This is a genomic window from Loktanella sp. DSM 29012 (assembly GCF_900110705.1).
GTDB lineage: Bacteria > Pseudomonadota > Alphaproteobacteria > Rhodobacterales > Rhodobacteraceae > Loktanella > Loktanella gaetbuli.
Map to the genome: position 1 here is coordinate 57672 of NZ_FOEJ01000007.1, position 57671 is coordinate 115342.

Sequence of the window (57671 nt, forward strand, 5' to 3'; positions counted from 1 at the left end):
TCCAGATCGACCGGCGTGATGACGCACAGGCGCGGTGTCATCACGTTGGTTGCGTCCAGCCGCCCGCCCAATCCGACCTCCAGCAGGGTCCAGTCGGCAGGCGTTTCGGCAAAGGCCAGCAGTGCTGCAACGGTCGTGATCTCGAAATACGTGATCGGTGCGGGGCCGTTGGCCGTATAGGCGCGGTCCAGCACAAGGGTCAGCGCGTCTTCGGAAATCAGATCGCCCGCCAGTCGGATGCGTTCGTGAAACCGCGCCAGATGCGGCGACGTATAGGCATGGACCGCAGCACCATCGCATTCCAGACCGGCCCGCATCATGGCCTGCGTGCTGCCCTTGCCATTGGTGCCCGCGATGTGGATCACAGGGGGCAACCTGTCCTGCGGATTGTCCAGCGCCGCCAGCAGCCGCCAGACGCGATCCAGCGTCAGGTCGATCACCTTGGGGTGCAGCGTCATCATCCGTTGGAGGATCAGGTCAGATGTCATGGCCGCATCCTAAGGGGGATTGTTGCCGCGGGGCCGGCTGGCGACCGGCCGTCCGCGCTATTTGGACTGTTCGGTTTCGGCCAGATCTGTGGGTGTGGCCGGCGGTTCGACCTCGGCTTCGCTTGTGATCTGTGGCGCTGGCAGGTCACCTGCAACGGGTGGTTCCATTTTCATCAGCATCCGCAGGATCGTGACCAGTTCTTCCTTCAGCTCGGTGCGGGGCGTCACACGGTCCAGCATGCCGTGGTCCAGCAGGTATTCGGCGCGCTGGAATCCCTCTGGCAACTGTTCACCGATCGTCTGTTCGATGACCCGGGCCCCGGCAAAGCCGATCAGCGCGTTGGGTTCAGCGATCTGGACGTCACCCAGCATGGCGTAGGACGCCGTGACGCCGCCGGTCGTCGGGTGCGTCAGGACGACGATATAGGGCAGGCCTGCCTCCTTGAGCATCTGCACCGCGATTGTCGTGCGCGGCATCTGCATCAGGCCCAGGATGCCCTCTTGCATCCGGGCACCGCCAGCAGCGGAGAACAGGATGAACGGGCGACCCAGTTCGATGGCGCGTTCGGCACCCGCGATGATGGCGTTGCCGACGTACATCGACATGGACCCACCCATGAAACTGAAGTCCTGCACAGCCACGACCACAGGCGTGCGGCCCATGTCGCCTTCGGCCACCAGCATGGCGTCCTTTTCACCGGTCTTGCGGCGGGCGTCGCGCAGACGGTCGGTATATTTCTTTTGATCGCGGAAATTCAGCGGGTCGGTGACGGGTTCCGGCACCGCAACCTCGGTGTAGATGCCACCGTCGAACAGGGACAGCAGGCGGTCGCGCGCACCGATCGGCATGTGATTGCCGCAGTTTCCGCAGACATTCAGGTTGTCGGCCAGTTCGCGGTGAAACAGCATCGTGCCGCAGTCATCACATTTCGTCCACAGATTGTCCGGGGTTTCGCGCCGTGAAAACAGGGCGTTGACCTTGGGGCGGACGTAATTGGTGATCCAGTTCATGGGATGCGGCCTCTCTTGATTGCCTTGGAAATAGCGACCGTGCGTCATGAATGCAATCTACACCCTCAGCGCGACCCGCGCGGCCAGCCACATGACCAGTACGCCCATGATCGACACCACGATGTCGAACAAAGTGAACGGCGTCAGCAGTGCGATCAGCCCAAAGTCATCGGGAGGCAAATCACCCGCATAAGGGTAAAGCAACAGCGCAAGCCCGCTGGACGGCGTCTGTGCCTCGGCGATGATGACGGTGGCAAAGATATTGTTGGCCACATGCAGTCCCACGGCTGCGCCCAAGGTGCCGGTGCGCGCAGTCAGATCGGCGCAGGCCAGTCCCAGCAATGTGGCCCAGCCGGCCCACAGCACGCCCGCGGCCACGGTGTCGCCATTATACAGATGCCCGAAACCGAAATAGACCGAAGGCAGCACCATCCAGACCCAGCGGCTGGAGGACAGCGCCCCAAGTTGCTGTTGCAGATATCCGCGATACAGCAGTTCTTCGGTGGCGCACTGAAGCGTGATTGCAACGATGCCGGGCAACAACCACACCAGCCAGAGCGCGGGATTGCGCAGCCCCAGGTCCTGGGACAGGTCGAACCACAGCAACGCAGGTTCCTGCACCAGCAACACAAGCGATACCGCGAGCGTTGCCACGACGGTGTGCCGCACTGCCAGCTTGCGCGGGCCGATCATGCTGGCAAGGCCGCGTTGATGCAGCAGGCGCACGGCAAGGATCAAGGTGGCGGCGGGCAGGATGAACATTCCGAAATCCAGCACCGTCGCCGCAGGTGTCGACAGGTCGGCGTCGGGCCCCAGCAGGCTGAAATAGATGTGCGGCATGATCGCAAAGGCGATCTCGAAGATGATGAGGACGGCAATGATGCGAAGCAGGCTGCCTGCGGGACGGGCAGGGGCCGTGAATGCCGCCATCGCAAGGTAGGGTCGGTGCCAGATCATGCGCCACGTTATGCTGCGTCTGCACGGTCCTGCAACCGCAGTTGCGACTTGTCAGGAAGGGGTCCGCAAATTAGACCCGTGCCGAGCCCCTGAGGAGAATGCAATGACCGCCAATCGCCCCGACAAATCCAAGCTGCCCAGCCGTCACGTGACCGAAGGCCCCGCGCGCGCGCCGCACCGGTCCTATTACTATGCGATGGATCTGACCGAACAGGACATCGCTCAGCCCTTTGTCGGCGTTGCGACCTGCTGGAACGAGGCGGCCCCCTGCAACATCGCGTTGAACTGGCAGGCGCAGTCGGTCAAGCGCGGCGTCAAGGAAGCGGCGGGCACACCGCGCGAATTCACCACCATCACCGTCACGGACGGCATCGCGATGGGCCACGAAGGCATGCGGTCCTCGCTCGCCTCGCGCGAGGCGATTGCCGACACGGTGGAACTGACGATGCGCGGTCACGGCTATGACGCGCTGGTAGGTCTGGCGGGCTGCGACAAATCGCTGCCGGGCATGATGATGGCGATGATCCGTCTGAACGTGCCGTCTGTGTTCATGTATGGCGGGTCGATCCTGCCGGGCAAGGCACCCGCCGGTGCGGACCTGCCGGGCGATTTCGGCGAACGCGATCTGACGGTGCAGGATATGTTCGAGGCGGTGGGCCGGTACCAGTCCGGCGAAATGACCGAAGAACAGCTGGCGATCCTGGAACGCGTGGCCTGTCCGTCCGCCGGTGCCTGTGGCGGCCAGTTCACGGCCAACACGATGGCCTGCGTGTCCGAGGCGATCGGTTTGGCGCTTCTGAATTCCTCTGGCATGCCTGCCCCCTACAAGGACCGCGCGCAATACGGCGAGGCATCGGGCCGCGCTGTCATGCACCTGATCAACGAAAACATCCGTGCCCGCGATGTCGTCACCCGCAAGAGCCTGGAAAACGCGGCGCGCGTCGTCGCCTGCACCGGTGGGTCGACGAATGCCGGTCTGCACCTGCCCGCGATGGCGCATGAGGCCGGGATTGATTTCGACCTGTGGGACGTCTGCGACATCTTCAAGGACACGCCGTATTTCGTCGACATGAAACCGGGCGGTCAGGCCGTGGCCAAGGATCTGTTTGACGCAGGCGGCATTCCTGTCGTGATGAAGGAGTTGCGCAAGGCCGGCCTGATCCACGAGGATTGTATCACGTCGTCGGGCAAGACCATCGGCGAAGAGCTGGACATGATCAAAGGTGAGCCGGACGGCAAAGTGATCCACTTTATCGACAACCCGATCACCAAGACCGGCGGCGTCGTCGGCCTGCGCGGCAACGTGGCCCCCGATGGTGCCATCGTCAAGGTTGCAGGCATGTCCGATGCAGAGCAGGTCTTTAGCGGTCCCGCCCGCGTGTTCGAAAACGAAGAAGAGGCATTCGCCGCCGTCAAGGCGCGCGAATACAAGGAAGGCGAAGTCCTTGTTATCCGCAACGAAGGCCCCGCAGGCGGTCCGGGGATGCGTGAAATGCTGGCGACCACCGCCGCCCTGTCCGGTCAGGGCATGGGCAAGAAGGTGGCCCTGATCACCGATGGGCGTTTTTCGGGTGCGACACGCGGGTTCTGCGTTGGTCACGTGGGGCCAGAGGCCGCGCATGGTGGTCCGATCGCCTTGCTGCAAAACGGTGACATCATCACGATCAACGCGTTGACCGGGGAATTGTCTGTCGATGTCAGCGACGCCGACATGGATGCACGCCGCGCGGCCTGGTCTGGCCCGCGGCCCACGAACTATGCCTCTGGCGCGATCTGGAAATTCGCGCAGCTGGTGGGTGGTGCCCGCAAAGGTGCTGTGACCCATCCCGGTGCCAAGGCGGAAACGCACGTCTATATGGACCTGTAACGCGATGTTGCGCGGATCGATCCTGGCGGTGGCACTGGCCGCACTCGCGGCTTGCGCCCTGCCGGGGACAGTGACCGGGCCGGACGCGACGACCTTGCGTCTGACCGGGGGCATCGTCGTTGCGGCGCCGCAGGGCTACTGCATTGATCCGCAAGTGACGCGCCCGCAGCGCGGGTTCGCATTCCTCGCGGCCTGTGCCGCGATCAATGCGGCATCGGACAGGCCCCTGCCGGACCGGATGGCGCTGATCACCGTTCAGGTCGGCGATGCGAACAGCGCGCTTGTCGCGGGGTCCGAACCCGCCTTTCGCGCCTTTCTGGAAACACAGCAGGGGGCAACCTTGCTGGGGGTGTCCGACATCGGCGGGCCAGTCGACGTGCTGAGCACGGGTGCCGCGACCAATGCCGTGACTGTCTACACGCGCGACACGGCCCCCCCCGATATCGTCGGTAGCCAACCCGAAAGCTGGCGATTGTTCACCGACCTGAGCGGGCGTGTCGTGACCATCACGGTGCGCGGCCTGACCCAGGCTCCGTTGACGCAAGTTCAGTCGCGCGAAGTGCTGGACCAGATCTTACAGCAGTTGCGGGCGGCCAATAGCGTGCAACAATCGACGACGTGATGACTTGGCATTGTTTCCATTTTGGAAATAGTCGTGCAGATCGTCCCATGGCCGGACATGCGCAGTTCGGCCCAGCAGACTAAAGGAGCGTTGGGTGGGATTCGGCAAACAGGCAATCGGACGGCTCTTGCATCGGTGGAGCCTGCGACGCTGGACCCGGCTGGCCCGCGCGGCTGAAACGGCCGACCTGGACAAGCTGCATCAGCAGCGCCTGATGGCGAGCCAGTTGATGACGCGCCTGTCTGAACTGAATTTCGTTGCCAACAGTCGACTGGCCTTGCCGCGTGTCGGCACAAACGCGTTTGTCAGACCCGGTGGCACCCTTTGGTCCTGGCGACCGCGCGCCTGGCGCGGTCCGTTGCCGGAAATGGGAATTGCCGCGGTGGGCAACCGTGCGAGCCTGGGTGATCATCTGACGGTGTTTCATGACTGCGACATCAGTGAACTGACGCTTCGCCAGATCCGCAATACGCGCACCAGTGACATGGCGCCCTATGGCCTGCGACTGGATGTTTTCAGGTTTGACGGCAGTTTCCTCAGTCTCGTGCTGGACCTGCCCGCAGAGGCGATCGACGGGCTATTGAAACGGCACATCATCCGGTTGACCCTGAATGTGGAATTGGAACAGCCGCTGGAAATCTTTGCGCGGTTGAATGTCCGCCACGGTCCGAACACCGAACAGATGGTGCAAGAGATCAGGAATGCGGATGGCGAAATGGTCGTCGAATTCGATCTGGCCTATAGCGACATCAATGAACGGCGGATCGAGGCAGCCTGGCTGGACTTGATTTTCGAAGGGGCCGAGATGAACCAGATCACCCTGCGCGATGTCACCTTGTGTCGTTATCCGCGCGCCGAACTGTAAGGAGCGACCGTCATGTCGGAACTGAAACTGATCAAGCTGCGGATGATCGCCGGTCTGTGGCAGGGCGAATTGACGGGGGTCACGGGTGACGCGCCACCCGCCCTGATCGTGTCGCAGGGGGCAGAGGCGTTGCCCGCACCGACGCTGAACCGGCTGGAGGACGGCAAATGGCTGGTCGAGGTTCCGGTGCCGGCCGATCGGTTGGGCGATGGCGTGCAGACCTTTGTGATCAGCACGCGCGATACCGGTGACACACTGGCGAGTTTCGCATTCATGGGGGGCGAGGCGCTCTCGAACGACATTCGCGCGGAACTCGACCTGTTGCGCGATGAATTGGACATGCTCAAACGCGCGTTTCGGCGGCACTGCGTGGAAACCGCAGGGAACTGATGTACTGACGCGGCGTTGGGGGTGACGCAGAACATCGGGCAGGTAATGTAGCTCCAAACCGGAGGAACCCGCCAATGACGACTTATCCCAACCTTTTGTCGCCTCTCGACCTGGGCCATACGACGCTGAAAAATCGCGTGTTGATGGGGTCCATGCACACCGGGCTGGAAGAAACCCGTGACTGGAACCGAGTCGCCGAATTTTACGCGGCGCGTGCGCGTGGCGGCGTCGGCCTGATGGTGACCGGCGGCATGGCCCCGAACAAGGAAGGCGGCGTGTTTCCGGGAGCGGCTGGCCTGTTCAGTGATGCTGACATCGCCAATCACCGCATCGTCACCGACCGCGTGCACGATGCAGGCGGCAAGATCGCGATGCAGATCCTGCACGCGGGTCGCTATGCCTATTCCAAGGATTGCGTCGCCCCTTCGGCCATCAAATCACCGATTTCACCCTTTGTGCCCACAGCGTTGGACGAGGCCGGCATCGAAAAGCAGATCAGCGACATGGTGACGGCCGCCAGCCGCGCCAGACAGGCAGGTTATGACGGCGTCGAGGTGATGGGATCAGAGGGTTATTTCCTCAACCAGTTCCTGGTGAAACACACCAACCACCGCACCGACCGCTGGGGCGGGTCGTATGAGAACCGGATGCGCCTGCCGGTCGAGGTCGTGCGCCGCGTACGCAAGGCAGTGGGCCCCGATTTCATCGTGATCTACCGGTTGTCGATGATTGATCTGGTCCCCGAAGGGTCCACCTACGCCGAGGTCGTGCAACTGGCGCAGGCCATCGAGGCAGCGGGGGCGTCGATCATCAACACCGGTATCGGCTGGCACGAAGCGCGGATTCCCACGATTGCGACGTCGGTCCCACGCCGGGCCTTTGCCTGGGTGACAAAGAAACTGATGGGGCAGGTGGGTATCCCGCTGATCACCTCGAACCGGATCAACACGCCACAGGTCGCCGAAGACGTGTTGGCCGAAGGCTGCGCCGACATGGTCAGCATGGCGCGCCCGTTTCTGGCCGATCCCGATTTCGTGGCCAAGGCACAGGCAGGGCAGGCCGATCTGATCGCACCCTGCATTGCCTGCAATCAGGCTTGCCTGGATCACACCTTTGGCGGGAAACTTTCGTCCTGTCTGGTGAACCCGCGGGCCTGCCATGAAACCGAACTGCTGGTCACTCCGGCGGCGCAGTCGAAATCCATCGCCGTGGTCGGCGCTGGTCCTGCGGGCCTGTCGGCGGCGTTGACAGCGGCGGAACGCGGCCACGCTGTCACGATCTTTGATGATGCGCATGAAATCGGTGGCCAGCTCAACATGGCCAAACAGGTGCCGGGCAAAGAGGAATTCTGGGGCCTCGTCGATTGGTATCGCGCCGCGGTCGCTGCTGCGGGCATCACCCTGAAACTGGGTGCGCGGGTCGGTGCCGACGATCTGACCGGCTATGACGCGGTGATCGTTGCGACGGGTGTGGCCCCCCGCGATCCGCAGATTCCCGGTCAGGACGGCCCGAACGTGCTGTCCTATATCGACGTGCTGCGCGGCAAGGCAGAGGTCGGCCAGCGCGTCGCCATCATCGGTGCGGGCGGGATCGGGTTCGACTTGGCCGAAACGCTGGTCACGGATCAGAGCCCGACAACCGATCTGCCCGACTGGATGAAGGAATGGGGCGTCACCGATCCCGGCGATCATCGCGGTGGTCTGGCACCTGCCGGACCGCAGCCCCATGCGCCCGCGCGGCAGGTCACATTGTTGCAGCGCAAGGCGCAAAAGCTGGGCAAGGGGCTGGGCAAGACGACAGGCTGGATTCACCGGGCCGGGCTTCAGATGAAACAGGTGCAGATGGTCGGTGGCGTGAATTACGAACGCATCGACGCCGAAGGATTGCACGTCAGCGAAGGTGCTGCCCGCGAAAACCCGCGCGTGATACCCGCCGATACCATCGTGCTTTGTGCCGGTCAGGTGCCGGAGAACGCGCTGGCCGCTGATCTGGCCGCGCGCGGCCTGACACATCACGTGATCGGCGGGGCGGATGTCGCGGCCGAACTGGATGCCAAGCGGGCCATCGATCAGGGCACCCGGCTGGCTGCAACGCTGTGATGCGGGCAGTCGCCAGCGTCGTATGCGCGCTGTTGGCTGGCTGTGCGCCGCCGCAGACGGGGCCTGTCACGATCACGGCGGTGGGCGATTCAGTGCTGTCGTGGAACCGGCTGTCGGGGCAGGACATTCCGCGTGTTGCGGCTGCCGCGCTGGACCGTGGGGTCGCGAACCGGTCGGTTCCGGGGGCGCGTTTTCTGACCGCGATCCCCGCTCAGTACCGCGCAGGCGATTGGGATTGGGTCATCGTGAACGGTGGTGCCAACGACCTGTCGCGCGACTGCGGCTGTGATGGCTGCGATTTCACGCTGGACTCGTTGATTTCCGCAGACGGGCAGACCGGGGCCATGCCACGCTTTGTGCGGGATATCGCAGATCAGGGGCCGCGCGTCGTGGTGCTGGGATATTACGGCACATCCGTTGCCGGTGGTCCGCTGGCGGATTGCGCGGACGAATTGGCCGCACTGTCGACCCGATTGGCCGCCCTGGCCCAGGGCGACCCGCGCATTGTTTTCGTTGATGCCAAGGATGCGATCGACCCGGCAAATCTGGATCTGTATGCGCGTGATCTGGTGCATCCCTCCGCGCTGGGCAGTGCGCGGATAGGTAGGGAAATTGCCCGCGCCATTGCCATGGCGTACCCGGTCGCGGGGCGTTTCCAAACAGAGGCCAGTCGCTGATAAATCGCGGTATTGTCAGGCGCGTGACCCAATCCCGCCCGATTTGACAGGCAAGAACGGTCCAACAGTAAACAGTGTTAGGACCGGACATGGATCGCCTTACAGAGATGGAAGCCTTTGCCACGGTCGTGGATCAGGGTGGCTTTACCGACGCCGCCAAGAAGATGGGAATCTCTAAATCCGCCGTGTCAAAGCACGTCTCGTCACTCGAGGCGCGTTTGGGGGCCCGGCTCTTGAATCGCACGACCCGCAGGGTCAGTCCGACAGAAATCGGCCTGGCCTATTATGACCGCGCCCGTCGGGTGCTGAATGACGCAGGCGAGGCGGACGCGTTGGTCACATCCATGCAATCCGCCCCGTCGGGCCTACTGCGGATTTCGGTCGCCACTGATTTCGGGGTGAACCACCTGTCACCGGTCCTGGGTGAATTCCTGTCCGAATTCAGCGATATCACCGTGAACATGGTGCTGAACAACCGCTACGTCGAACTGATTTCCGAAGGGTTCGACATGGCGATCCGCATCGGTGAACTGGAGGACAGCACCCTGCGCGCGCGCAAGCTGACGGAAACCAGCCGCCGGATGATCGCCTCGCCGGCCTATTTCGAACAATACGGCCGACCCGAAAAGATCGACGATTTGAACGATCATAAGTTGCTGCATTATTCCAATGCCGCCAATTCCGCAGTCTGGAAACTGACAGCGCCATCGGGTGAAAAGCGGCAGGTCCGAACGGCGGGCTGGCTGACCGTGAACGACGGGCAGTCGCTGCTGAACGCCTGCGTCGGCGGCTTGGGCATCGCCTATCTGCCCAGCTTTCTTTATGCCGATGCCATGCGCAAAGGTTTGGTCGAAGAGGCGATCCCCGATCTGCCGGTCGAAACCCAAGGCATCTATGCGGTCTATCCGCCCGGTCGTTTCACACAGCCAAAGGTGCGTGCATTCATTGATTTTCTTGTGAATGCCTTTGCGGAAAAAGGCCCTGAATCCTGGTAATCAACGGGTTCCGGTGACCACGGCCTCAACCCGGCGGTTCGCACGGCGACCGTCGTCTGTCAGGTTGCTGGCCACCGGTGACAGGTAGCCCATGCCAGCGGGTGTCAGTTGGGCGCGCGGCACGCCGTAATCGGCGACCAGCCGTTCCACGACAGCGGCGGCACGGCTGCGCGAAATCGCGATATTGCCTTCCAGCGCGCCTTCGGCGTCGGTGTGGCCGACGATGCTGATCGCCAGATCCGGGTTGTCTGCCATAAAGTCGGCCAGCGCCCTCAGTGCAGTGGCGTCACCGCCTGCAAGGGCGGTCGCCCCCGTCGCGAATGTGACGCCGTCCAGAACAGCCCGCCCCTGCACCATCAGTTTTTCACCAAGATCTCCATTCACGGCGGTGGCGCGCAGGGTCGGTGCCTCGGTCGTGATGGTCGGCAGGTCATCCGATGTAGGTGCAATCCGGGTGATCTGGACAAATCCCGCCTGCGGCGTGTGACTGACCAGCAGGCTGACGGCACTCTCGCCGTTCACGGCGGACAAGTGGCGAAAGGCTCCCAGATCGACCTGCATCTGGGGCGGCGGCGTCACGGGGATCGCAAATCGGAAATCGAAGCCCCCGCAATCCGCATCGGCGCATTCATGGATCACGTCGAAACCCGCGTTGATCAATTGATCGCGCAGGCTGCGCAAGATCGGCAAGGTATCGAGTCCCGGTGCGTCGATCCGCCAGACCTCGATCTGCTGTGCCCCCTCGAAGGGGCGGCTGGGCAGGACACCATCCACCCAAGGCCCCGTCGGCAGCAGATAGCGTACGTCGGTATCTTGTGCATCGTATGTCAGAGAGGCGTTGCCGGGAAGCGCCAGATCCTGCGCGGCCAGCGGGCCTGCGATCAGCCCAAGACAGAGCGTGAGCGTCTTCATCTGGCCTGCGCGTGATATTCGGCGTTGGGCACCATTTCGGTGGCCGACGCGACGCGGTTGGACATGTTGAAAAACGCGGCCACGCTGGCGATGTCCCAGATGGCACGGTCGCTGAACCCTGCGTCGCGCAAGGCCTGCCGGTCGGTTTCCTCGATCCGGGACGGCGTTTCGGTCAGCTTTTCGGCGAACCGCAGCATGGCTGTCTGGCGGGTGTCCAGATCAGCGGCACGCCAGTTCATGACCATCATTTCGCCCAAGGCCGGGTTGCCGGACAATTGCCGCACGGCGGCACCATGGGCCGTCAGACAATAGTAGCACTTGTTCACGGAACTGACGACGACCGCGATCATTTCGCGTTCCAGCTTCGTCAGGTCGGACTGTGCCAGCATCAGATCGTTGTACAGGGCGGTAAAGGCGTTCAGTTTTTCGATGTCAAAGGCATAGGCACGCAGGACATTGGGCACCATTCCCAGTTTGTCCTGGCAGATGTCGAAATAGGCCTGCGTGGCATCGGGCAGCGGGTCGACCATCGGCAGGTCTAGGGCGGTCGGCGGGTTGGTCATGATCTGTCCTTTGGCTGTGCCCGATAATGATAGCGCCCGACCTCTGTCATCCCCAACCCCTGATACAGCGCATTCGCGCCTGCGTTCGCAACCGTGGTGAGCAGCGCAAAGGTTGATGCGCCATGGGCCTGCCCCCAGATTGCGGCGGCACGGGTCAGGGTCGCGGCCAACCCTTTGCGCCGGTGGGACTTGCTGACCTCCAGCGCGTGCAACATGGCCACACCGTCATGGATCGCCACGAACAAGGTGGCAGCCGGGCGGTCGTCGATGCGGCCAAGAATCGTCGTTTTCGGCCCCATCACCCGGTCCATCACCGCAAGGCGGGCAGGGCCGACACCACCCTGGGCCCAGATATCGCATTGCACCGCCAGGGGTGGCCAGACGGTAAAGGCGCAGACAGGGGGCGGTTTCGGGGTCGCAAGGTCGGCGGCAGGGCAGGCGTAGATGATTGTTTCATCGCGCATGGCATAGCCAGCGTCCGCCAGCGTGGCGTCGGCGCTGTCGTCACCGGGCCGGATGCTGAAAACGACCTCCTGGCCCAGATCGCGCATCGCGGTTTCGGCCAGTGGCAGGTCCTCGCTGGTGACAGGTCGGATGGCTGTCGCAGCACTCACGCGGTTTCCGCCGCCGTTGCCCTGACGGATGATCCACGGACCAACCTGCTGCGTCCGGGCGGCGGGCCAGGTCGCATTTATCACCGCGCCCCAATTAGTCATGCGGGAAACAGCGCCTGCAATTGCGCCATGGCCGCATCGACCCGTGATGCATCGCGACCGCGTACCACCAGATTGGTGCCATAGACGCCGTCTTTTTGGAACGGATAGCTGCCCAGTGACAATTCGGGGAAATCCTGAGCGACCTGCGCCAACGGGGCCGCGACATCGCCTTCGCCGCGCATGACGCGCCAGCTTTGTGACAACAGGGGCGCACCATGGGCCAGTTTGGACACGACGCTGGCGACCATTGCCTCGAACACCGCCGGCACACCTGCCATCACGTTGACGTTGCCCAGCGTGAATCCTGGTGCCGTGCTGACGGGGTTGTCGATCAGGGTGGCACCGTCGGGAATACGGGCCATGCGCAGGCGCGCATCGTTCAGCGTGGTCCCGGCGCGGTCATAATGCGCCTGTAGCAATGCGCGGGCATCGTCGCGTACGTCGATCGGCACATCGAATGCTGCGGCCACCGCATCGGCGGTGATGTCGTCGTGGGTCGGCCCGATCCCGCCGGACGTAAAGACGTGATCGTAGGTTGCAGAGAGCGCCTGTACCGCCGCCACGATGGCGGGCTGTTCGTCACTGACGACACGGGCCTCGCACAGGTCGATCCCGGCCTCGGTCAGCACCTTGGCCAGATGGTTCATGTTGCTGTCGCGGGTGCGGCCCGACAGGATTTCATCACCGATGACAAGCATCGCCGCTGTGGGATTGGTCATTCTAAACTCCGTTTTGTCCCGGTATAACTGCCGACATGAACTTTGCCAGACCGTTGATCCCCGCCACGCTGATCCGCCGCTACAAACGTTTTCTGGCGGATGTCACGCTGGATGACGGAACCGAGGTGACGGCGCATGTCGCAAACCCCGGCAAGATGACGGGGCTGGCCGAACCGGGCATGCAGGTCTGGCTGGAAACCAATGACGACCCCAAGCGCAAGCTGAAATACGCATGGCGGCTGGTCAATGATGCTGGTGCGCTGGTCTGCGTGGATACGGCGCAGGCCAATCGCGTGGTGGGCGAAGGGTTGCGCGCGGGCCACGTGCCGGGACTGACAGGCTACACCGACATCCGGTCAGAGGTGAAATATGCGACCAATTCACGTGTTGATTTCCTGCTGACGGGGGATGGCCCGGACCTGTGGCTGGAGGTCAAGAGCGCCACGATCTGCCGGACGCCCGGCCTCGCCGAATTTCCGGACACGGCCACGGCGCGCGGTGCGCGGCACATGGCGGATCTGGCGGACCGGGTCGCGGCGGGTGACCGCGCGGCGGTGTTTTTTCTGGTCAATCGCACCGACTGCGACGCCTTTGACGTGGCCCGCGATATCGACCCGGTTTACGGCGCGGCCTTTGATGCGGCGGTTGCCGCAGGGGTCGAGGTCATTGTCATGGATGCGACAATGGACCGCGACGGGATCGCGCTGGGCCGCGTGCTGCCGCTGGGCCGGGGTGGCATGCAGGGATAAAACGTCCTATGTGGCATCGCAGGCAATGATAGGTGACGACGTGACGACCTCTTCGCAGAGTGTGACAAAGGACGGTATCCGTCTGTACGAACCATCCGATTTCGCAGGTATGGAAAAGGCCGGGCGGCTGGCTGCAACGATCCTTGACGATATCGCGGAACATGTGTTCGTCGGTCAGACAACTGGCGTGATTGACCAACTGATCACCGATTGGGTCACAGCTGCTGGTGCGACCTCTGCCACCATCGGGTATCGCGGCTATCAGCACGCCAGCTGCATCAGCGTGAACCACGTGGTCTGCCACGGTATTCCCGGTGACAAGGTGCTCAAGGACGGCGATATCCTGAACATTGATGTGACCGTGATTGTCGACGGTTGGTTCGGTGACTGTTCGCGCATGTATTGGGCCGGCAAGATGAGCCGCAAGGCCGAACGTCTGGTGCAGGTGACGCACGATTGCCTGATGCTGGGGATCGAGGCGGCCAAGCCAGGCAACACATTTGGCGATATCGGCCACGCCATCCAGACCTATGCGGAAAAGCAGCGCATGTCCGTTGTGCGCGATTTTTGCGGTCACGGGTTGGGCCGGGTATTTCATGCGCCGCCCAACGTGCTGCATTACGGTCGTCCCGGAACGGGTGCCGTGCTGGAAGAAGGCATGTTTTTCACCATCGAGCCGATGATCAACCTCGGCCGACCGGAAACCAAGATCCTCGCGGATGACTGGACGGCCGTGACGCGCGACAAGTCCCTGTCGGCGCAGTTCGAACATTCCATCGGGATCACCGCGCAGGGGTGCGAGATTTTCACGCTGTCGCCTGCAGGACGGTTCCACCCGACGATGCCAGAGTGACCGAGGCCGGCGCGGGCCGCCGTCTGATCGGTGTCCTGAGTGTTGCAAATTTCGCCATCGGCATGGGTGCTTTTGTCCTGATCGGGATGCTGGTCCCTGTGGGCGACAGCTTTGGTATTTCGCCGGGTCGCACCGGATGGTTGATGACCACCTATGCCTTGTCCTATGCCGTGCTCTCGCCCTTGCTGGTGTCGGCCACGGGGCGCATCGGGCGCAGGCGCATCCTGACGATCGCAATGGCAATCTTTGCCCTGGCGCATGTGGCATCGGCTGTCGCGCCGACCGAATTCACACTTCATCTCACGCGCATTGTTGCGGCGGCGGGCGCTGGCATGTTCACCCCCGTAAGTGCATCGGTCGCAGCCCGCCTGTCCACACCACAAACGCAGGGCAAGACCCTGGCCTGGGTGGTGTTCGGTCTGACCTTGGCGCAGGTGCTGGGCGTGCCTGCCGGCAGTTTCATCGCCTATACCTTTGGCTGGCGCGCCGCGATGCTGATCGTTGCGGTGCTGGCGCTGGCGATGCTGCCGCTGCTGTGGCGGATCGTGCCGCGCGGATTGAATTTTCAGCCGGTTTCGCTGCGCGAATTGGGTGCGATTCTGCGCAACGGACCGATGATGCTGGCGGTCACGTTTACCGCGACCTTTCTGGCGGCGGTTTATGTCGTCTATACCTATTTCGCCCCCCTGATGGAAAACGGGATGGGTTACGGGCGTGACGGGATCACGGCGCTGTTGCTGATGTTTGGTGTGGGCGCTGTGCTGGGCAACCTGATGGGCGGCTGGATGGCCGACCGCATCGGTCCGACGCGGACGCTGACGATCCTGTGCATCGCGCAGATTGCCCTGCTGCCGCTTTTCTCGCTCTTGCCTCTGCCGGGGATTGTGCTGGCGCTGCTGGTCGCTGTCTGGTCCGCAACGGGGTGGTCGTTCCTGGCGGGACAGCAGATGCGGATCATCGCTTTGCGTATCCAGGCGGCACCGGTTCTTCTCGCGCTCAATGCTGCGGCAATCTACATCGGGGCGGCATTGGGATCGGCCGTAGGGTCGGGGGCCATCGCGCTGGGTGGACTGATGGCGCTGGGGGTGACCGGCGGATTGCTGGGGCTGCTGGCGCTGGGTCATATCACCCTGTCACGGCGCATCAGTGGATAAATTTGTCCGGCGCACTTGCGAACGGATCGCATCTGACCCATATCAAATGCGTCACTAGCGGTGATATCCCCCCAAAATTGACATGAGGATGCACGCTATGCACCGTTCACTGCTTGCCGCTGTCGCGGCCTGTCTGACCTTGCCCACTGCTGCACTGACCCAAGAGGTCACGTTGCGTTTCCAGCATTTCGTCTCGCCTGCCTCGGCGAACCCGACCTATTTCATGCAGCCTTGGGCCGACGCGATCGAGGAACAATCGGGCGGCCGGATCAAGGTCGAACTTTATCCCTTCATGCAGTTGGGCGGGTCTGCCGCGTCGCAGTACGACTTGATCCGGGACGGTGCCATCGACGGTGGCTGGGTCATTCCGGGCTACGAGCCGGGTCGGTTCCCCGAGGCGGAGGCGCTGGAACTGCCGTTCATGACCAGCAAGCTGGGCGCAGAGGCGTCGCGTGCCGCATGGGATTTCACCCAAGACTATCTGATGGACGATTTTGCCGATGTGCATGTGATAACCACCCACATGCATGGCCCCGGCATCATCCACCTGAAAGGTCCAGCGCCCGAAACGGTCGATGATCTGCGCGGCAAGGTCGTGCGCGGCCCGTCGCGCCCTGCAACGCTGCTGCTGGAAAAGCTGGGGGCCACACCCGTCGGCATGCCTGTTCCCGCATTCCCAGAGGCGCTGTCGCGCGGGGTCGTGGATGGTGGTGTGATCACCTGGGAAATGTCGCCGTCGCTGAAACTGGATGAACTGACCGACAGCCACACCGATGTCGCAGGCGACCGCGCGCTGTATAACCTGTTTTTCGTCTGGGCGATGAACAAGGACGTCTATGCGGCACTACCCGATGACCTGAAGGCCGTCATCGACGCCAATTCAGGCAAGATGGCCGCCGAATGGGCGGGCGGTGCCCATGACACCGGCGATTCCGAAGGGCGTGACCTGATGGAGGACGGCGGAAACCAGATCGCTGTCTTGTCAGAGGTGGAAACCGACGCGATCAAGGCATTGGGCCAAGAAGTTCGTGCAGACTGGATCGCGGATATGGATGCACGTGGGCTGGACGGAACTTCCCTTGTTCAGGCGGCAGAGGCTGCTGTGGCCGCCAACCTGAACTGATCTGCACATCGTGATTGCGCGCGCCCCGCTGACAGTCTTGGCGGGGCGTTAGCCCGTCAGGCCCAGGTCGCGTGCGACCTGCATCATGTCCGTGATGGGCTGGGCGGCATAACCTGTGGCGCGGGCAGGGCCACCATCGGCGACATAGGCGTAACAGCAGAGATCCGCAGCCTGCGCCGCCCGCCAGCCCGCGGGCATGTCGTCGATGAATATCGTTCCGCCCTCATCTGTGCCCGCCACCTGCATCGCGTGATGCAGCATGGCCGGGTCAGGTTTGGGGCGATGGTCATGACCGGTGTAGATGCGCCCGCGGAAACGGTCCCACAGACCAGAGGGGTCAAGGCTGACCTCCATCTTGGACATCGGACCGTTCGAGGCCACGGCGGTTGCGATACCGGCGGCGTTCAGCAGGTCCAGCAGATCGACGACACCGGGAATGACGGGTGGGCCGTCCTGCAGTGCTGCCCGGATTTCGGCGTGGATCTCGTCCAGCCAGGTGTCGGGCAGTTGCGCGCCGCGCTGGATTGCCTCGCTTGCCGCACCGCGCATGGTGCCACCGGCAAACAGGGCGTGCACCTCGGCCGGTGAAATATGCAGACCATAGCGTGCGAAACTGTCGGACATGATCCGGTTGGTGGTGGGTTCGGTATCGACCAGCACCCCGTCGCAGTCGAAAATCACCAGATCGGTCATGGTGCCTCCAGCAGGGTGATCCAGGTGCTGCCGTATTGGCGTTGGTCCAGCCGTTTGTATCCCTTTGGGGCCATCTGAGCGGTTGATTCCTCCAACACGATCAGGGCACCTGCGGCGATCCAGCCGCCCTCTTGGCTGGCCAGAATGGCCTGTAGTCCAAGGCCCTGACCGTAGGGCGGGTCGACGAAAATCAGGTTACATGCCGTGTGGGCCATCGGGATCGCCGTGGCATCTGCCTTGATGATCACGGTGTCAGCGCGGCGCTTCAGCTTTGCAATGTTGGCCTGCAACAACCGCCCTGCCGCCGCACCATTATCGACAAAGGTTGCATGTTGCGCGCCGCGCGACAGCGCCTCTAGCCCCAGCGCACCGGTGCCGGCGAATAGATCCAGCACGCGCCCGCCGCGCACTGGGCTACCGAAGCGGCCACCGTCCAGCACGTTGAACAGGCTTTCGCGGACGCGGTCGGACGTGGGTCGCAGATGTGCCGCCGGATCGCCGCCACCGACGTCAGCCAGTTGGGTGCCACGGTGCAGACCAGCGACAATCCTCATGCGCGTAACAAAGCCTTAAGGTCGGTGTCCGCGTCAGTGACGACGGAAGGGGCAGGACTTTTGCCCGCCTCGATCAGGCGTTTGCCCACCATATAGGCGCGGGTGTCGGACAGGCTGTCGATCGCCAGCAGGGTTTCGCCACGGTAGTACCAATGCGACCGCGCGCCATCTACGTCGCGCACATGCAGATCGGTATAGCCAGTGTTCAGTCCCGCAATCTGGAGTTTCACATCGTATTGATCCGACCAGAACCACGGCTTGGGCGTATAGGTCACGGGACGGCCCAGCAGGTTGTGGGCCACGATTTCAGCCTGATCGATGGCGTTGCCGACGCTTTCGATCCGCACGCGTCCGTCGCCACAGGGGGCAGAGGCACAATCGCCCGCCGCCCAGATATGCGGGTCAGAGGTGCGGCCGTGGGCGTCAGTGGAAATCCCGTTGTCGATCACAAGGCCCGCGCCTTCGGCCAATGCGGTCGCAGGCGCAATGCCGACGCCGACGATCGCGAAATCAATGTCCAACGTCGTGCCGTCGGACAGGGTTGCCCCGGTGACGACATCGTCCCCGGTCAGCGCGGTCAGGCCGACGCCCTCGCGGATATCCACGCCGTGTCTGCGATGGAGGTCACGAAAGAAATCGGACGTTTCCGGCGCAGCGACCCGTTGCAGGATGCGGTCCGCCGCCTCGACCAGTGTTACGCTGACACCGCGCTTGGCCGCGACGGCTGCCGCCTCGAGCCCGATATAGCCGCCACCGACGATCAGCGCGCGCGCACCCGCGACAAAAGCGGGTTCCATCGCGTCCGCATCGTCCAGATCGCGCACGGCAAAGACATTGCCGAGCGTCCCACCGATACTGGCGGGCAGGGTGCGGGGATGGGCACCGGTGGTCAACACCAGTTCGTCGTAGGCCAGCACCTCGCCGCCATCCAGCGTGACGGTTTTTGCTGCCTTGTCGATGCTGTCGGCGCGGCTGTTCAACCGTACGTCGACACCGTGTTCATCATACCAGGCGGCAGGGCGAAAATAGAGACGGTCCTCGGCCATCTCGCCCAGCAGATAGGCCTTGGACAATGGCGGGCGCTGATAGGGCAGACGTGGTTCGGCACAGACAAGTGTGATCCGGTCATCGGATTTTTCGGCGACAAGCTTTGCAATCAACGCCGATGCAGCCTGACCGCCGCCGATGATGACAATTCTACGCATGCGTCCCGTCCTCTGGTTCTGCTGCGTCGCACCTTATATGTCTGAGGTACAGACGCAATTCGCAAGGAGCGATCATGACCATCACCACTGGCGACAGCCTGCCAAACGCAACCGTTCTGACCATGGGGCCGGACGGACCGACTGGCGTGGACATTCACGACAAGATCAAGGGCCGCAAGGTTGTCATCTTTGGTTTGCCGGGGGCCTATACGGGCACCTGCACGACGGCGCATGTGCCCAGTTTCATCCGCACCGCCCCGCAACTGCGTGACAAGGGCGTCGAGGAAATCATCTGTCTGTCGGTCAATGATCCATTCGTCATGCAGGCCTGGGGCGAAGCGACGGGTGCCATCGATGCGGGCATCACGATGCTGGGCGATGTCGAGGCGGCATTTACCAAGGCCATCGGCATGAATTTCACGGCCCCGCCTGTGGGTTTCATTGACCGGTCCAGGCGTTATGCGATGCTGGTCGATAACGGGGTCGTCACGATCCTGAACGAGGAACCCGGACCCGGTCAGTGCGATATTTCCGGCGGCGAAAACCTGCTGGACCAGATGGGCTGAATGCTACGTTTGCTGCGCCGGGGATGTCCCGGCGCAGGATCATGTCATTCCGCGTTTTGCATCACAAGCGTGCGGGTCGGGAATGGGATTTCGACGCCCGCCTTGTCCAGCGCCTCTTTGACCGCGCGGGTCATGTCGGCCTGATATTGGAAATATTCAGTGCGTTCGCACCAGACACGCACCAGGAAATCGACGGAACTGGCGTTCATGTTGGTGACCTGAATGAAGGGTTCAGGATCTGACAGGGACCTGGGGTCGGCCATGATCGTGTCGATGATCGCCCTTTCTGCGACGGCCAGATCCGCGCCATAGGCGACACCGATCGTCCATTCGGCGCGTCGCTGCGGATAGACCGAATAGTTCGTGATGATGTTGCCCCAAACCTCGGAGTTGGGGACGATGATCTGCACGTTCCCGATGCTGGCCAACTCGATGAAGTTGAGGTTGATGGATTTCACCGTGCCCATCTGCCCGCCGATATCGACGAAATCGCCCAGTTTGATCGGCCGAAAGAACACGATCATGACCCCGGCGGCAACATTCGACAGCGTGCCTTGGAGGGCCAGACCAATGGCCAGACCGGCCGCACCGATGACAGCTACGACACTGGTTGTCTGAACGCCGAACGTGTTGAGGACGAACAGCAGCGCAAATCCGATGATGACATAGCGCACGATGTTGCTGAGAAAGGTGAACAGCGTTTCGTCAAGATGCGCGTTGCGCTGCCCCATGTTGGAAATACGGCGGCTCAGCCAGCCTGCGATCACAAAGCCGATCATCAGGATCAAGATGGCCGACAATACGTTTCCAAGGATCGACACGAGGAATTCGAGCGTCAACAAATCGGCGAGCGATTTGCCGTTCAGAATGGGGGTCGTCAAGAGATCGTTCATGCAGTCCTCGCCAGATCGTCCATGATTTTCGCCAATTTTGCGTCGAGCGGCGACAAACCATCTGCATCATGCGTCGTCAACGTCACCTGGACGGTTTTATAGACATTTGACCATTCGGGGTGGTGATTGAGTTTTTCGGCGTGGATCGCCGCTTGCGTCATCCAGCCAAAGGCCTGAACGAAATTCTTGAACACGAATTCCTTGTGAATGGCGTCACGGTCGTCCTGAGCGGTCCATCCGTTCGCCAGCAGTGGCGCAAGGGCATCATCACGGTCGCTGCCTGTCAGTTTGTCGGTCATTGTTGTTCCTCTCGGTTTTCGCGGCGGAAGGGGCCGTAGCTGGTCAGCACCTCGATTTCTTCGTCGACGGCGCGTTTCTCGGCTTGGACATAGCGGGCGATGGCGTCGCGGAAACCCGGATCACCGATCCAGTGCAGCGAATGGGTGGGGACTGGCAGATATCCCCGGGCAAGCTTGTGTTCGCCCTGCGCACCGGCCTCGACCCGCTCCATGCCCTGTGCGATCGCGAAATCGATGGCCTGATAATAGCACAGCTCGAAATGCAGGGCAGGGTGGTATTCGGTGCTGCCCCAATAGCGGCCGAACAGCGTATTGCGCCCGATGAAATTCAGCGCGCCCGCAACAGGGCGGTCCCCGTCCAGCGCCAGCACCAGCAGCATGTCGTCGCGCAGGCTGTTCTGCGCGTGGTCAAAGAATGCCCGCGTCAGATAGGGCGTGCCCCATTTGCGGTTGCCGGTGTCCTGATAGAACCGCCAGAAGGCGTCCCAATGGTGCGGTTGGATCGCGTCACCGGTCAGTTGCACGATCCGTCCACCAAAACCTTGCGCGGTGGCGCGTTCCTTGCGGATGTTCTTGCGTTTGCGGCTGGACAGGTCGTTCAGAAAGGCATCGAAATCGGTATAACCATTGTTCACCCAATGAAATTGCTGGCCGATCCGGTGCAGCAGTCCCATTTCAGCCCCTGCCAGCGCCTCGGCTTCGGTGCAGAATGTGGCGTGGACCGACGACAGGTCGTTGTCGGCCGCGATCTGCACTGCCCCCTGGACAAGTGCGGCCATGCCAACGACCTCATGGCCTGGCCGGGTCAGGAAACGCCGCCCGGTGGCTGGCGTGAACGGCACGGCAATCTGCAACTTGGGGTAATAAGCACCACCTGCGTTTTCATAGGCGTGGGCCCAGTTGTGATCAAACATGTATTCGCCCTGTGAATGTCCTTTGGCGTAGAGAGGGCAGACCGCGATCACCTGACCTTCGGACTTGGCAACCAGATAACGCGGTTGCCAGCCGGATCGGCCGCCAACCGAACCTGAATCCTCCAGCGCGCGCAGGAACCGGTAGGTCGTAAACGGGTCAACGGGGCGGTCGCCACCGGGGGCGGCGCAGGCATCCCAGTCGGCGGCGTCTATGCCGTCCAGCGATGGCAGGGCGGTCAGTTCAATGGCGGGTTCTGTCATGGGGTGCAACGTGGGCGGCAGGCCCACGGCGTCAAGCCGGGTAGCCCTCGAATGTGATGTTGTCCGCGATTTTGCGGGCTTCTGCCTCTTGTTCGGGCGATTTGATCGTCCATGTCAGCACCTGCGCCCCGCGGGATTTGAGGTCTGCCACCTGTGGGTGATCCAGTTCCGTGCGGTCATGGCTGATGAAGCTGGCCCCCACATGATCGTAGTCGGGAATGCCCGACAGCCGTTCAAGAGTCGGCTGCGGGATGGTGGGCCAGCCTGCGATGTCAAAGCCACCGGTCGTCAACCCACGCGGCACATCGGGAGCGACACGGGCCATTTCCGCAACATGGTGAGGATTGAACGACATGACGGCCACGTCGCCGGCGTAATGTTCCAGCAGCGCAGCGACGGCCCGGCCGATGGGTCCGGTATTGGGGCCCAGGCCGCCGTCCTGATCCTTGATTTCCAGCAGCAGCGGCACCCGGCCAGCCACTACCTCTAGCAGCTGTTGCAGCGTCGGGATCGTGCCGCCGTCGCCCATCAGCGGAATTTGGGCCAGCTGCGCACTGCTGCGCTGTGCGATCGGCCCCATTTCGATCGTCATGCGCCGTAGGTCGTAGTCGTGAAACACGACAGGCACCCCGTCAGAGGCGTATTGCAGATCGACCTCGATTCCATAGCCTTCTTCCACGGCAGCAGCGACGGATGACAAGGCGTTTTCAGCGCGGCCTTTGCCTGCGTCATGATAGGCGCGGTGCGCGATGGGCCGCGCGAGAAAGGACGATGGCAGCATCACGCGATTTCAAAGATCGCTTCGATCTCGACCATGACTCCAAGGGGGAGTGACGCGGCAGAGACAGCCGACCGCGCGTGCCGTCCCTTGTCACCCAAGGCTGCGACCAGAAAATCAGAGGCACCGTTGATGACTTTGGGTTGGTCGGTAAATCCGCTGGTCGAATTGACGAACCCGGTCAGCTTGATCACGCGGACCAGCCGGTCGATGTCACCGCCGCATGCCGCCTTGAGCTGCGCCAAAAGGCTGATTGCACAGGCGCGCGCCGCGGCGACACCATCCTCGACGGATGCGGTTTCACCCAGTTTGCCCAGCATGTTGCCCTGCGGCCCCTGGGAGATCTGGCCAGACACATAGACCATGTTGCCGGTGACGACATAGGGCACATAATTTGCCGCCGGGGCCGGAGCGTCCGGAAGGGTGACGTCCATCTGGGCCAGTTTTTCTTCGATCTTGCTCATGTGCGCGCGCTCCTGTCGGGTTTGGGTCGACGCTACGCGGGCAGGGCGCAAAGGGCAATCACGACTCGCGGAAGGCCCGGGCGAAATAGTCCGACAGCGGCTTGATCAGATAGGACAGCGGGGATCGTCCGGCGGTCCGCACGAAAACCTCGACCGGCATGCCGGGGATCAGTATCAGGCCAGGGGGCAGGCGTTCGATTTCACCAGGATTCAATACAACCTCTGCGCGAAAGAATGGCATGCCTGATTGTGCATCCTCAAAGGCATCGGCGCTGATCTGGGTCACCTGTGCGGACAGTTCAGGCGTGCGGCGCTGGTCGAATGCGGGAAATCGCACCGTCGCCTGCTGGCCCGGAAACAGCTGTTCGACGTCCCCGACCCTTACCCGGACGGTGATGATGCGCGGTCGGTCCTGCGGCACCAGATACATCAGGGGATCTGCTGGCTGGATCACCGACCGGGGTGCATGGACACGCAGCCCATAGACCACGCCGGACACCGGCGCGCGGATTGCCAGACGGTCCACACGGGTTTGCAGCAGCCTGCGGTGTTCGGCAAGGTCCAGCATGCTGGCGCGCAGATTGCGCAGATTTGTGATCGCCTCTTCGCGGCGCGTTATGGTGAGGCCAGCAATCTGAATGTCGATTTCCGTCATCCGTTCGGCGGCCCGTGCGGTTTCGGCCATCACCTGTCCCAAGCGTCCTGCCAGTTCTGCCTGTTCGCGTTGCAGCGCCATGACCATGCTGGCCTGCGCCAATCCGCGATTCAGCAGCGATTGCTGGTCGGTCAAAGCACTGGCAATCAGGTCGAGTTGCGTGGTCAGCGCGGCCTGTTGCGCGTCCAGACCCAAAACCTGCGCTGCGAGTTGTTGGCGTTGCCGGGTGAGTTGTGCGGTCTTGCTGCGGATCGTGTCGATCCTGGCCGCAAAGAGCCTGCGTTGTCCGTCGATGATATCTTGTGCCGCGCCGCCCGATGATCGCAGGTCATGGGTAAACTGGACGGCGCTGTCGCCGTCGCGTTCCGCCACAAGCCGGGCCTGCTGCGCGCGCATGTCCAATATCTGTGCGTCGACCGCCGCCAGCGCACCGGCCAACTCGTCATGGTCCAGCGCAATCAACAGATCACCAGCCTGAACCGCCTCGCCTTCGCCCACGAGGATACGGTCAACGATGCCGCCGTCGGGGTGCTGGACGATCTGCCTGCTGCGGTCGACCTCGACCTGCCCCGGACTGATGACCGCGCCGCTGATATTTGCCAGCACGGCCCATCCCCCCAGGCCGCACAGCAGCATCAACAAAGTCAAACCACCCGTGATCACCGGACCACGCGCGGACCAGCGGTCGGTGACGTGCCTGGTCATGGTATTCCGGCGGCCTTGGCTGGCAGGGGTTGGATGTCCCTTGCGTTGTGCAGCACCTTGCGCATCACGGAATCCTTGGGGCCGAACGCCCGGCATGCCCCGCCTTCGAGCACGAGCAACAGGTCGCATTCCTGGATGGCCGCCGGCCGGTGCGCCATGATGAAGACAGCCTTGCCGGCGGTCTTGGCTGAGCGAATGGCCATGTTCAGCGCGGCAGAACCGTCATCGTCAAGGTTGCTGTTGGGTTCGTCCAGAACCAGCAGGACCGGGGCGCCATACAGCGCGCGCGCCAGACCGATACGCTGGATTTGCCCCCCCGACAGCTTGCCCCCACTGGTCGCCACGCGCGTGTCGTAGCCACCCGGCAGGCGCAGGATCATGTCGTGGGCCCCCGCCTTCCTGGCGGCTGTGACCACGGCGGCATCGTCCGGCTGCATCGACATGCGGGCAATGTTGTCCCTGATGGTGCCGTCGCATAGTTGCACCTGCTGTGGCAGATACCCGATGTGCCGACCCAATACGTCGGTATCGTATTGGTCCAATGCTGCGTCACCAAGCCGGATCGTTCCACCGGCCGGTCGCCAAACGCCCGTCAATGCGCGCGCCAGCGCCGATTTGCCTGCGCCTGAAGCGCCGATGACGCCGACGGCCTGGCCTGGTGCGACTGCGAAACTGACCATGCGCAACACCGCCTGATGCGCACCCGGCGGCACAACGGTGATCTGATCGACCAGCACATCTGCGCGGGGTGGTGGCAAGCACATGCGTCTGTGCGGCACTGGATTGACGCCCAGCAGGACCGACAGGTTTTGCCACGCCGCGCGTCCCTGTTGGAATACGGTCCACTGCGCAACGATCTGTTCGACAGGCAAGAGCGCGCGCGCCATCAGGATGGACCCCGCGATCATCCCACCAGGGGTTAGTTCACCGCGCAGCACGAGATATGCCCCCAGCCCCAGCATCGCCGATTGCAAGAACAGGCGAAGTGTCTTGATCACGCCGGTACAAGTACTGCTGGTCTGTGCGGCAATGAGGCCTGCATCCAGCGCCCGATCACGCGCGGCCTGCCACCGGGCGTGACTGTCGTCGCGCATGCCCATCGCCTGGATCACCTGGCTGGCGTTGTGGATGTATGCGCATTGGGTTTCTGCCTCGTGCCGTGCGGCCTGCGCTGTCGAAAGCGGCGCGCGCGTCACACAGCGGTTGATCACCGCCACACCGATCAGAGCGGCGCATCCCGCCAGTGCAAGGCTGCCCAGCAGCGGGTGAAAGACGAATATCCCGAGGAAAAAGAGGGGCATCCACGGTAGGTCAAACGCCGACAGCAAGGCAGGAGAGGCGATCAACCTTTGCACGGCATCCAGGTCGCGCAGTCCTGCCTGTCCTTGGAGAGATGCCGGTTGTGATGCGTTCGCCTGCAAAACGGCGTCAAAGACCCGGCGATCGAGCCGGGTCTGAAAAAGCGCGGCCAGACGCATCATGATCCGACCGCGCATCACATCAAGCAGCCCCATCATCGCATATAGGAATGCCACCAGGATCGTGAGTGCGACCAGGGTTTCCAGACTGCGCGACCCCAACACGCGGTCATAGACGTTCAGCATGTAGATCGGTCCGGCCAGCATCAGCATGTTCACGACCAAGCTGAAAAGCCCGACGACCCAGCACAGCGGCAAGGCTTCGCGGTAGACCGCGCGCAGTTCGGTGCGCCCGGCACGGCGCAATTGTTCAAAAGCCTGCATGTCAGCTTTCCTGTGGCAGATCCTGTTTCGACCTGTCTGGGTTCACGTCATTCAGGATTCACGAGGCCGCGATGTAGAGGTGACATCGGCCTCGATGGTCCGACCCAAGCTTGTGCCACGTCGGGTCAAGATGCAGTTAATGCGCAAGAGATGACAGATGGTGCCGCGGTGCGTAGTGTGGCAGCGCACGATAAGGGAGTCGCCGCAATGCGCGTCATCATTCGCACGATCAGCCTGAGCCTGATGGCCTCGCCGGTGTTCGCCGGACCCTACGACGGGACCTACAAACAAACCGCGAATTCGGAATGCGCGCTGGTCGGTGTGGATGGCGGCGCAGTGCGGATCGCAGAAGGAATCTTCTACGGTGTCGAGGCGGAATGCCGGATGTCCGACCCGGTCAATGTCCTCGATATGGATGCGCTGCTCTATACAATGCAATGCAGCGGCGAAGATCAGCAATTCACTGAACGCGCGATGGTCATGGACAAGGCCGAAGACGACGGCATCATCATGGTCTGGAACGGCTATGCCTTTGTCTATGATCGCTGCAACCCGGATCCGTTTGCCGCTGCAACGCAGGACGAATGAAGAAGCCTGTCCGGGCATTCGGTATTTGTTACCTCAACCGGTGGATTTACACCTTGTTTCCCGGTGGAGCGCCCGTTAAACGCGTCGGCGGAGACGTGGCCGAGTGGTCGAAGGCGCTCCCCTGCTAAGGGAGTAGGCCCGGAAGGGTCTCGAGGGTTCGAATCCCTTCGTCTCCGCCACCACCTCATATTCTATGTATTTCGATGATTTGAATGGGGGCTCAGCGACATACGTTCGCCACCTGTTTTTTGCTTATGAAGTCCCCTCAGCCGGCGCGCACCTTCGACCTTTCGGCCACGTGGCTAGAACAAGGTTCATGGACAGCGGCTTGTGTCCAAATTTATAGGTCGCGGCTAAATTGGGATACCCCATTGAGCCTAATCTGTTCGGCAGCTTGTGTTTAGGTCCCACACGAGAAGGTATGTCAGTTTTCGATCACAATCGCAGTGCCTGACGCTACTAGGTGTTCCGTCCCGGCATCCGTGTGTATGGGATCAGGTGGTTTGGTTTGATGCGCGAAGGCCCGAGGCACATGATTGTCGGCAACGCTACCTAGGACCCCGCGGCCCTGGCCAACCAGATGTTTCTCTCGCGCGTCGCGGGATGAAAGTCGCGGGATGAAAACTGCCGCATTTTGCCCAAGCGCGGAACTTATGAATGCGATGCCGGTTGGTTCACGAATCATGACCCATAATCGGAGCGGCGTCCCATGGAAACAAATCTGGCAATCAATGGAACGCAGCACAGGTTGGATCTCGATCCACGCACGACGCTGCTGGATGCCTTGCGCCACCACCTCGGCCTGACGGGGAGCAAGAAGGGCTGTGATCATGGGCAATGCGGTGCCTGTACGGTCATCGTCAACGGGCGGCGCATCAATTCATGCCTTACGCTGGCCTGCATGCACGACGGGGACGAGATTACCACGATCGAGGGGATCGGGCAGCCGGACAACCTGAGCGCGCTGCAAGCGGCGTTTGTTGAGGAGGACGGTTTCCAATGCGGCTACTGCACGCCAGGGCAAATCTGTTCGGCTACCGCGATGCTCGAAGAGGTCCGCAATGGTTGGCCCAGCCATGTCACGGACGATATCGCCAATGGCGGTGAACTGACCGACGCAGAAATCTCTGAGCGGATGAGCGGGAACCTGTGCAGATGCGCAGCCTATCCCAATATCGTCGAGGCTATTCGCAAAGCCGCGGAGAAAGGCGCATGAGGGCCTTTGATTATGTGCGCGCAGACAGCGCCGAAGGTGCCGTGCGTGATGCCGCGGGCGGTGCTGCATTCATCGCCGGTGGAACCAACCTGATCGACCTGATGAAGCTTGAGGTGATGTCGCCCGAAACCCTGGTGGATATCAATCGCCTTGCGATGAAGGGGATCGAGGACACTGCCGATGGTGGCCTGCGGATCGGGGCTCTTGTGACCAACAGCGATCTTGCCAACGACAGCCGCGTGCGGCGTAATTGGCCGGTGCTGAGCCGCGCCTTGCTGGCCGGTGCCAGCGGACAGTTGCGCAACAAGGCGACGACCGGGGGAAACCTGCTGCAACGGACACGCTGCCTCTACTTCTACGACCGCGCATCTGCCTGCAACAAACGCAAACCCGGAACCGGCTGTGCTGCACAAGAAGGCTTTAACCGTATCCTTGCGGTTCTGGGCACGTCGGAACACTGCATCGCCACCCACCCAAGCGACATGGCGGTCGCCATGCGCGCACTGGGAGCCGAGGTGCAGACGCTGAAGGAAGACGGAACGACCCGACGTCTGTCGTTGGATTCGCTCTATCTGCTGCCGGGTGACCGGCCTGACCGCGAAACGGTACTCGCGCCGGGTGAATTGATCATCGACGTGATATTGCCTGCGCCTGTCCAGGGGCGACAAACCTATCGCAAGGTCCGCGACCGCGCATCCTATGCCTTTGCCCTCGTGTCCGTTGCCGGAATTGTCGACGTCGAGGACGGCCGCATCACGCGAGCCGACCTTGCGTTCGGCGGACTGGCCCCGAAACCATGGCGGAATCCACAGGTCGAGGATTTGCTGATCGGGCAGGCCCCGTCCAAAGCGCTGTTCGGCAAGGCGGCCGATCTGTTGTTGGCCGAGGCCCGCGGCTTTGGCGAAAACGATTTCAAGATACCCCTCACGCGTCGCACGCTCGTGTCGGTGCTGACAGAACTGACGCAAGAGGCAGGCATATGACCGAGCATTTCAAAATGGACGCGCCGGCGACGAAACACCGGCTGGATGACATGGCGCAGGGGCTGGTCGGTGCGCCGCTGGATCGGCCGGATGGTCCATCCAAGGTGACCGGCACCGCCACCTACGCCAACGAGTGGCAGATAGAGGGCATGGTGCATGGGGTCATGGTGCGCAGCCCAGGCAACAGTGGTAAGGTCACGCTGGCCAATCGCGATGCGGTCGCCGCAATGCCGGGGGTTCTGGCTGTGATCCAGGATGACCGCCTGCTGCGCAACCCCGCGCAGGGCACAGCCGATGCCGCGCCAGTTCAGGGTGCGCGACATGCTGACTATACTGGACAGTTGATTGCCCTCGTGGTGGCCGAAAATTTCGAACAGGCCCGCCATGCCGCGCAATCACTGACCGTGGTTCTGGAAAACGGTGAAACCGTCACCGTCGATCCCGATACTGCAGCGGTCGAGCCGCAAGAAGGGCAGGCGGTCGATCAAGGCGATCTGGGTGGTGCGATGCGCGACGCGGCCCATAGCGTCGACGTGGTCTATTCCACACCCTCGCATTCCAGTTCGCCGATGGAGCCTCATGCATCGATCGCGACATGGGACGGTGACGATCTGACACTGCGCGGCAGCTATCAGATGCTGAAATACAACCGGAACGAACTGGCCGATGCGCTGGGCATCCACCCCGACCGTGTGCGGATCATATCGCCTTTTGTCGGAGGTGGTTTCGGGTCCAAGCTCGGGCTGTCGCCCGAGGCGGTTGCTGCCGCGATCGCGGCACAGGAACTGGGGCGCCCGGTATCGGTCGCGCTTACGCGGCCACAGGTCTATGAGGCGACGATGCGGCGGTCGGAAACCCGCCAGCGCGTCAGGCTTTCTGCGGATGGCGATGGGCGGCTGACGGGTCTTGGTCATGATGCACGCGTATCGAACCTGCCCGGCGAGACATTCGCCGAACCGGTGCTTCAGGCGTCGCATTTTCTGTATGCCGGATCGAACCGCCAGATGTCGTTGGATCTGGTGCGTCTGCACCGCATGTGTGCGGGGTCTGTACGCGCGCCCGGCGAGGCAGTCGGGGTCACCGTGTTGGAAAACGCGATGGACGAACTGGCACACGAGATCGGCATTGATCCGGTCGCGCTGCGGCTGCGCAACATCCCCGAAACAGATCCCGAGAGCGGCAAGGATTTTTCGTCAAGCCGCTTCCGCGAGGCACTTGAAAGTGGGGCAGAGGCATTCGGTTGGGCCGACAGGCCCGGACTAAAAGAACGGCGCGAGGGAGAGTGGCTGATCGGCTACGGCATGGCATCCGCCGCGCGCGTCAACATGTTGATGGAAAGCCAGGCGCGCGTTACGCTGTTGCCCAACGGCACGGCCCGCGTCGAGACTGACATGACCGACATCGGCACGGGTACCTATGCCATACTAGGGCAGATTGCCGGCGAGATGCTGGGCCTGCCCCGCGACGCGGTCACGGTGGTCCTGGGCGACACTGGTTTGCCACCGTCGGCCGGTTCGGGCGGATCATGGGGGGCGGCTTCCAGTGGGACGTCGGTCTATGTCGCCTGCGAGGCGATCCGCCGGCAGCTTGCGGAACGACTGGGTGTGGCGGAACCGGACCTGATGCTGAAGGATGGTCGCGCAACCTATGCCAACCAGACACAGGCGCTAAGCGATATCCTGAACGGGGACGAGATCGCAAAGCTGGGTCATGTGACCCCTGGTGACACGTCCAAGGCTGTGCGTCAGGCGACCTTTGGCGCTTACTTCGCCGAAGTCGCCGTTCATGCCGCAACCGGGGAAACCCGTGTCCGCAGAATGCACGGCAGTTTTGCCGCTGGCCGGATTTTGAATGCGAAAACCGCGCGTTCGCAATGCCTGGGCGGGATGACATTCGGTATCGGCATCGCACTGACCGAAGAAATGGCTTTCGATCCGCGTGACGGGCATGTGACGAACCACAATCTGGCCGAGTATCATATCCCGGTGAATGCGGATGTGCCGCAACTGACCGTCGAGTTGCTGGAGGAACGCGACGACTGGGCCAATCCGTTGCAGGCCAAAGGTATCGGAGAATTGGGCATCTGCGGCGCCGCGGCTGCGATCACGAATGCGATTTTCAATGCGACCGGCGTGCGCGTGCGCGACTATCCGGCGACGCTGGACAAGGTCATCGCAGGGATGTGACGATACAGGGCGTTCGGATCTGTTCGGCCGCCCGCGCCCTGATCGGTTGGACAGGGGTGGCACGCAGTCAGCTGTCATGCTGCGTGCTGCTATTAAGACGTATCGAAATGCGATAGGTCTGCGCCGCCAGTCGACTTTCTTTGCCGAGATGTCAGAGGGCAGGGCACATGTCCCAGTCAGGTATGGGCCTTTACCGTCATATTCTTGAAAGACATCTCGAGGAGGGCGCGCGCCGACCCCAGACATCATTGCGCGTCATTCGTGGCCTGCCTCGTCGAGATGCAGAACTACATCCTTTGTCACGCCGCTGATATGCGTGAATGGCGTGCCGCCAGAGACCTGCCCACCGCGAAATACTTCGCCGTCGTTTACAAACTGCGCCAACTCTAAAGGAGCAGACACATGGGAAGGAGCTTTTTTGACCGCGCGCAGATATCTGGAGTGGTCAAGGCGCAGCGTCGACGCATTGCGTCAGGGGCACGGCCATGAACAACAATTCCGAACAGCCTTTTCCTGCCTTTGCAATTTGCACAGATCTCTTACGCGTGCCGCAGATCAGCACGTTGCGCATAAAATTTAAGCAGCTCTCCGGATACCTCGCTCGGAATGCGCAAAGACTTTGACAGCCGAAGATGATTTGCGCAGGTTGAGATCAACATATTGGCAATAGCGCCTCGCAACCGGTCGGTCGTCATTTTGACCCGTCTCGGTTGCGAGGCGTTTTTCGTTTCTGGAGCATCGCGTGACGCGTCACATCGACCTCGGAGTCTTGTTTTCGACAACCGGCCCTTACAGTCTCATGGGGCAGGCAAGCCGCTTGGGTGTGACAAAGGCAATCCAGCAAATCAACGCGGATCCCTCGATCAATCTGATGTTCCATCCGATTGAACGTGACCCTGGCGGGGATATCGACGCCTACGCACCGCAGTGCGAAGACATTCTGAAATCGAGTGCCGCACGCCATGTGATCGGCTGTACGACCAGCTGGAGCCGCAAGGAAGTTATTCCCAGCCTGGAGCGCCTGGGTGGCGCGTTGTGGTATCCGACCCCCTACGAAGGGTTCGAGGCCTCGGATCGGGTTGTCTACGCACACGCCTGCCCGAACCAGCACCTTCTGCCTTTGCTCGATCACTGCTTCACGACTTACGGCAAGCGTATTTATCTGACCGGGTCGAACTATATCTGGGGCTGGGAAATGAACCGGATCGCCCGCGAAACCGGTGCCAAGATCGATGCCGACGTGCTGGGCGAAAGATATGTGCCCATCGGGTCCGTCGACATCGCCCGACTGATCGACGAAATCGCCGCCGTGAAACCCGATTTCGTTCTGAACCAGCTGATCGGGCCCTCACAATATGCGTTTCTGGACGCAATGACCGCGCTGCGGGCCAGCGATCCGACCTTTGCGCAGGGGCGCTGCCCCGTTCTGTCGTGCAATATGACCGAAGCGGAATTGGATGCGATCGGTGCGTCCGCCGAGGGCGTGATATCGGCAGGCCCGTGGTTTTGCGGGCAATCGCCCGCCTTGCCCGGCAACGAAGGACGCAATGATTTCGGATCATCATTCGAGGCGGCCGCGCATGCCTCTGTGATGATGTTGGCCCGCCTGTTGTCGACAAGTCCGGATGCAGAAGATTTGTCTTTGCGCCAGTTGCTTGCCCTGCCTGACGCCGCCCGTATCGGGATCAGCCCGCGCACGCATCATGTATCGCTGCCAGTGGCCATCGCGCAGGTGCGTGACGGCGCATTTGTTCCGATCAAGACCTACGCCCCCATCGCGGGTGACCCGTATCTGACGCAGGGCCCTGCGCTGCTGGAACCCATGCTGCGGATCGTGCCATGAAACGTCGACTGCGCATTCCCGAACTGGGCGGCGCGCGCGCGGTGATCCTTCATCGCCCCCACGCCAATGTCACGGCGCTGGTCAGACAGTTACAGGCCGTCGGATTGGAATTCGAATGCCACTGGCCGGATCTACCAGCCACCATCGGTGCCGCCGATTACCTGTTCATCGACGTGGATACGGCTCATGAGGACCAGTTTCCCTGGAACCCGGGCGAAGCGCCGTTCCCGACGATCGCCCTGATCGGATCAGAAGCGCCGGGCCGGATTGAATGGTTGATGAATTTCGGTGTCGACGCGCAGATCCTGAAACCTGTGGGTGACAATGGTGTCTTTTCGGCGCTGTTGATTGCGCGCGCCGCATTCGACGCCCGGATAAGCCAGGCTGGCGAAATCGACACCCTGCGCAGGCGTCTTGGGCAGCGACAGACGGTGGTGCAGGCCGTGGCGATCCTCGCCGCGCGCGGAAAATCCGAGGATCAGGCTTTCGAGCAGTTGCGCGGCCTCGCAATGGCGTGGCGCGTCAGTTTCGAGGAAGCCGCAGACCGGATCGTCGCCTCTGTGCGCGATACCTGCAAAGGAGAGGATCATGTCTGACGTCTCTGTGGCACCTGTCGCCCCGACGGGAACGCTTCGCCGTCTGATGCGGCGCAAGCTCGCCCTGTTCGGGCTTGCGATCATCGCAGTGGTTCTGGGCGGCGCAGTCTTTGCGCCCTGGATTGCACCCTATGCGCCCGACGACCAGTTGTTCGAAGGATTGACGCTATTCGGGGAACCGATGCCGCCCAGTGGTGATTTCCTGATGGGGACCGACCTTCTGGGGCGCGATCTGTTCAGCCGCATGCTCTATGGCGCGCAAACATCACTGATCATCGGCGTCGTCGCCAATGGCATTGCCCTGCTGATCGGAACACTAGTCGGTGTCGTCGCGGGTTTTGTAAGGGGGTGGGTCGGTGCAGTCCTGATGCGGTTTACCGACCTGATGATGGCCTTTCCCGCGTTGCTACTGGCCATCTGCCTGGCCGCGATTTTCCAGCCGTCGCTGTGGATCGTGGCCATGGTGATCGCGCTGGTCAACTGGGTCCAGACGGCACGGGTAGTCTATACCGAAACGACCTCGCTTGCCGAACGTGAATTCATTGCCGCCGAGAGGACATTGGGGGCTTCGCAGACGCGCATTCTGTTCAAACACATCCTGCCGCACCTTGTGCCGACATTGATCGTTTGGGGCACGCTCGGGATTTCGGTCACCGTCCTGCTGGAGGCGACCTTGTCATTCCTGGGTGTCGGCGTTCAGCCTCCGACACCCAGCTGGGGCAACATCATCTTTGAAAACCAGACCTATTTTCAGGCTGCGCCCTGGCTGGTCTTTATCCCGGGTGCCGCGATCCTGCTGCTGGCCCTTGCCTTCAATCTGGTCGGCGACGCGCTGCGCGATGTGCTTGACCCCACACAACGGGGGAATGACTGATGGCCGGATACCTTCTTCGCCGCCTGATCCAATCCACTTTGATCCTGCTGGGCGTCAGCTTTGTCACTTTCTTGCTGCTGTACGTGCTACCGGCCGACCCTGTGCGCCAGATCGCCGGACGGTCCGCAACCGCACAAACGGTCGAAAACATCCGCGCCCAACTTGGCCTCGATCAACCGATGCTCGTGCAATACGGCCGCTACTTGGCCGGTCTGGTTCAGGGCGATATGGGCCGTAGTTACCTGCAAAAAACCGAAGTCGCGACGTTGATTGCGGCGCGTCTGCCCGCATCACTGCTGCTGATGGCAGGTGGCATCGCCTGCGAACTGCTGATCGGCCTCACCTTGGGTATCGTGGCCGCCGTATTTCGGGGCCGGCCCTTGGATCAAGGTCTGATGGTCGTCTCTTTTGTTGCTGTGTCCGCGCCGCAATTCGTCGTGGGCCTGCTATTGCTATATGTCTTTGCCGTGCAGCTTGGCTGGTTTCCAATCGGTGGCTACGGCACGGCGGCGCATCTGGTCCTTCCGGCGCTTACGTTGGGGATCATGGGTTCTGGCTGGTATTCCCGCATGATGCGGTCCTCGATGGTCGAGGTTCTGCGCCAAGACTACATTCGCACGGCCCGTGCCAAGGGTCTTGGCCGCGCGCGCGTGCTGATCCGTCACGCGCTTCCCAATGCGATCCTGCCCATCATCGCAATGATCGGCATCGATATCGGCATCTTTATCGGCGGCATCGTCGTTGTTGAATCCGTCTTTGGCTGGCCAGGTATCGGCCAGCTGGCATGGCAGGCAATTCAGCGCGTCGACATTCCGATCATCATGGGCGTCACCATGGTGTCCGCCACAGCCATCGTGCTGGGCAACCTTCTCGCTGACCTCATTACCCCGCTCATCGATCCGCGCATCAAGCTGCGGTGAGCATCAACTGCAACCACCAACCAACAGGGACATGACAATGAAAAATCTTCTCCTCTCAACGGCGATCGTGGCAGCAACCGCGCTACCCGGCTTTGCACAGGAATACACACCCGATCCCAATGCACAGCCCGGTGGCATGATCACTGTCACCTACAAGGACGATGTGGCCACGCTAGACCCCGCCATCGGCTACGACTGGCAGAACTGGTCGATGATCAAATCACTCTTTGACGGGCTGATGGACTATGTGCCGGGCACAACCGAACTGCGTCCCGGTCTTGCGTCGAGCTACGAGATTTCGGACGACGGCACTGTCTTTACGTTCACCCTGCGTGATGGCGTTCTGTTCCACAACGGCCGCGCGATGACAGCACAGGACGTGAAATACTCTCTCGATCGCGTGACGGATCCAGAAACGCAATCACCCGGTGCCGGCTTCTTTGCATCGATTGCAGGCTATGACGCAGTGACAAACGGCGAGGCAGACAGCCTGGCCGGTGTTGAGGTCGTCGACGACATGACCGTCAGGATCACGCTGTCGCGGCCCGATGCGACGTTCCTGCATGTCATGGCTTTGAACTTTGCATCGATTGTCCCAAAGGAAGCGGTCGACGAATTCGGCACGGACTTTGGCAAGAACCCGGTTGGAACCGGCGCATTCAAGCTGGGCGAATGGACCATCGGTCAGCGGCTCGTGTTTGAAAAGAACGCGGATTACTGGCGCGACGGTGTCCCTTATCTGGACGGGGTAACGTTTGAAGTTGGTCAGGAACCGATTGTGGCCTTGCTCCGCCTGCAACAAGGCGAGGTCGACGTGCCCGGTGACGGCATCCCGCCCGCAAAGTTCCAGGAAGTCATGTCCGACCCTGCGCAGGCCGCGCGTGTGGTCGAGGGGGGCCAGCTGCATACCGGCTATATCACCCTGAATGTCGGGATGGCACCGCTGGACCAGTTGCCGGTCCGCGAGGCGATCAACATGGCGATCAACAAGGAACGCATCACGCAGATCATCAATGGCCGGGCGATTCCCGCGACACAGCCTCTGCCGCCCACCATGCCGGGCTACACGGACGGGTTTGAAGGCTATGCCTTTGACGTTGCCGCAGCGCAGGCCAAACTGGCAGAGGCAGGACTGGCCGACGGGTTCACGACGGAACTCTATGTCATGAACACCGACCCCAACCCGCGGATCGCACAGGCCATCCAGCAAGATCTGAAGGCCATTGGCGTCGAAGTCGAAATTCGGTCCCTGGCGCAGGCCAACGTCATCGAGGCAGGCGGTGCGGGTCAGGCCCCGATGATCTGGTCGGGCGGCATGGCATGGATCGCGGATTTCCCCGATCCCTCCAACTTCTACGGGCCGATCCTTGGCTGTGCGGGTGCAGGCGAGGGCGGATGGAACTGGTCCAAGTTCTGTAACGAGGACATCGATGCCATGGCCATCGCCGCAGACAGCATGACCGATCCGGCTGCGCCCGAGCGGCTGGAGATGTGGTCTGACGTCTATATGCAGGTGATGGAACAGGCCCCTTGGGTCCCCGTGTTCAACGAACAGCGCTACACCATGAAATCAGAACGCATGGGCGGTGACGATGCCCTGTATGTCGATCCGGTCTCGATCCCGGTCAACTACGACTATGTCTACGTGACCGAGTAAGCGCATGTGCAAAGCCTGTGAATACACGATCCACGGGGCACAGCACCATTTCGGCTGGGACAACACCATTGCCCCGGTCGAGACGGTCGCACCCGGTACGACGATCTGCTTCAATTGCATGGATTCTTCGGCGGGCCAGCTTGGCCCGTCGAGCACGGTGGCCGATGTGGTCGCGCTGGATTTCGGCAAGATCAATCCGGTCTCCGGGCCAATCTACATTGACGGTGCTGAACCCGGTGACGCCCTCAAGATCACGCTGGAAGGATTTGCCCCGCGCGAACAAGAGGGATCAGCTTGGGGCTGGACCGCCAACATTCCGGGTTTCGGACTCTTGGCGGACCAGTTCGAGGACCCCGCGCTGACGATCTGGAAATATGACGCCAAAACGATGGCGCCGTCATTGTGGGGTGACATGGGGCGCGTTCCGCTCAAGCCCTTTACGGGCACGATCGGGGTCGCCTTGGCGGAACCGGGACTGCACAGCATCGTTCCACCCCGTCGCACTGGCGGAAATCTCGATATCCGGGACCTGTCGGCAGGTGCCGAACTCTATCTGCCAGTCGAGGTTGCCGGTGCCCTGTTCTCGGTTGGTGACACCCATGCCGCACAGGGCGATGGCGAAGTCTGCGGCACGGCCATCGAAAGTCCGATGGACGTGACGCTGACGCTGGACCTGGTCAAGGGCGCAAATCTCAGGATGCCGCGGTTCACCACGCCCGGTCCGGTCACCAACCACCTCGATCAGAAAGGATACGAGGTCACGACAGGAATCGGTCCTGATCTGATGAGCGGCGCACGCGATGCCGTCTCGGGCATGATCGACCTGCTGACTGCGCGCTACGGCATGGCACCCGTTGACGCCTACATGCTGGTGTCCACCTGTGGTGACCTGCGCATTTCGGAAATCGTCGACATGCCCAATTGGGTCGTGTCGTTCTATTTTCCGCGCATGGTGCTTGAATGATGACGACACACACAGCGACCGCCCCTTCGGGGGCGACCGCAGCCCTGCTGTCGGTGCGTGATATGACCGTGTCGGTCAGGGATCGCGGCGTCGTCCGCCCGTTGGTGGCCGGACTATCGTTTGAACTGTATCCCGGGGAAACGCTTGCCATCGCGGGTGAAAGCGGATCGGGGAAATCCATCACTTCGCTTGCCCTGATGGGTTTGCTTCCCAACAACGTCACCGTCACATCCGGTCAGGCGCTGCTTGACGGTGTTAACCTGCCGGACCTGCCAGAGGCGAGGATGCGCGCCTGGCGTGGCGCCAAACTGGCGATGATCTTTCAAGAGCCGATGACGTCGTTGAATCCGGTCCATACCATTGGCAGTCAGATGACCGAGGCGATCCGTGCCCACGAGGCCGTGTCGAGAGGTGCTGCCCGCAGCGCCGCGATCGAGGCGCTGCGGCGCGTTCGTATCCCCGAACCCGAACGCCGGATGAAGCAGTATCCCCATGAACTTTCGGGTGGCATGCGTCAGCGCGTGATGATCGCCATGGCGCTGGCCCTGCGTCCTGCTCTGCTGATCGCGGATGAGCCGACTACGGCCCTCGATGTAACCGTCCAACGCGAAGTGCTGGACCTTCTGCGTGAGTTGCAGGCCGAAACCGGCACTGCGATCATTCTCATCACACACGACATGGGCGTCGTCGCCGAAAGTGCGGACCGCGTTGTGGTCATGCGTCAAGGCCGCATGATCGAGAGCGCGCCTGTCGACACCCTTTTTACTGCGCCAAAGCAGGAATATACCCGCGCACTTTTGTCTGCCGTCCCACGCCTGGGATCGGGGGCAGCCCGCGCCAAACCCCTGCCGCCCACGGCATCTGTTCCGGTCGCCAGACTGGTTGGCGCGCAGGTCCATTTCGATATCGGCGCAAATTTTCTCGGTCGCCCTACGCACAGGGTGCATGCGGTCGAGGGTGCGACCCTCGACATTCAACCCGGAGAAACCTTTGGTCTGGTTGGCGAATCCGGTTGCGGGAAATCGACAATTGCCAAGGCATTGGTCGGGCTCGTGCCCCATGCCGGCCACGTCGAAGTCGACGGAAAAGCGCTGGGCGGGCTGACAAGTCTGGGCCGACGTCAAATCTGCCGAGACGTCCAGATGGTCTTCCAGGACCCGATGGCGGCGCTCGACCCGCGCATGACGGTGGGCGAAGCTGTGGCAGAGCCACTCTTGATACATGGGATCGGGACGGCGGCGGAACGTCACGCGCGTGCAGCCGATCTGTTTGCACGTGTCGGCCTGACACAAGATCAGATGACACGCTACCCGCACGAATTTTCAGGCGGGCAGCGTCAGCGCATCTGCGTGGCCCGTGCGCTTGCCCTGAAACCAAAGCTGATCATCTGCGACGAAAGCGTATCCGCGCTTGATGTGTCGGTCCAAGCGCAGGTCCTCGATTTGTTGGAGGAATTGCAGGCCGAGATGGGTGTGGCATATCTGTTTATCAGCCATGATATGGCTGTTGTCGAAAATGTCGTGGACCGACTGGCTGTGATGTACCTCGGTCAAATCGTCGAAATGGGGACACGCGACCAGGTGTTCGGAAATCCACAACACAGCTATACGCGGCGGCTCTTGGATGCCGTGCCGATCCCAGATCCACAGCGAAAGAGACCACCGCAGCCACAACGGCCCGGTGACCTGCCTTCACCGATTTGGCCGATCGGCAAGGCCCCGGCGCGTGTTCATCTGCGCGATATCGGGGACAACCACCTCGTTGCGCAAGAAGCCTGAGTGATCGAAGTCTGAGCGCCTGCGGCGTTCTGTCGTCAGATCCGCTTGCGCTTTAGCAGCTTGAAGTAGCTCTCGGTAAATCGGTAGGGGGATCATCCATCGCCTCCATGGGCAACTTGCAGCGGACCCCATGGAACGCGGGGGATCACGCTGAACCGCGCCGGGTTTGCGGCTGGACATGTCAAGGTACGTCTGGTGCGTGGGCGTCACCTCTGCGCGAATTTTCAAAGGTCCATTTGCCTTTGTTTGCTGCGACATCGACAAAGCCGCCAGTCATGATCCCTGCGTGGTTGCGGTCAGGGTGCCATCGTCGCGTCGCAGACCGCAGCGGTCAGTCTGGTTTCGGGCTGGTTGCCAAGTCTGCAATATCAATCACCCGGCGCAATTCGTCAGGCAACAATGGTTTCGACAACATTGCCAACGGGTGGATCGCTGTTTCCTCGGCATCGCTTATCTGGTGCAGGCTGCCACTGACGATAATCGAGGGGATGCCGAAATCCTGCCATAGGGCGATGGCTGCATCCTGGCCCCGTGTGCCCTCGGCCAGTTGCAGGTCGATGATCGCCATATCAGGTTTCGCACCGCCCGCCATCGCGATGGCCGCAGGCGCTGTCGTCGCAATTCCGATGACACCATGACCCATTTCAAGGAGCTGTGCCTCGAGGTCGATCGCAATCAGAAAGTTGTCTTCGACGATCAGGAAGTTCAGCAATTTGAAAACCTTACTCAGGGAACAGGATACGTGTGCGCCAGCCGTTCGTCTGATCTTCCTCGATCGTTCCGCCAAGGCTTGCGGCCATCCCCGCAATCAGACGCTGTCCGAGGCCCGAGGATTTTGCATCCGATGACGCACGATCTGCACCGGGGCCGGTTCCGTCATCCGCGACCTCGAGCAGGATCATGTTTTCGTCGGCGCGGCGCAGCGTGATTGTGACCGTCCCGTCGTCTTCGGGCCCGTAGGCGTGCTTGAACGAATTGGTGACCAGCTCATTGACCGCCAGCGAAAGCGACACGGCCCTGTCGGTGTCCAGCCGGATGGATTCGGCGTCATAGGTGATTTGCAGGCCGCGCGCATCGCTGGCTAGCGATAACCGAAGATGCGTTGTCAGACGTTTCAGGTATCGATCGATCCAGACCGAGCTGACGTCCTCGTCTTCGTACAAAGATGCATGGATCGCGGCCACGGCATTGACCCGCGCGGTTGCCGCGCGAAGCGAGGCACGCGCCGCTGGGTCGACGGTGGCAGAGCCCTCGAGGTTGAGAATGCTGGTCACCATCTGAAGCGAATTTTTGACCCTGTGATTGACCTCGGCGATCATCAGGTCCCGTGCGGCGAGGGCCTCGCTCAACCGGGCCTCGTTTTCGTGGATGGCGGTCACATCCAGAACGATGCCCACAATCCGGACGGTCTGCGTGTCGGGGTCGCGCACGGATTCGCCGCGACCGAGCACCCAACGCATTGTGCCGTCGGGCAGGATAATCCTGCTGTTCAGATGCAGATCTGCCCCGATGGTGCGGGCGACCCGTTCGATTTCGGCGCGGGCTTCGGCGCGATCATCGGGGTGGAAACGATCAAGAAACGGTTCGACGGCGTCGTAGGTGTCTTCGGGATCGAAACCGAACAGCGCATCCAGTTGCGGCGACTGGATCAGATGACCGGAAACCGGGTCTAGTTCGAAATAGCTGAGTTCGGCACCGCGCATCGCAGCACGCTGTCTGGCGGCGTCTGCACGTTCGCCCAGCGTGTTGCGGGTCACATCCTCGGCGGTTTGGATGATATGCGTGACCTTGTCAGGCCGTGCTTCGTCAGCAAAGATCGGAGAGTTCCGCACCCGCCAATAGCGCGTGGCATAGCGCCCATCCGCCTCGCGCACATCATGCTGCCGCAGCGGCATTTGCTGTTCTTTGCCGGTTGCCACGACAGCCTCGATTGACGCGGTAAGCTCGGCTTCGGCGCTGGCTTCGGGATCATCCGGATTTGCCGGAAAGGCTTCGAAAACCTTGTAGCCGATCAGGTCACGTGGCTGGCGGCCCAACAGCGCACAATAGCGTTTGTTGGCCGCGACGATGCGCAAGTCGGGTGTAAAAACCAACTGTGCGGTCGCTGCTGAATCAAAGAATATGCCCGGATTGAGTCCATCGTAGTGATCCATGGATCGGCCTTTGCTGTTGCGTGCCATCAAAAAGGCAGGTGGACCGGACGTGGTTCGACAGGACGCACATTCACGATGGCGTCAGTTTGATCCAAGGTATCAATCATAGCCTGGCCAGCGCAAGCCGCGCTATCACAGCCCATGTCGGCCTGTCGACGGCGCGACATGGCTGTAATGCCCATTTCCCTCGGGATCAAAATGGCGTGGCGGGCGTTGGCCGTCGAACGCGCAAAAAGGGCCGACATGACCAACCGGAAATTGACCGACCGTGACCATGACCTGTTGTTCGGCGACGACAAGCTGGAACCGGGTGATGCCGTCGTCCATTTCGAGCACGGCCTTGCAAGGTATGGCGGGCAGTTCGAAACGGATCTGGGTGACACGCAGCAGACATTGACAACATTCGTTTACCGTCATGATGGCAAGATGATGCTGCCCGCCCGCGTAGGCCATGATTTCTGGCCATACGGTGCCCCTGCCGAAAACTTGACCCTGGATCGACTGAATTCGGACGACTGGGTCAAGCGGCGCGACGAGATGATCGTCGAATTGCGACAAAGTGCCGAGAATATGGTTGCCGCTGACCAGGCCCGCCGGCGCGCGCAGGCATCCAGTGTCGCGGTCCCGAACGGGATGCTTGATGATTTTGTCGCGGCGTTTCCGCATGAAATGACGGTGGATCAGATCCGCGCGACCGACGCTGTTTTTGCGGATTTGCAACGCACGACGCCGATGAACCGAATGTTGGTCGGCGACGTCGGTTTTGGAAAGACAGAGGTCGCCTTGCGGGCGGCGGCAGCGGCCGCGCTGACCGGGCATCAGGTCGTGATCGCCGCACCGACGACGGTGCTGGCGCGTCAGCACTTTGAAACCTTTGCCCAGCGGTTTCATGAGACCGATATCACGGTGGCAGAGCTGTCGCGCCTGACTGATCCCGCACAAAGACAGGAGCTTTTGTCGGGGCTTGCATCCGGGGATGTCGGCATTGTGGTCGGAACGCAGGCACTGCTGGACGACGCGATCGCATTCACGCACCTCGGTCTGCTGATCATTGACGAGGAACAGCGATTTGGCGAAGACGATAAGGCGCAATTGCGCGACCTGACAGACGGGCTCCATGTCCTCAGCATGACGGCGACGCCGATCCCGCGCACCCTTGCCACAGCCGAAGTCGGTTTGATTGACGTGTCTGTCTTGGCGACCGCACCGCAGAACCGTCAGCCTGTGGAAACGCAGGTTCAGGCATGCGACGTGGACAGGATGCTGGCCGCCATCGCGACAGAAACCGCGCGGGGCGGTCAATGCTACATCGTGTGTCCGCGCATCTCGGACGTCGAAGAGCTGGACGCCGCATTCACGGATCGCGATGCGGCATTCAGCCATGTTGTGGCGCATGGGCAAATGGCGGATGCGGACATGGCCGAGACGATGTTCAGTTTCATGTCGGGTCAGGTTGATGTGCTGATCTCCACCACGATCGTCGAAAGCGGGCTGGATAACGCCCGCGCAAACACGATGGTGGTCTGGGATGCTGATCGGTTCGGTCTGGCCCAGCTGCATCAATTGCGGGGGCGCATCGGGCGCAGTCATGTGCAAGCGCGCATGCTGTTGATGACGGCGATCGACCGGCAAGACGACAGTGATGCCAATGTGCGACTGTCAGCATTTGCAGAAATGACCGAAATCGGTGCCGGTTTCCGCATTGCCCGCAAGGACCGTGATATTCGCGGTTTCGGCAATCTGGATGGCACCGAACAATCGGGGCAGATGTCCCGGCTGGGTATCGGATTGTACCGCCACATCCTGAAAAACCACATTGATCGGATCGCGTCGTAGCGCCCGAAACTTGCCCCGTGGGTCCGGGTCGTATTCGGGCTGCGTCCGATGGCCCCCGTGGTTGCGCTGTTCTGTCCCCGCATCACGCGCGATTCTGTCTGTAATTACATGCAGCAATCGGGCATGTTGCCACGATGAACGCGCAGCGACGTCGCATTTTTCTCTTTACCGGTGGGCTTGCGCTGGCGACGGTGCTGGTAGGCGCATTGTCTGTGCCGTCGCTCGAGAGGCACTATCTGAGGCAGCAAGCCGAACAGGACGGGCCGCTGCTGGAATTGGCCAAGGAAAGCCTGAGTGCGGCATTGGACCGCTATGCGCCACTACCTGCATTGATCGCGGAACGTGCCAGTCTTGCGGACCTTTTGGCCGCGCCCCCCGATGCGGCGCTGCTGGCCGAGGTGAACGAGGATCTGCGGCAGACCGCGCTGATGGTGCAAGCATCCGACGTATTTCTGATGGACATTTCGGGGCGCACGATCGCCGCTGCCACATATCGCGAACCGGGCAGTTTCATTGACCGAAATTTCAGCCATCAATCCTATTTCATGAACGCCCGGGAAGGTGCGCTGACCAGTTTCCAGGTGTCTGGCACCACCACCGGAGAGCGTGGCTATTACTATGCGGCCCCGGTCGAGGAGGGCGACCGGATCGTCGGTGTCCTGGCGGTCAAGTTCAACATCCAGGCATTCAATAGTGTCTGGAACGGTGCTGGCAGCGAATTCATGGTGTCCGATGCAAACGGGTTTGTGCTGATGTCATCGCGCCCGGACTGGCATTTTCGCGCCATGCGCCCGCTGACCGATACAACCCGGCGGGTGATCGCGCAGAATCTTCAATATCCGATCGACCGGATCGAACTGCTGCCGATCAACAAGATCGCGCTGGATGATACCGCCCAACTGGTCAGCTTTGCCGAAACAAGCGGCGAAAGCTATGTCATGACCTCGACGGCATTGCCGCAGCGTGGCTGGGTCATGACGTCTTTGACACCGACCGGGCCTGCACGTCTGATGGCGCTGAAATTGCTGTTGATCCTGGGGCTGACGGGGCTTTTGCTGTTCGGGGGCCTGCTGTCGTATCTGTTGAAACAGGCGCGTCAACGCGAGGCATTGGTGCGCGAGCAGGGGGCGAAACGCCTGCTGGAGGCCACCGTCGATGAACGCACGGCCGATCTGCAAAAGGCGCTGGAGCACCTCAAGTCGACCCAGACCGATCTGATCCAGGCGGGTAAACTGACAGGCCTGGGCCAGATGTCGGCGGCCCTGTCGCATGAATTCAACCAGCCGCTAGCCGCTGTCAAAACCTATGCCGACAATGCGCGCGCCTTTCTGAAACGTGACAGGATCGCCGAGGCGCAGGACAACATCACGCGTATTTCCAGGATGGTGGACCGCATGGCGTCGATTTCGGCACATCTGCGCAACTTTGCCCGGCGTCCGCAGCAGGCCGCGGGGCCGCTGCTGCTGAACCAGGTCGTTCAGGATGCACTGGCGGTGTTTGACGTGCGTCTGGCAACGACAGGTGGACGGATCGACTATACACCGCCCGCGGGCGAGGTCTGGGTGATCGGCGGCCACGTCCGGTTGCAGCAAGTGATCGTCAACATGCTCAACAACGCGCTGGACGCGATGGAAGGTCAGGACGATCAGGTCGTTTCCCTGCGGGTCGACGGGCCTCGCATCACGGTCCGGGACAACGGACCGGGGATCGATCCGGCCGCGCTGGACCAGCTCTTTGATCCGTTTTTCACGACCAAGCCACCGGGCAAGGGGTTGGGGCTGGGACTGTCGATTTCGTATAATATCGTCACGGACTTCGGGGGAATGATGACGGCGGCCAATCATCCCGATGGTGGAGCGATCTTTGTGGTGACGCTACAGCCGGCACAGGCGATGCGGACGGCGGCGGAATGAAACAGACCGTCCTGTTCGTCGACGACGAAGAAGAATTGCGTAACGCCGGTTTGCAGACTCTGATGCTGCACGATCTGCCGGCCGAGGCTTTTGCCAGCGCTGAAGACGCGCTGGCGCGGATCACACGCGGATTCGAAGGTATTCTGGTGACGGACATTCGAATGCCCGGCCGGGACGGAAGCTGGCTGATGCAGCAGGTGCTGGAAATTGACCCGGAATTTCCGGTTATTCTGGTGACTGGACATGGCGACGTCGATCTGGCGGTTCAGTCCATGCGCGAAGGGGCCTATGATTTTATCGAGAAACCCTTTGCGCCGACCCGTCTGATCAGCACGATCCATCATGCGCTGGAAAAACGGCGGCTGACCATCGAGAACAGGTCCCTCAAGCGTGAGGTCGGTTGCCGGGACAAGGTCGAGTCCCGCCTGATCGGTCGGTCCGATGCCATGGTTGCCTTGCGCAAGAACATCCGCGCCATTGCGCGCACCGATGCCGATGTGCTGATCACCGGACCAACCGGTGCGGGCAAGGATCTGACCGCACGCGCGTTGCACGACATGTCGGATCGCGCGGCGCATCCTTTCGTGCATATCAACTGTGCGGCATTGCCCGTCGATCTGGTCGAGGCGGAACTGTTCGGTCACGAGGCGGGCGCCTTTGCCGGGGCGCTGCGTACCCGTTTCGGGAAATTCGAATATGCGCGACAGGGTAGCGTGTTTCTTGATGAAATCGACAGTCTGCCGGTTAGCGTGCAGGCCAAGTTGCTGCATGCCATTCAGGCGCGGGAAATCACGCGACTGGGGTCGAATGATCCTGTTGCACTGGATATCCGCATCATGGCTGCGGTCAAAACCGATCTGGCCGAGGCGGTCGCGGCGGGCATGTTCCGCGCCGATTTGCTGTACAGGTTGAATGTGGTGACGATCAACGTGCCCGCGCTGGAGGAGCGTCGCGATGACATTCCTTCGCTGTTTCTCAACCTCGCGGCACAGGCGGCGGCGCGTTATTCGCGGTCAATGCCGGATGTCGGAGCTGATGTATTGGCGCGGATGGCGACGCGGACCTGGCCGGGTAACGTGCGCGAGTTGCGCAATGCCGCCGAACGTTTCGTCCTCGGGCTCGATCCGGTGGATATACCAGCGGGGGCGGTGGATCAGACCATGACGCTGGCCGATGCGGTTGCAGCACACGAAAAGGCGCTGATCGTCGCAGCCCTGACGGCGCAAGACGGACGGCTGAAACCGACCTATGAGGCGTTGGGCCTTTCCCGCAAAGCGCTCTATGAAAAGATGCAGAAATACGGAATCAACAAGCAGGACGTGGAACCCTGACAGCCGGCCCGCTGGCATGTTTCGATTTCCACCCGCCGGATATCCGTTTTGCACCCTTTGCGACCCATCTGAACGCGTGGCCGGGTAATTTTATGTCGCCACCGCGCAAAGATGGTTGCACTCGGCACATAACTGCTTTGATATCCGCGACTGTCGGGGCCTCAGGCCTGTCTGATGAAACCGTCGGCACGGGAGTGGCCGGCGACATTTGTGGAGGAAACACACATGAAATTCGCAGCACTTATTGCGACCACGGCACTGACGGCATCGTCTGCCTATGCCGCGGCACACGAGGACCGCACAGGCTGGCCCGAAAGCTTTACCGTTGGCACGGCGTCGCAGGGCGGCACCTATTTTGCCTATGGTTCGGGCTGGGGCAACCTGGTGGCCGAAGAGCTGGGCCTGACCGGCGGCGGTGAAGTCACTGGTGGTCCGATGCAGAACATGGCGCTGGTCCACACTGGTGACGCACAGTTCGGCATGACGACCATGGGGCCGGCAGCTGAATCCATCGCCGGGACCAACCCGATTGCGCCCGGTCTGGAAATGACCGGTGCCTGTGCGATGTTCCCGATGTACCAGACGCCGTTCTCGGTGACGACGCTGGCCTCTTCGGGGATCACGTCCGTGTCCGAAATCCCTGCTGGTGCACGTATCGGTTTTGGTCCGGCCGGTTCGACATCCGATACCTATTTCCCGCGCATGATGGAAACGCTGGGCGTTGAATTTGAACGTCGTAACGGTGCATGGGCCGACCTTGGTGGTCAGCTTCAGGATGGTCTACTGGATGTGATCGCCTTTGCGGCAGGTGTGCCAGTTCCGGCCGTCAGCCAGCTGGAAGTGCAGACGGACGTGAATATCATCGAGTTCACCGAAGAGGAGCAGGCCCAGTTGATGGAAGCGTTCCCGGTTGCCAACTTTGAAATCGCGGCAGACACCTATACCACGCTCGAGGCACCGGCGCGTTCGGTGTCCATGTGGAACTTTGCCATCGCAAACTGCGATCTGCCCGCCAGCTTTGTCAAAGCGGCCGTGGATGTCGTCATGTCCGACAACGAGCGTATGGTGAACATCCACCGCGCCGCCCGTTCCACACTGCCCGAGAACTGGGACAAGAACGCCGGCGTCATGAAGTGGCACCCCGGTGCGGCTGAATGGTTCATCGAAAACGCTGGCGCGGACATTCCCGCCGATCAGATCTACGGGAACTAAAGCCCGATCAGTCCGGGGCCGCGCCACTGCGCGGCCCCGGCGCATCTGACTGACACATCACATAATTCATGCGCAGATCTGCCCCCTGGGGCCGGGATGCGCCTATGGGGCTGCTGTATGACCACCAATACGCAAATGGACGACCAGACTGACGGGCCCGTCATCGCCGAAGGCGTTGACGACGAACCCGTTGAACACAATCGGCGCATTTTCGACGGCAGGGCCTATCTTGCCATCGCGGCGGTCTCTGCGTTTTATGCGCTGTTTCACATGGCAGCCCTGAACGGCTGGTCGATCTCTGCCTGGACGGGCATCGATATTCCGTTTCTGCCGGTCTTTCCGATGGAGACGTGGAATTTCCGGATCGTCCACATCGCTGGTGCGCTGATCCTCGGCTTTTTGCTTTATTCAGCGCGCGGCTTTCCTGACAATGACCATGGCGGTCACAAGCATTCCCTCGATTTACTGGCCTATGTCGCAATCCTGCCCGCACTCTATGCGCTGTATACCGCGCTTTCGTTCGCGTCGCAGATCGCCGGTGGCGTGATGTGGAACGGTATGGACGCCGGTATCCGCAGCGCGGAAATCTATCACTACGGCGTCCCGCTGATCATCGCGACCGCAACGGGTATCATTCTGGGTTGGATGCGCCCGCGCGTGCGCGGATCCATCGCCGCCGCTGACGTGGTTCTGGCCATTTGTTCTGTCGCTGTCGCAGCCTATCTGATCACGATCTACGGCACGCTGATGCGCAACTCGACCGGCACACCCTTTGCCCCGATCGGCATGAGCCTGGCCGCCGTGGCCGGGACGGCACTGATCATGGAAATGACCCGCCGTGTCGCTGGTCTGGCCTTGATCGTCATCGCTGGCGTGTTTCTGGTTTATGTCTTCGTCGGTGATCTGCTGCCGGGGTTCCTGAACGCACCCAACATCGCCTGGGACCGTTTCTTTAGCCAAGTCTATACCGACGCCGGCATCCTTGGGCCAACCACGGCCGTGTCGTCGACCTATATCATCCTGTTCATCATCTTTGCCGCCTTTCTCCAGGCGTCCAAAGTGGGCGATTATTTTGTGAACTTTGCCTTTGCTGCTGCGGGCCGCGCCCGTGGTGGACCGGCCAAGGTTGCCATTTTCGCCTCGGGCCTGATGGGCATGATCAACGGCACCTCTGCCGGTAACGTCGTGGCCACGGGGTCGCTGACCATTCCGCTGATGAAAAAGGTGGGCTACAAGCCGCAGACCGCAGGTGCCGTCGAGGCTGCCGCATCCACAGGTGGTCAGATCATGCCGCCGATCATGGGTGCCGGCGCGTTCATCATGGCGGAAATCACGGGCATCCCCTACACTGACATCGCCATTGCGGCGATCATCCCCGCAGTGCTGTATTTCGTGTCGATCTATTTCATGGTCGATTTCGAAGCAGCAAAGCTGGGCATGCGCGGCATGCGCGAGGACGAGCTGCCCAAGTTCCGCGACATGGTGCGCCGGGTGTTCCTGTTTCTGCCGATCATCATTCTGATTGCGGCCTTGTTCATGGGCTATTCCGTCATCAGGGCAGGCACGCTTGCCACGGCCTCGGCTGCGGTGGTCAGTTGGTTCACCCCGTATCGCATGGGTATCAAATCGGTGTCCAAGGCGTTCGAGATGGCGGGCATCATGTCGATCCAGATCATCGCGGTCTGCGCATGTGCCGGTATCATCGTGGGTGTCATTTCGTTGACCGGTGTCGGCGCACGCTTCTCTTCGGTGCTGCTGAACATCGCTGACGCGAACCAGTTGCTGGCCTTGTTCTTTGCCATGTGCATCTCGATCCTGCTTGGGATGGGCATGCCGACAACGGCGGCCTACGCGGTTGCGGCCTCGGTCGTGGCACCGGGTCTGATCCAGCTGGGCATTCCGGCCCTGACGGCGCATTTCTTTGTGTTCTACTTTGCTGTTGTGTCAGCGATCACGCCACCCGTTGCCTTGGCCAGCTATGCTGCTGCGGGCATTTCGGGATCAAACCCGATGTCGACCTCTGTCGCGTCGTTCAAGATCGGCATTTCTGCCTTCATCGTGCCGTTCATGTTCTTCTACAACAGCGCGATCCTGTTCGACGGGGCATGGTACGAAATCGCCCGTGCTGCGGCGACTGCCATCTTTGGCGTGTTCCTGCTGTCGTCGGGTGTGCAGGGCTGGTGGATCGGCGCGCGCGCTTCTGCACCGATCCGTGTCGGCCTGATCGTCGTGGCGCTGTTCATGATCGAAGGTGGGCTGATTTCTGACGCCATCGGGGTGGGCGGTGCGGTGGCCCTCTATCTGCTGGCAAAGGCGACCCGCAAGGACGGCCAGACGGCATCCCAAACCTAGGCTTGCTATCATGCAATACCGAGGGCCGGCGCTGTCAATGAACAGCGCCGGCCCTTTTTCGTACGCAGGCGAGAATCTGGATACCGTTGGTGAACTTGATGCAATGCTAAGGTGGCGATAGCGCGCTTCTTTCACGCGACAACGAGGTCGTTCCTGATACCGCGTAGATGGATTTGCGCCGGGACCATTCCGACCGACCAGTTCGGGGGGCATGACGCATGTGAATTACCTCGGGACCCGACAACGAGAATAGAGTCGCCCCAGGTGGGTGCAGGGGCTGGGGTGAGTAGCACGACAGCCATCCTGTTCGGCCATAGTTATGGACGTTGCAGTGGTTATCCGGTGGTCTGTGTTCCCGCGATCGTCGACGCTTTTGCAACCTGCTCCCCGGCATACTTCAACCAGTGGTATCAAGCATCCGATAGATCGGCGATTTTTGGAATCGCAGGCTCGGGTGGAAGGATCCCAGCCGGGCCATCATGGTCAAGCAATAGCTTGATATTAAACGAAACCTCTTTTGCATCTGGTTGTCTGATGCACTAATTTCGCACAATAAATCCTTGTCAATCTTCTATGACGTTGTGACTGACGTAGGGCATGGATGACATTCATTGAGACAATCCCCGAAGGATTTCGTTTTCGGCATCCCGAATGGCTTGCTTCGGTGATTTGCCACCGAACACCGCGTCGTGGATTTCGCGGCCCAAGGTTCTCTCGATCAGGTTGAAGGCGGGAACTGGCGGGCGTGACCATGTCACGAGTTCGTTGCGCCGTGCCATCTGGTCGACCATGCGGACGATGGGCGATGATGCCAGTGCTTCTGGATCTGCACAGACCGAAAAGCGTGGGGCCACGGGGAACCCGTTCTTGACATGCGCCTTCATCGCCTCAGGAGAGACCATCCATGCGATGGCGTTGATGATCTGCCGCTGGCGTGCTGGGTTCACATTCGCCGGAATCGTCATCAAAAACCCCCCGATCGGGGCCGCCACCTTGCCCATGCGGCGGGAAGGCGGCGACAGGTAGGCCACCCTGCGCGTTACGCGTGAACTCAGCTCATGTTCGAAGCGCGCCGCACGCATGGTCCAGCAATAGGCCATGCCGGCCTGGCCGGACATGAAACAGGAAATCCGCTTTTCCCAGTCCATGTTCGCGATGTCGGGGGGCGATACTTCGGCCAGTTGCTTCATGTAGTCGATGACTTCCAATGCATCGCTGGTATCGATCTGGAGCTTCAACCGTTCGAAGCGATCGAACCGCCACCTGTCCTGATTGTGCAGCGGCATATCGATGACGGTCTTCTGGCAGGCTGCAAGGAAGAACATGAACGAGTTTGCGATCGGCATGCCGCGTTGGCCATTCCACGCGATGCCATAGAGTTCGGACGCGGGGCGATGCAATTCGCGGGCAGCACGAATCGTGTCGTCGAAAGTCTTCGGGAAGGCGATACCCTTGTCCTCGAACAAGTCGCGTCGTACGGCCAGAATCTCGATCGTGCAATACAGCGGAATGCCGTATTGCGTGCCGTTCCAGTTGCCCGTTCCCCATACGGACGGATGAAAATCAAGCGCGTTGATCGCGGCGTCGGTCAAAAGCTCATCGAGCGGTGCAAGCAGGCCCTTTTCCGCGAATTCCCCCAGCCAAGGCATATTGAGTGATACCACGTCGTGCGCTGGCGATGCACTTTGCCCGGTGGCCAGCGCATTGGCATAAAGGTCGGGCAGGCGCTGCAGGTCAAAGCTGCTTTTGCGCCCCAGATCGTTGCGGAAGTCCGACCACATGTTCCGCATGGATGTGAAGTAATTGTCGTCGTTCAGCAGGAAACGAATGTCGTTCGGCACGCTGCCGCCGATGTCATGGGTCTGGATGGGCGAAATGATCTGCGACGCGAAGTAGCTGCCGCCGAAGTAGTATTCGTTCGCTTCGGTGCCTTTGCGCAGACCGAAGGTCTGGGCGAGGTGCGCTTTGACGTGGTTTGCGTAGTCCATGAACGCGCTCAACAACCGTTCGGAGGGTTGCAGGAAATGCGTCTTCAGCCCGTGACCGCGCGGTACCTGTTGGATCAGCGCGTCGGCGATCATCTTCGTGACCATCCGATTGCCCGTGCTGTAGGGGACGCGAGCCAGCGCGATCAGGCCAGATTTGTCCACGGGGCGGTCGCGCAGCTGCGCATCGACCAGTTCCAGCACGATATTCCAGAAAACATCCGGTTTCGCATCCGGCATCTGGTCGTCGAATGGCATGCGAAGCTGCCGCAAAAAGTCGACGATCCGCGATAATTCGTGGCTGGTGAGTTCGGCCTTTGGGCCGTGTTGTGGAATTTGCTGGTTCATCCCGACACCTTACAGTTTCGCCTTGCCCCCGCGCCATTTCACCAAAGCGAAGAAATCGTCGTCGTTCAACCCGGCTTTGGCCGCATCACGGTATTGTTCCAGGATGAGAGAAGTGACGGCCTGTGGCACGTCATGCGCGTGCGCGGCATCGGTAATCAGAATGAAATCCTTGATCATTTGTTCGACGGAAAACGCCGGTGTGAAGTCGTCTGCGACGATGGCATCTGCCTTGTAGGCCAGCAATGGTGAGGCGACAGCACTTTCGCCCACGACATCCATCATCGCCCGGCGGTTGAGCCCGCCGCTTTCGCCAAGCGCGAGTGCCTCTGCCATGATCGCGGATGTCGCACCGACAAGCGTATTCAGGACAAGCTTCATGTAGCGGGCCTCTTCGCCGCCACCCAGATAGAAGCGCCGCGCCGAGAGATGTGCGAGGTAGGGCTCGACCGTGTCCCATGCCGCTTTGTCGCCTGACGCAAGAACCGTCAAGGCGGCCTTTTCTGCCAGCGCCGTACTACCTGACAAGGGTGCGCGGAGATAGTGGATATTCCTTGATTTCAAGGCTGCTGCCACCTCCGACGAACAGTCCGGCGATACCGTGCTCATTTCCACGAAAATCGCCCCAGGGCGCAGAACGTCCGCCAGTCCGGGGGAGGTTTCATCGCCGAAAACAACGTGCCGCAGCACCGCATCGTTGGGGAGTGTCGCAAAAACGATGTCGGATGATCGGTGCCGTGATGCGTCGGCCGCCACAGTCGCCCCAACGCCGGCAAGCTCTGCTACAGCCTGAGCAACAGGGTCCGTAACCGCGACGGGAATGTCTTGAGCCAACAGATTACGGATCATCGGGGTACCCATCTTTCCCGCGCCGATCCATCCCACCGCCAAGACCGCGCCTGCCGCTTTGACGTCGTCAACTTCAATCCCCACGATCTGCTCCTCCGGGCATGCTACCGCGACACGTTATGCCAGCGGGGTGGACTGGCGATGTCGGAATTTATCCGTTTCGGATAAATCATTCGGATATTCTCCGAAGCGGAGAGATAGGCTCTTGGAGTGAGGCACGGCTGGGAGCAACGTTGCCTTACCGAAGACACGTAGGAGGAGAGACCAGATGAAGGCAGTGCGTTTCCACGGAGCAAAGGACATCCGCGTTGAAGATGTGGCAGAGCCGTCAGGCGATCTGGCCGCCGACGATGTGCTGATCGCCCCCTTCGTCACAGGCATCTGCGGCACCGACCTGCACGAATACATCGCAGGCCCGATCGTGACCCCGCAAGAGCAACATATTTATACCGGCGCCACAAACCCGCAGATTCTGGGCCACGAATTTTCCGCCAGGGTACTGGCCGTCGGGTCCGGTGTGGATCACGTTTCCGCAGGAGACCGCATCTCCGTTCAGCCGCTGCTGTCGCCACGGGGCGACTATTACGGCAAGCGCGGGCTCTATCACCTCTCGCCGTCAATGGGCTGCGTCGGCCTGTCCTGGGCTTGGGGCGGCATGGGCGAGAAGGCCGTGATCAAGGATTATAACGCGCAGCCTGTGCCGGACAACATCACGGATGAACAGGCAGCGATGATCGAACCTGCGGCTGTTGCGCTTTACGGTGTTGACCGTGGCGGCGTGACGGCAGGATCGACAGTGCTGGTGTCGGGCGCCGGCCCCATCGGCGCACTGACCGTATTGGCGGCCCACGCCGCCGGTGCTGCGACGATCATCGTGTCCGAAACCAACCCCAATCGTCGCCGCATCATCAAGGAAATTGCTCCCTATGCGTATGTTGTCGACCCGCGCGGTCAGGACCTCGCAGCTATCGTGGGTGATCTGACCGAAGAAGGCGTCGGCGTTGATGTTGCGCTGGAATGCGTAGGGTTGGAGGTATCGCTGAATGCCTGTGTCCACGCCGTGCGCCGTCAGGGCCGCGTCGTGCAGGTCGGCCTGCATATGAAACCTGCCAGCATCGACGCGATGCTGTGGGCGCTGAAGGATATCACGGTCGAGGCGACCTGGTGCTACCCGACGCAAATCTGGCCCCGGATCGCCCGGATGATCGCTGCAGGGACGTTCCCTGTCGAGAAGGTCATCACCGCCCGCATCAACGCCGAGGATGTCGTCGCCAAGGGGTTCGAAGCACTGCTCGATCCTGCAGGCGAACACCTGAAAATTCTCGTCACCACCTGAATTGACTGAAACTGAGAAAGACCTGATTTCATGACCAAGAACATCGCACTGATCGTCGGCGCGACCGGCTTGTCTGGCAGCTATACCGGACGCCAGTTGAAAGACGCGGGCTGGACGGTCGTGACCGTATCGCGCAGCGCCGTGGATCTCGACTTTTCCGATCGACATATCGCCGCCGATCTCGAAGATGCATCCGGTGCGAAAGCCGCGCTGCAAGAAGCGCAGGATGTGACCCACGTGTTTTATTGCACCTGGTCGCGTCAGGCATCCGAGGATGAAAACGTCCGCGTCAACGCCGCGATGATCCGCAACCTGTTCGACGGCATTGCCGATGCACCCGTGCAGCACGCGGCACTTGTCACGGGTCTGAAGCATTACCTCGGGTCGTTCGACGACTATGCCAAGGTTACGCCCTACACGCCGTTTCTGGAAAGCAGCCCGCGCCTGCCGGGACCGAACTTCTATTACGCGCAAGAGGATGTGCTGTTCGAGAAAGCAAAAGAGCAGGGCTTTACCTGGTCCGTCCACCGTCCGCACACGATGATCGGCTTCGTCGTCGGCAACGCGATGAACATGGCCGTGACGCTGGCCGTTTATGCCAGCATCTGCAAGCACACGGGGCGACCCTTTGTCTATCCCGGCTCGCCAGAGCAATATAACGCCGTCACTGATGTGACCGACGCACGCATTCTGGCAAAGCAGCTGCAATGGGCCGCGACCACACCGGAGGCCGCTGATACACCATTCAACATCGTCAACGGAGACGTGTTTCGCTGGACATGGCTCTGGCAGCAAATCGCGGATTACTTCGATGTGCCGGTGGCGGATTACCCGGGCCACACCACACCGCTTGAAGAAACGATGTCGGACGCCGCCGACATCTGGGCCGATATCGTGGCCAAGCACGGCTTGCAGGACATTCCGGTCGGCAAGCTGGCGTCCTGGTGGCATTCGGATGCCGACCTCAGCCGCACGCTGGAATGTTTTACCGACATGACCAACAGCCGCGTGCTGGGCTTCGATGCCTACCAGCCGACGTCTGCCAGCTTCTTCGACGTCTTCGACACGCTGCGCGCGCAGAACATCATTCCCGCCTGAAGGACCAGACCGATGCATTACGTGATCCATTGCCTTGACCATGATGGTGCCGTTGAAAAGCGGCTTGCAAATTACGAGGCGCACAAGGCCTATCTGGCCGCCGCTACCGTCAAGACGCTGGTGTCTGGCCCGCTGCTGGCGGATGATGAAGAAACGATGATCGGCAGTTGTTTTTTGCTTGAGGCGGACTCTCTGGCCGAGGTTGAGGCGTTCAACCAGAACGATCCGTTTCATCATGCGGGGCTGTGGAAAACCGTCTCGATCCGGCCTTTCGCCAAGCGCGTGGACAATCGCTGATGTCTGGTCCCGTTGGTATTGCGCTGGTCGGAATGGGCTGGTGGGGGCAAAAGATGCTCAACGTGCTGCAAGCCGCTCCTGAAGAAATCAGGGTAGTCCGCGCCGTTGAACCGAACGAAGCCACGGTACGCGAATTGTGCGACAGCAAGGGCATCCCGCTATCCGCCGACTATGCCGATGCGCTGAACGATCCGGCGGTTGAGGCCGTCGTGCTGGCCACGCCGCACAGTCTGCATACCGACCAGATCGCGCAGGCCGTGGCGGCCGGAAAGCACATCTTTTGCGAAAAACCGCTCGCCCTGACCAAGGTCGAGGCGGAAACATCGGTAAAGCTTTGCGCCGATGCGGGCCTGGTGCTGGGCATGGGCCATGAGCGCCGGTGGGAGCCGCCAATCGCCGACATGCTGGCGAAGGCGGATGCGGGAGAGCTGGGTCGCATCCATCAGATCGAATCCAACTTCAGCCACGACAAGTTCCTGTCGCTTGATCGTGACAACTGGCGGCTGAAGGCGGATCAGGCACCGGCGGGCGGCATGACGGCGACAGGTATTCACCTGCTCGATCTTTCCGTCCGTCTGCTGGGACGTGCCGAAAGCGTGCTTTGCATCTGTGAACAGCTTTCAAGCGATCTGCCGCAGGGCGACACTGTAGCGGCCTATGTCAAATTCGCGGGCGGTGGGACCTCCTATGTTTCGGCCTCGCTGGCCAATCCGTTCATGTCCCGCTTTACGGTCTATGGATCGAAGGGCTGGATCGACATTCGCGACAAGGCCCATGTCGAAAGCCCCGACGGCTGGATCGTGACGTCCGCCATGGCGGGCGGGCCGATCGAGACAGTCGAAATCGGCAAGGCCGAGCCGGTGAAAGATA

Annotated in this window: 53 protein-coding genes and 1 tRNA gene (2 of these 54 cut by a window edge); 33 read left to right on the forward strand and 21 right to left on the reverse strand. The window is 61.3% G+C overall.

The window, feature by feature from the left end:
* The 3 genes in view from BMX27_RS14755 to BMX27_RS14765 are tightly spaced (at most 57 nt apart) and all read right to left on the reverse strand, a layout consistent with a single transcriptional unit that may run on beyond the window.
* Positions 1 to 488, reverse strand: partial view of a bifunctional folylpolyglutamate synthase/dihydrofolate synthase gene (locus BMX27_RS14755; RefSeq protein ID WP_256212581.1) — the 5' portion only. The gene continues 778 nt to the left of window position 1, outside the view; the window shows 488 of its 1266 coding nt (coding positions 1–488); its start codon is at positions 486 to 488; its stop codon lies beyond the left edge, outside the window.
* Positions 489 to 545: 57 nt separating this feature from the next.
* The gene (gene accD, locus BMX27_RS14760) at positions 546 to 1499 is read right to left on the reverse strand and encodes an acetyl-CoA carboxylase, carboxyltransferase subunit beta (RefSeq protein ID WP_090160829.1); all 954 of its coding nucleotides are present in this window, start codon (positions 1497 to 1499) and stop codon (positions 546 to 548) included.
* A gap of 57 nt (positions 1500 to 1556) precedes the next feature.
* The gene (locus BMX27_RS14765) at positions 1557 to 2456 is read right to left on the reverse strand and encodes a CPBP family intramembrane glutamic endopeptidase (protein ID WP_090160831.1); all 900 of its coding nucleotides are present in this window, start codon (positions 2454 to 2456) and stop codon (positions 1557 to 1559) included.
* A 103-nt stretch (positions 2457 to 2559) separates the two neighbouring features.
* On the opposite strand from BMX27_RS14765, the gene ilvD reads away from it, so the two are divergent.
* The 7 genes from ilvD (at position 2560) to BMX27_RS14800 (ending at position 9971) form a co-directional block, all read left to right on the forward strand.
* The gene (ilvD, locus tag BMX27_RS14770; protein WP_090160833.1) at positions 2560 to 4323 is read left to right on the forward strand and encodes a dihydroxy-acid dehydratase; all 1764 of its coding nucleotides are present in this window, start codon (positions 2560 to 2562) and stop codon (positions 4321 to 4323) included.
* Positions 4324 to 4327: 4 nt separating this feature from the next.
* Positions 4328 to 4945, forward strand: a complete 618-nt coding sequence (locus BMX27_RS14775) for a hypothetical protein (RefSeq protein WP_090160835.1) — start codon at positions 4328 to 4330, stop codon at positions 4943 to 4945.
* A 94-nt stretch (positions 4946 to 5039) separates the two neighbouring features.
* Entirely contained in the window at positions 5040 to 5810 is a 771-nt protein-coding gene (locus tag BMX27_RS14780; RefSeq protein ID WP_090160837.1) for a DUF6478 family protein, read from the forward strand.
* A gap of 12 nt (positions 5811 to 5822) precedes the next feature.
* Complete coding sequence (locus tag BMX27_RS14785) at positions 5823 to 6200, forward strand: hypothetical protein (protein WP_090160839.1); 378 nt, start codon at positions 5823 to 5825, stop codon at positions 6198 to 6200.
* A gap of 74 nt (positions 6201 to 6274) precedes the next feature.
* Positions 6275 to 8299: an NADPH-dependent 2,4-dienoyl-CoA reductase gene (locus BMX27_RS14790; protein WP_090160841.1), complete on the forward strand. Its 2025-nt coding sequence runs from the start codon at positions 6275 to 6277 to the stop codon at positions 8297 to 8299.
* A complete protein-coding gene (locus tag BMX27_RS14795; protein WP_090160843.1) occupies positions 8299 to 8976 on the forward strand; it encodes an SGNH/GDSL hydrolase family protein in 678 nt (225 codons plus the stop codon). Before BMX27_RS14790 ends, BMX27_RS14795 begins: the two co-directional genes overlap by 1 nt.
* Positions 8977 to 9065: 89 nt before the next feature.
* Positions 9066 to 9971, forward strand: a complete 906-nt coding sequence (locus BMX27_RS14800) for a LysR family transcriptional regulator (RefSeq protein ID WP_090160845.1) — start codon at positions 9066 to 9068, stop codon at positions 9969 to 9971.
* Here the strand turns inward: BMX27_RS14800 and BMX27_RS14805 are convergent, their stop codons facing one another.
* From BMX27_RS14805 to BMX27_RS14820, 4 genes are read right to left on the reverse strand one after another with little or no spacing between them, the layout of a single operon-like run.
* Positions 9972 to 10883 (reverse strand): OmpA family protein, encoded by a 912-nt coding sequence (locus BMX27_RS14805; protein WP_090160847.1) that lies wholly within the window; start codon positions 10881 to 10883, stop codon positions 9972 to 9974.
* Positions 10880 to 11446, reverse strand: coding sequence for a peroxidase-related enzyme (locus BMX27_RS14810; protein ID WP_090160849.1), 567 nt, complete (start codon positions 11444 to 11446; stop codon positions 10880 to 10882). Before BMX27_RS14810 ends, BMX27_RS14805 begins: the two co-directional genes overlap by 4 nt.
* Entirely contained in the window at positions 11443 to 12162 is a 720-nt protein-coding gene (locus BMX27_RS14815; protein WP_090160852.1) for a GNAT family N-acetyltransferase, read from the reverse strand. The genes BMX27_RS14810 and BMX27_RS14815 overlap by 4 nt, the downstream gene beginning before the upstream one ends.
* On the reverse strand, positions 12159 to 12881 hold the full coding sequence (locus BMX27_RS14820; RefSeq protein WP_090160854.1) for a competence/damage-inducible protein A: 723 nt from the start codon (positions 12879 to 12881) through the stop codon (positions 12159 to 12161). The genes BMX27_RS14815 and BMX27_RS14820 overlap by 4 nt, the downstream gene beginning before the upstream one ends.
* A 35-nt stretch (positions 12882 to 12916) precedes the next feature.
* Here BMX27_RS14820 and sfsA point away from each other — a divergent pair, with 35 nt between their 5' ends.
* From sfsA to BMX27_RS14840, 4 genes are all read left to right on the forward strand, one after another.
* Positions 12917 to 13630: a DNA/RNA nuclease SfsA gene (gene sfsA, locus BMX27_RS14825; RefSeq protein ID WP_090160856.1), complete on the forward strand. Its 714-nt coding sequence runs from the start codon at positions 12917 to 12919 to the stop codon at positions 13628 to 13630.
* A gap of 40 nt (positions 13631 to 13670) precedes the next feature.
* Complete coding sequence (gene map, locus BMX27_RS14830; protein ID WP_371260151.1) at positions 13671 to 14483, forward strand: type I methionyl aminopeptidase; 813 nt, start codon at positions 13671 to 13673, stop codon at positions 14481 to 14483.
* A complete protein-coding gene (locus BMX27_RS14835; protein ID WP_090160860.1) occupies positions 14480 to 15637 on the forward strand; it encodes an MFS transporter in 1158 nt (385 codons plus the stop codon). The genes map and BMX27_RS14835 overlap by 4 nt, the downstream gene beginning before the upstream one ends.
* A gap of 97 nt (positions 15638 to 15734) precedes the next feature.
* Positions 15735 to 16760: a TRAP transporter substrate-binding protein gene (locus BMX27_RS14840; protein ID WP_256212582.1), complete on the forward strand. Its 1026-nt coding sequence runs from the start codon at positions 15735 to 15737 to the stop codon at positions 16758 to 16760.
* 48 nt (positions 16761 to 16808) lie between these two features.
* Here the strand turns inward: BMX27_RS14840 and BMX27_RS14845 are convergent, their stop codons facing one another.
* From BMX27_RS14845 to BMX27_RS14855, 3 genes are read right to left on the reverse strand one after another with little or no spacing between them, the layout of a single operon-like run.
* Complete coding sequence (locus BMX27_RS14845) at positions 16809 to 17453, reverse strand: HAD family hydrolase (protein ID WP_090160864.1); 645 nt, start codon at positions 17451 to 17453, stop codon at positions 16809 to 16811.
* On the reverse strand, positions 17450 to 18007 hold the full coding sequence (gene rsmD / locus BMX27_RS14850; protein ID WP_090160866.1) for a 16S rRNA (guanine(966)-N(2))-methyltransferase RsmD: 558 nt from the start codon (positions 18005 to 18007) through the stop codon (positions 17450 to 17452). Before rsmD ends, BMX27_RS14845 begins: the two co-directional genes overlap by 4 nt.
* Positions 18004 to 19212: an NAD(P)/FAD-dependent oxidoreductase gene (locus BMX27_RS14855; protein WP_090160868.1), complete on the reverse strand. Its 1209-nt coding sequence runs from the start codon at positions 19210 to 19212 to the stop codon at positions 18004 to 18006. Before BMX27_RS14855 ends, rsmD begins: the two co-directional genes overlap by 4 nt.
* 74 nt (positions 19213 to 19286) lie before the next feature.
* On the opposite strand from BMX27_RS14855, the gene BMX27_RS14860 reads away from it, so the two are divergent.
* Positions 19287 to 19778, forward strand: a complete 492-nt coding sequence (locus BMX27_RS14860; RefSeq protein WP_090160870.1) for a peroxiredoxin — start codon at positions 19287 to 19289, stop codon at positions 19776 to 19778.
* Between the two features lie 44 nt (positions 19779 to 19822).
* On the opposite strand, the gene BMX27_RS14865 is transcribed toward BMX27_RS14860, so the two are convergent.
* The 7 genes from BMX27_RS14865 to BMX27_RS14895 are packed head-to-tail and all read right to left on the reverse strand — an operon-like array spanning position 19823 to position 26489.
* Entirely contained in the window at positions 19823 to 20671 is an 849-nt protein-coding gene (locus BMX27_RS14865) for a mechanosensitive ion channel family protein (RefSeq protein ID WP_090160872.1), read from the reverse strand.
* Positions 20668 to 20970 (reverse strand): 4a-hydroxytetrahydrobiopterin dehydratase, encoded by a 303-nt coding sequence (locus tag BMX27_RS14870; protein ID WP_090160874.1) that lies wholly within the window; start codon positions 20968 to 20970, stop codon positions 20668 to 20670. The genes BMX27_RS14865 and BMX27_RS14870 overlap by 4 nt, the downstream gene beginning before the upstream one ends.
* A complete protein-coding gene (locus BMX27_RS14875) occupies positions 20967 to 22145 on the reverse strand; it encodes a GNAT family N-acetyltransferase (protein WP_090160876.1) in 1179 nt (392 codons plus the stop codon). Before BMX27_RS14875 ends, BMX27_RS14870 begins: the two co-directional genes overlap by 4 nt.
* 31 nt (positions 22146 to 22176) lie before the next feature.
* Positions 22177 to 22926, reverse strand: a complete 750-nt coding sequence (locus tag BMX27_RS14880; protein WP_090160878.1) for a glycerophosphodiester phosphodiesterase family protein — start codon at positions 22924 to 22926, stop codon at positions 22177 to 22179.
* Positions 22926 to 23387 carry a RidA family protein gene (locus BMX27_RS14885; protein WP_090160880.1) on the reverse strand — a complete coding sequence of 154 codons (462 nt, stop codon included), beginning with the start codon at positions 23385 to 23387 and terminating at the stop codon, positions 22926 to 22928. Before BMX27_RS14885 ends, BMX27_RS14880 begins: the two co-directional genes overlap by 1 nt.
* A gap of 58 nt (positions 23388 to 23445) precedes the next feature.
* Entirely contained in the window at positions 23446 to 24747 is a 1302-nt protein-coding gene (locus BMX27_RS14890; protein ID WP_090160882.1) for an HlyD family type I secretion periplasmic adaptor subunit, read from the reverse strand.
* The gene (locus BMX27_RS14895) at positions 24744 to 26489 is read right to left on the reverse strand and encodes a type I secretion system permease/ATPase (RefSeq protein ID WP_090160884.1); all 1746 of its coding nucleotides are present in this window, start codon (positions 26487 to 26489) and stop codon (positions 24744 to 24746) included. The genes BMX27_RS14890 and BMX27_RS14895 overlap by 4 nt, the downstream gene beginning before the upstream one ends.
* 207 nt (positions 26490 to 26696) lie before the next feature.
* On the opposite strand from BMX27_RS14895, the gene BMX27_RS14900 reads away from it, so the two are divergent.
* The 12 genes from BMX27_RS14900 (at position 26697) to BMX27_RS14955 (ending at position 40094) form a co-directional block, all read left to right on the forward strand.
* Positions 26697 to 27077: a hypothetical protein gene (locus BMX27_RS14900; RefSeq protein ID WP_090160886.1), complete on the forward strand. Its 381-nt coding sequence runs from the start codon at positions 26697 to 26699 to the stop codon at positions 27075 to 27077.
* A gap of 89 nt (positions 27078 to 27166) precedes the next feature.
* Positions 27167 to 27256: transfer RNA gene (locus tag BMX27_RS14905), tRNA-Ser, on the forward strand.
* A 530-nt stretch (positions 27257 to 27786) separates the two neighbouring features.
* On the forward strand, positions 27787 to 28293 hold the full coding sequence (locus tag BMX27_RS14910; protein WP_090160888.1) for a 2Fe-2S iron-sulfur cluster-binding protein: 507 nt from the start codon (positions 27787 to 27789) through the stop codon (positions 28291 to 28293).
* A complete protein-coding gene (locus BMX27_RS14915) occupies positions 28290 to 29276 on the forward strand; it encodes an FAD binding domain-containing protein (RefSeq protein ID WP_090160890.1) in 987 nt (328 codons plus the stop codon). The genes BMX27_RS14910 and BMX27_RS14915 overlap by 4 nt, the downstream gene beginning before the upstream one ends.
* A complete protein-coding gene (locus tag BMX27_RS14920) occupies positions 29273 to 31462 on the forward strand; it encodes a xanthine dehydrogenase family protein molybdopterin-binding subunit (protein ID WP_090160892.1) in 2190 nt (729 codons plus the stop codon). Before BMX27_RS14915 ends, BMX27_RS14920 begins: the two co-directional genes overlap by 4 nt.
* A 742-nt stretch (positions 31463 to 32204) precedes the next feature.
* Positions 32205 to 33305, forward strand: coding sequence for a transporter substrate-binding protein (locus BMX27_RS14925; RefSeq protein ID WP_090160894.1), 1101 nt, complete (start codon positions 32205 to 32207; stop codon positions 33303 to 33305).
* Entirely contained in the window at positions 33302 to 33901 is a 600-nt protein-coding gene (locus BMX27_RS14930) for an ANTAR domain-containing response regulator (protein ID WP_090160896.1), read from the forward strand. Before BMX27_RS14925 ends, BMX27_RS14930 begins: the two co-directional genes overlap by 4 nt.
* Complete coding sequence (locus BMX27_RS14935) at positions 33894 to 34775, forward strand: ABC transporter permease (protein WP_090160898.1); 882 nt, start codon at positions 33894 to 33896, stop codon at positions 34773 to 34775. The genes BMX27_RS14930 and BMX27_RS14935 overlap by 8 nt, the downstream gene beginning before the upstream one ends.
* A complete protein-coding gene (locus tag BMX27_RS14940; protein WP_090160900.1) occupies positions 34775 to 35695 on the forward strand; it encodes an ABC transporter permease in 921 nt (306 codons plus the stop codon). Before BMX27_RS14935 ends, BMX27_RS14940 begins: the two co-directional genes overlap by 1 nt.
* A gap of 37 nt (positions 35696 to 35732) precedes the next feature.
* On the forward strand, positions 35733 to 37352 hold the full coding sequence (locus BMX27_RS14945; RefSeq protein WP_090160903.1) for an ABC transporter substrate-binding protein: 1620 nt from the start codon (positions 35733 to 35735) through the stop codon (positions 37350 to 37352).
* Positions 37353 to 37356: 4 nt separating this feature from the next.
* Positions 37357 to 38316, forward strand: coding sequence for an acetamidase/formamidase family protein (locus tag BMX27_RS14950; RefSeq protein ID WP_090160905.1), 960 nt, complete (start codon positions 37357 to 37359; stop codon positions 38314 to 38316).
* A complete protein-coding gene (locus tag BMX27_RS14955; RefSeq protein WP_090160907.1) occupies positions 38313 to 40094 on the forward strand; it encodes an ABC transporter ATP-binding protein in 1782 nt (593 codons plus the stop codon). Before BMX27_RS14950 ends, BMX27_RS14955 begins: the two co-directional genes overlap by 4 nt.
* Positions 40095 to 40425: 331 nt before the next feature.
* On the opposite strand, the gene BMX27_RS14960 is transcribed toward BMX27_RS14955, so the two are convergent.
* Together BMX27_RS14960 and BMX27_RS14965 are read right to left on the reverse strand one after the other, a co-directional pair.
* Complete coding sequence (locus BMX27_RS14960) at positions 40426 to 40806, reverse strand: response regulator (RefSeq protein ID WP_177172741.1); 381 nt, start codon at positions 40804 to 40806, stop codon at positions 40426 to 40428.
* 10 nt (positions 40807 to 40816) lie between these two features.
* Entirely contained in the window at positions 40817 to 42247 is a 1431-nt protein-coding gene (locus tag BMX27_RS14965) for a sensor histidine kinase (protein ID WP_177172742.1), read from the reverse strand.
* Between the two features lie 243 nt (positions 42248 to 42490).
* Between BMX27_RS14965 and BMX27_RS14970 the strand changes: the two genes are divergently transcribed.
* The 5 genes from BMX27_RS14970 to BMX27_RS14990 all read left to right on the forward strand — a co-directional run bounded on the left by BMX27_RS14970 (position 42491) and on the right by BMX27_RS14990 (position 50891).
* Positions 42491 to 44083, forward strand: coding sequence for a DEAD/DEAH box helicase (locus BMX27_RS14970; RefSeq protein WP_177172743.1), 1593 nt, complete (start codon positions 42491 to 42493; stop codon positions 44081 to 44083).
* Between the two features lie 134 nt (positions 44084 to 44217).
* Positions 44218 to 45996 (forward strand): sensor histidine kinase, encoded by a 1779-nt coding sequence (locus BMX27_RS14975; RefSeq protein ID WP_090160915.1) that lies wholly within the window; start codon positions 44218 to 44220, stop codon positions 45994 to 45996.
* Positions 45993 to 47327: a sigma-54-dependent transcriptional regulator gene (locus BMX27_RS14980; protein ID WP_090160917.1), complete on the forward strand. Its 1335-nt coding sequence runs from the start codon at positions 45993 to 45995 to the stop codon at positions 47325 to 47327. Before BMX27_RS14975 ends, BMX27_RS14980 begins: the two co-directional genes overlap by 4 nt.
* A 225-nt stretch (positions 47328 to 47552) precedes the next feature.
* On the forward strand, positions 47553 to 48539 hold the full coding sequence (locus tag BMX27_RS14985) for a TAXI family TRAP transporter solute-binding subunit (RefSeq protein ID WP_090160919.1): 987 nt from the start codon (positions 47553 to 47555) through the stop codon (positions 48537 to 48539).
* Between the two features lie 117 nt (positions 48540 to 48656).
* Positions 48657 to 50891 (forward strand): TRAP transporter permease, encoded by a 2235-nt coding sequence (locus BMX27_RS14990; RefSeq protein WP_090160921.1) that lies wholly within the window; start codon positions 48657 to 48659, stop codon positions 50889 to 50891.
* A 608-nt stretch (positions 50892 to 51499) separates the two neighbouring features.
* Here BMX27_RS14990 and BMX27_RS14995 read toward each other — a convergent pair.
* Together BMX27_RS14995 and BMX27_RS15000 are read right to left on the reverse strand one after the other, a co-directional pair.
* Positions 51500 to 53224: an ABC transporter substrate-binding protein gene (locus tag BMX27_RS14995; RefSeq protein ID WP_090160923.1), complete on the reverse strand. Its 1725-nt coding sequence runs from the start codon at positions 53222 to 53224 to the stop codon at positions 51500 to 51502.
* A gap of 9 nt (positions 53225 to 53233) precedes the next feature.
* The gene (locus BMX27_RS15000) at positions 53234 to 54154 is read right to left on the reverse strand and encodes an NAD(P)-dependent oxidoreductase (protein WP_090160925.1); all 921 of its coding nucleotides are present in this window, start codon (positions 54152 to 54154) and stop codon (positions 53234 to 53236) included.
* Positions 54155 to 54338: 184 nt separating this feature from the next.
* On the opposite strand from BMX27_RS15000, the gene BMX27_RS15005 reads away from it, so the two are divergent.
* The 4 genes in view from BMX27_RS15005 to BMX27_RS15020 are tightly spaced (at most 30 nt apart) and all read left to right on the forward strand, a layout consistent with a single transcriptional unit that may run on beyond the window.
* On the forward strand, positions 54339 to 55406 hold the full coding sequence (locus BMX27_RS15005) for a 2,3-butanediol dehydrogenase (protein WP_090160927.1): 1068 nt from the start codon (positions 54339 to 54341) through the stop codon (positions 55404 to 55406).
* A 30-nt stretch (positions 55407 to 55436) separates the two neighbouring features.
* Positions 55437 to 56504 (forward strand): SDR family oxidoreductase, encoded by a 1068-nt coding sequence (locus BMX27_RS15010; RefSeq protein WP_090160929.1) that lies wholly within the window; start codon positions 55437 to 55439, stop codon positions 56502 to 56504.
* 12 nt (positions 56505 to 56516) lie between these two features.
* On the forward strand, positions 56517 to 56801 hold the full coding sequence (locus BMX27_RS15015) for a YciI family protein (protein ID WP_090160931.1): 285 nt from the start codon (positions 56517 to 56519) through the stop codon (positions 56799 to 56801).
* Positions 56801 to 57671: the 5' portion of a Gfo/Idh/MocA family protein gene (locus BMX27_RS15020; protein WP_090160933.1), read on the forward strand. Its footprint extends 137 nt past the window's final position; the window shows 871 of its 1008 coding nt (coding positions 1–871); the start codon lies at positions 56801 to 56803; its stop codon lies off the right edge, out of view. Before BMX27_RS15015 ends, BMX27_RS15020 begins: the two co-directional genes overlap by 1 nt.

Bases quoted from the DNA above. Each gene is read 5' to 3' on its own strand.
- accD (WP_090160829.1), bottom strand. From the start codon at position 1,499: ATGAACTGGATCACCAATTACGTCCGCCCCAAGGTCAACGCCCTGTTT.
- BMX27_RS14765 (WP_090160831.1), bottom strand. From the start codon at position 2,456: ATGATCTGGCACCGACCCTACCTTGCGATGGCGGCATTCACGGCCCCT.
- ilvD (WP_090160833.1), top strand. From the start codon at position 2,560: ATGACCGCCAATCGCCCCGACAAATCCAAGCTGCCCAGCCGTCACGTG.
- BMX27_RS14775 (WP_090160835.1), top strand. From the start codon at position 4,328: ATGTTGCGCGGATCGATCCTGGCGGTGGCACTGGCCGCACTCGCGGCT.
- BMX27_RS14785 (WP_090160839.1), top strand. From the start codon at position 5,823: ATGTCGGAACTGAAACTGATCAAGCTGCGGATGATCGCCGGTCTGTGG.
- BMX27_RS14790 (WP_090160841.1), top strand. From the start codon at position 6,275: ATGACGACTTATCCCAACCTTTTGTCGCCTCTCGACCTGGGCCATACG.
- BMX27_RS14795 (WP_090160843.1), top strand. From the start codon at position 8,299: ATGCGGGCAGTCGCCAGCGTCGTATGCGCGCTGTTGGCTGGCTGTGCG.
- BMX27_RS14800 (WP_090160845.1), top strand. From the start codon at position 9,066: ATGGATCGCCTTACAGAGATGGAAGCCTTTGCCACGGTCGTGGATCAG.
- BMX27_RS14805 (WP_090160847.1), bottom strand. From the start codon at position 10,883: ATGAAGACGCTCACGCTCTGTCTTGGGCTGATCGCAGGCCCGCTGGCC.
- BMX27_RS14810 (WP_090160849.1), bottom strand. From the start codon at position 11,446: ATGACCAACCCGCCGACCGCCCTAGACCTGCCGATGGTCGACCCGCTG.
- BMX27_RS14815 (WP_090160852.1), bottom strand. From the start codon at position 12,162: ATGACTAATTGGGGCGCGGTGATAAATGCGACCTGGCCCGCCGCCCGG.
- BMX27_RS14820 (WP_090160854.1), bottom strand. From the start codon at position 12,881: ATGACCAATCCCACAGCGGCGATGCTTGTCATCGGTGATGAAATCCTG.
- sfsA (WP_090160856.1), top strand. From the start codon at position 12,917: ATGAACTTTGCCAGACCGTTGATCCCCGCCACGCTGATCCGCCGCTAC.
- BMX27_RS14840 (WP_256212582.1), top strand. From the start codon at position 15,735: ATGCACCGTTCACTGCTTGCCGCTGTCGCGGCCTGTCTGACCTTGCCC.
- BMX27_RS14845 (WP_090160864.1), bottom strand. From the start codon at position 17,453: ATGACCGATCTGGTGATTTTCGACTGCGACGGGGTGCTGGTCGATACC.
- rsmD (WP_090160866.1), bottom strand. From the start codon at position 18,007: ATGAGGATTGTCGCTGGTCTGCACCGTGGCACCCAACTGGCTGACGTC.
- BMX27_RS14855 (WP_090160868.1), bottom strand. From the start codon at position 19,212: ATGCGTAGAATTGTCATCATCGGCGGCGGTCAGGCTGCATCGGCGTTG.
- BMX27_RS14860 (WP_090160870.1), top strand. From the start codon at position 19,287: ATGACCATCACCACTGGCGACAGCCTGCCAAACGCAACCGTTCTGACC.
- BMX27_RS14865 (WP_090160872.1), bottom strand. From the start codon at position 20,671: ATGAACGATCTCTTGACGACCCCCATTCTGAACGGCAAATCGCTCGCC.
- BMX27_RS14870 (WP_090160874.1), bottom strand. From the start codon at position 20,970: ATGACCGACAAACTGACAGGCAGCGACCGTGATGATGCCCTTGCGCCA.
- BMX27_RS14875 (WP_090160876.1), bottom strand. From the start codon at position 22,145: ATGACAGAACCCGCCATTGAACTGACCGCCCTGCCATCGCTGGACGGC.
- BMX27_RS14880 (WP_090160878.1), bottom strand. From the start codon at position 22,926: ATGCTGCCATCGTCCTTTCTCGCGCGGCCCATCGCGCACCGCGCCTAT.
- BMX27_RS14885 (WP_090160880.1), bottom strand. From the start codon at position 23,387: ATGAGCAAGATCGAAGAAAAACTGGCCCAGATGGACGTCACCCTTCCG.
- BMX27_RS14890 (WP_090160882.1), bottom strand. From the start codon at position 24,747: ATGACCAGGCACGTCACCGACCGCTGGTCCGCGCGTGGTCCGGTGATC.
- BMX27_RS14895 (WP_090160884.1), bottom strand. From the start codon at position 26,489: ATGCAGGCTTTTGAACAATTGCGCCGTGCCGGGCGCACCGAACTGCGC.
- BMX27_RS14900 (WP_090160886.1), top strand. From the start codon at position 26,697: ATGCGCGTCATCATTCGCACGATCAGCCTGAGCCTGATGGCCTCGCCG.
- BMX27_RS14910 (WP_090160888.1), top strand. From the start codon at position 27,787: ATGGAAACAAATCTGGCAATCAATGGAACGCAGCACAGGTTGGATCTC.
- BMX27_RS14915 (WP_090160890.1), top strand. From the start codon at position 28,290: ATGAGGGCCTTTGATTATGTGCGCGCAGACAGCGCCGAAGGTGCCGTG.
- BMX27_RS14920 (WP_090160892.1), top strand. From the start codon at position 29,273: ATGACCGAGCATTTCAAAATGGACGCGCCGGCGACGAAACACCGGCTG.
- BMX27_RS14930 (WP_090160896.1), top strand. From the start codon at position 33,302: ATGAAACGTCGACTGCGCATTCCCGAACTGGGCGGCGCGCGCGCGGTG.
- BMX27_RS14935 (WP_090160898.1), top strand. From the start codon at position 33,894: ATGTCTGACGTCTCTGTGGCACCTGTCGCCCCGACGGGAACGCTTCGC.
- BMX27_RS14940 (WP_090160900.1), top strand. From the start codon at position 34,775: ATGGCCGGATACCTTCTTCGCCGCCTGATCCAATCCACTTTGATCCTG.
- BMX27_RS14945 (WP_090160903.1), top strand. From the start codon at position 35,733: ATGAAAAATCTTCTCCTCTCAACGGCGATCGTGGCAGCAACCGCGCTA.
- BMX27_RS14950 (WP_090160905.1), top strand. From the start codon at position 37,357: ATGTGCAAAGCCTGTGAATACACGATCCACGGGGCACAGCACCATTTC.
- BMX27_RS14955 (WP_090160907.1), top strand. From the start codon at position 38,313: ATGATGACGACACACACAGCGACCGCCCCTTCGGGGGCGACCGCAGCC.
- BMX27_RS14965 (WP_177172742.1), bottom strand. From the start codon at position 42,247: ATGGATCACTACGATGGACTCAATCCGGGCATATTCTTTGATTCAGCA.
- BMX27_RS14970 (WP_177172743.1), top strand. From the start codon at position 42,491: ATGACCAACCGGAAATTGACCGACCGTGACCATGACCTGTTGTTCGGC.
- BMX27_RS14975 (WP_090160915.1), top strand. From the start codon at position 44,218: ATGAACGCGCAGCGACGTCGCATTTTTCTCTTTACCGGTGGGCTTGCG.
- BMX27_RS14980 (WP_090160917.1), top strand. From the start codon at position 45,993: ATGAAACAGACCGTCCTGTTCGTCGACGACGAAGAAGAATTGCGTAAC.
- BMX27_RS14985 (WP_090160919.1), top strand. From the start codon at position 47,553: ATGAAATTCGCAGCACTTATTGCGACCACGGCACTGACGGCATCGTCT.
- BMX27_RS14990 (WP_090160921.1), top strand. From the start codon at position 48,657: ATGACCACCAATACGCAAATGGACGACCAGACTGACGGGCCCGTCATC.
- BMX27_RS14995 (WP_090160923.1), bottom strand. From the start codon at position 53,224: ATGAACCAGCAAATTCCACAACACGGCCCAAAGGCCGAACTCACCAGC.
- BMX27_RS15005 (WP_090160927.1), top strand. From the start codon at position 54,339: ATGAAGGCAGTGCGTTTCCACGGAGCAAAGGACATCCGCGTTGAAGAT.
- BMX27_RS15010 (WP_090160929.1), top strand. From the start codon at position 55,437: ATGACCAAGAACATCGCACTGATCGTCGGCGCGACCGGCTTGTCTGGC.
- BMX27_RS15015 (WP_090160931.1), top strand. From the start codon at position 56,517: ATGCATTACGTGATCCATTGCCTTGACCATGATGGTGCCGTTGAAAAG.